55 protein-coding genes and 2 tRNA genes (1 of these 57 running past the window's edge) are annotated in these 57671 nt (G+C 57.8%); 26 read left to right on the top strand and 31 right to left on the bottom strand.

All coding sequences use genetic code 11. From position 1 onward, the window contains the following. Both purN and purM read right to left on the bottom strand, forming a co-directional pair. On the bottom strand, positions 1-541 hold the 5' portion of the coding sequence (gene purN, locus L0664_RS16570; protein WP_235227015.1) for a phosphoribosylglycinamide formyltransferase. The gene continues 50 nt to the left of window position 1, outside the view; the window shows 541 of its 591 coding nt (coding positions 1-541); its start codon is at positions 539-541; its stop codon lies beyond the left edge, outside the window. Further along, a complete protein-coding gene (gene purM, locus L0664_RS16565) occupies positions 538-1590 on the bottom strand; it encodes a phosphoribosylformylglycinamidine cyclo-ligase (RefSeq protein ID WP_235227014.1) in 1053 nt (350 codons plus the stop codon). The genes purN and purM overlap by 4 nt, the downstream gene beginning before the upstream one ends. Positions 1591-1711: 121 nt before the next feature. Between purM and L0664_RS16560 the strand changes: the two genes are divergently transcribed. Further along, positions 1712-2611, top strand: coding sequence for a sterol desaturase family protein (locus L0664_RS16560; protein ID WP_235227013.1), 900 nt, complete (start codon positions 1712-1714; stop codon positions 2609-2611). Between the two features lie 15 nt (positions 2612-2626). Here L0664_RS16560 and L0664_RS16555 read toward each other — a convergent pair whose 3' ends face one another. Next, a complete protein-coding gene (locus L0664_RS16555; protein WP_235227012.1) occupies positions 2627-2860 on the bottom strand; it encodes a hypothetical protein in 234 nt (77 codons plus the stop codon). A 120-nt stretch (positions 2861-2980) separates the two neighbouring features. On the opposite strand from L0664_RS16555, the gene L0664_RS16550 reads away from it, so the two are divergent. After that, positions 2981-3057, top strand: a tRNA-Ile gene (locus L0664_RS16550). Between the two features lie 111 nt (positions 3058-3168). Here the strand turns inward: L0664_RS16550 and L0664_RS16545 are convergent. Next, positions 3169-4509: an ATP-binding protein gene (locus L0664_RS16545; RefSeq protein ID WP_235227011.1), complete on the bottom strand. Its 1341-nt coding sequence runs from the start codon at positions 4507-4509 to the stop codon at positions 3169-3171. Positions 4510-4550: 41 nt separating this feature from the next. Here L0664_RS16545 and L0664_RS16540 point away from each other — a divergent pair, with 41 nt between their 5' ends. Both L0664_RS16540 and L0664_RS16535 read left to right on the top strand, forming a co-directional pair. After that, positions 4551-5456: an MBL fold metallo-hydrolase gene (locus L0664_RS16540; protein WP_235227010.1), complete on the top strand. Its 906-nt coding sequence runs from the start codon at positions 4551-4553 to the stop codon at positions 5454-5456. Positions 5457-5515: 59 nt separating this feature from the next. Continuing rightward, positions 5516-5590 (top strand) — tRNA-Asn (locus L0664_RS16535). Positions 5591-5700: 110 nt separating this feature from the next. Here the strand turns inward: L0664_RS16535 and L0664_RS16530 are convergent. The 9 genes from L0664_RS16530 to L0664_RS16495 all read right to left on the bottom strand — a co-directional run bounded on the left by L0664_RS16530 (position 5701) and on the right by L0664_RS16495 (position 12581). After that, positions 5701-6450 carry a hypothetical protein gene (locus tag L0664_RS16530; protein ID WP_235227009.1) on the bottom strand — a complete coding sequence of 250 codons (750 nt, stop codon included), beginning with the start codon at positions 6448-6450 and terminating at the stop codon, positions 5701-5703. 4 nt (positions 6451-6454) lie between these two features. Next, complete coding sequence (locus L0664_RS16525; protein ID WP_235227008.1) at positions 6455-7168, bottom strand: hypothetical protein; 714 nt, start codon at positions 7166-7168, stop codon at positions 6455-6457. A gap of 36 nt (positions 7169-7204) precedes the next feature. Continuing rightward, positions 7205-7678 (bottom strand): hypothetical protein, encoded by a 474-nt coding sequence (locus L0664_RS16520; RefSeq protein ID WP_235227007.1) that lies wholly within the window; start codon positions 7676-7678, stop codon positions 7205-7207. A 450-nt stretch (positions 7679-8128) separates the two neighbouring features. Further along, positions 8129-8935, bottom strand: coding sequence for a DNA-packaging protein (locus L0664_RS16515; protein WP_235227006.1), 807 nt, complete (start codon positions 8933-8935; stop codon positions 8129-8131). A 6-nt stretch (positions 8936-8941) separates the two neighbouring features. Beyond that, positions 8942-9106, bottom strand: coding sequence for a hypothetical protein (locus L0664_RS16510; RefSeq protein ID WP_235227005.1), 165 nt, complete (start codon positions 9104-9106; stop codon positions 8942-8944). A gap of 244 nt (positions 9107-9350) precedes the next feature. Then, the gene (locus L0664_RS16505; protein WP_235227004.1) at positions 9351-10259 is read right to left on the bottom strand and encodes a hypothetical protein; all 909 of its coding nucleotides are present in this window, start codon (positions 10257-10259) and stop codon (positions 9351-9353) included. A 201-nt stretch (positions 10260-10460) separates the two neighbouring features. Then, entirely contained in the window at positions 10461-10670 is a 210-nt protein-coding gene (locus L0664_RS18685) for a helix-turn-helix transcriptional regulator (protein WP_418888040.1), read from the bottom strand. Between the two features lie 46 nt (positions 10671-10716). Beyond that, positions 10717-11298 (bottom strand): hypothetical protein, encoded by a 582-nt coding sequence (locus L0664_RS16500; protein ID WP_235227003.1) that lies wholly within the window; start codon positions 11296-11298, stop codon positions 10717-10719. Continuing rightward, complete coding sequence (locus L0664_RS16495) at positions 11298-12581, bottom strand: tyrosine-type recombinase/integrase (RefSeq protein WP_235227002.1); 1284 nt, start codon at positions 12579-12581, stop codon at positions 11298-11300. The genes L0664_RS16500 and L0664_RS16495 overlap by 1 nt, the downstream gene beginning before the upstream one ends. A gap of 702 nt (positions 12582-13283) precedes the next feature. Between L0664_RS16495 and L0664_RS16490 the strand changes: the two genes are divergently transcribed. The 10 genes from L0664_RS16490 to cysG all read left to right on the top strand — a co-directional run bounded on the left by L0664_RS16490 (position 13284) and on the right by cysG (position 27108). Then, the gene (locus L0664_RS16490) at positions 13284-13868 is read left to right on the top strand and encodes an ANTAR domain-containing response regulator (RefSeq protein ID WP_235227001.1); all 585 of its coding nucleotides are present in this window, start codon (positions 13284-13286) and stop codon (positions 13866-13868) included. After that, positions 13865-15010 carry a CmpA/NrtA family ABC transporter substrate-binding protein gene (locus tag L0664_RS16485; RefSeq protein WP_235227000.1) on the top strand — a complete coding sequence of 382 codons (1146 nt, stop codon included), beginning with the start codon at positions 13865-13867 and terminating at the stop codon, positions 15008-15010. The genes L0664_RS16490 and L0664_RS16485 overlap by 4 nt, the downstream gene beginning before the upstream one ends. 247 nt (positions 15011-15257) lie before the next feature. Further along, a complete protein-coding gene (locus L0664_RS16480) occupies positions 15258-16628 on the top strand; it encodes a CmpA/NrtA family ABC transporter substrate-binding protein (RefSeq protein ID WP_235226999.1) in 1371 nt (456 codons plus the stop codon). A 79-nt stretch (positions 16629-16707) separates the two neighbouring features. Further along, positions 16708-17781 carry an ABC transporter permease gene (locus tag L0664_RS16475; RefSeq protein ID WP_235226998.1) on the top strand — a complete coding sequence of 358 codons (1074 nt, stop codon included), beginning with the start codon at positions 16708-16710 and terminating at the stop codon, positions 17779-17781. 5 nt (positions 17782-17786) lie between these two features. Beyond that, entirely contained in the window at positions 17787-19445 is a 1659-nt protein-coding gene (locus tag L0664_RS16470; protein WP_235226997.1) for an ABC transporter ATP-binding protein, read from the top strand. 5 nt (positions 19446-19450) lie between these two features. Next, entirely contained in the window at positions 19451-21877 is a 2427-nt protein-coding gene (nirB, locus tag L0664_RS16465; protein WP_235226996.1) for a nitrite reductase large subunit NirB, read from the top strand. Beyond that, positions 21874-22209, top strand: a complete 336-nt coding sequence (gene nirD / locus L0664_RS16460; protein WP_235226995.1) for a nitrite reductase small subunit NirD — start codon at positions 21874-21876, stop codon at positions 22207-22209. Before nirB ends, nirD begins: the two co-directional genes overlap by 4 nt. Then, positions 22206-24782 (top strand): nitrate reductase, encoded by a 2577-nt coding sequence (locus L0664_RS16455; RefSeq protein ID WP_235226994.1) that lies wholly within the window; start codon positions 22206-22208, stop codon positions 24780-24782. Before nirD ends, L0664_RS16455 begins: the two co-directional genes overlap by 4 nt. Beyond that, the gene (locus L0664_RS16450; RefSeq protein ID WP_235226993.1) at positions 24779-25714 is read left to right on the top strand and encodes a glycosyl transferase family protein; all 936 of its coding nucleotides are present in this window, start codon (positions 24779-24781) and stop codon (positions 25712-25714) included. The genes L0664_RS16455 and L0664_RS16450 overlap by 4 nt, the downstream gene beginning before the upstream one ends. After that, positions 25711-27108, top strand: coding sequence for a siroheme synthase CysG (gene cysG / locus L0664_RS16445; RefSeq protein WP_235226992.1), 1398 nt, complete (start codon positions 25711-25713; stop codon positions 27106-27108). The genes L0664_RS16450 and cysG overlap by 4 nt, the downstream gene beginning before the upstream one ends. A gap of 179 nt (positions 27109-27287) precedes the next feature. Here the strand turns inward: cysG and L0664_RS16440 are convergent, their stop codons facing one another. The 6 genes from L0664_RS16440 to L0664_RS16415 form a co-directional block, all read right to left on the bottom strand. After that, complete coding sequence (locus L0664_RS16440; RefSeq protein ID WP_235226991.1) at positions 27288-28343, bottom strand: DUF1513 domain-containing protein; 1056 nt, start codon at positions 28341-28343, stop codon at positions 27288-27290. Then, positions 28343-29296, bottom strand: coding sequence for an imelysin family protein (locus tag L0664_RS16435; RefSeq protein WP_235226990.1), 954 nt, complete (start codon positions 29294-29296; stop codon positions 28343-28345). Before L0664_RS16435 ends, L0664_RS16440 begins: the two co-directional genes overlap by 1 nt. Next, positions 29297-30832: a di-heme oxidoreductase family protein gene (locus tag L0664_RS16430; RefSeq protein ID WP_418888039.1), complete on the bottom strand. Its 1536-nt coding sequence runs from the start codon at positions 30830-30832 to the stop codon at positions 29297-29299. Between the two features lie 71 nt (positions 30833-30903). Then, positions 30904-32163, bottom strand: coding sequence for an imelysin family protein (locus L0664_RS16425; RefSeq protein WP_235226989.1), 1260 nt, complete (start codon positions 32161-32163; stop codon positions 30904-30906). Positions 32164-32172: 9 nt separating this feature from the next. Then, on the bottom strand, positions 32173-32664 hold the full coding sequence (locus L0664_RS16420) for a hypothetical protein (RefSeq protein ID WP_235226988.1): 492 nt from the start codon (positions 32662-32664) through the stop codon (positions 32173-32175). 151 nt (positions 32665-32815) lie between these two features. Next, positions 32816-34006 carry an OmpA family protein gene (locus tag L0664_RS16415; protein ID WP_235226987.1) on the bottom strand — a complete coding sequence of 397 codons (1191 nt, stop codon included), beginning with the start codon at positions 34004-34006 and terminating at the stop codon, positions 32816-32818. 564 nt (positions 34007-34570) lie between these two features. On the opposite strand from L0664_RS16415, the gene L0664_RS16410 reads away from it, so the two are divergent. Continuing rightward, positions 34571-34897, top strand: coding sequence for a TfoX/Sxy family DNA transformation protein (locus tag L0664_RS16410; protein WP_235226986.1), 327 nt, complete (start codon positions 34571-34573; stop codon positions 34895-34897). 60 nt (positions 34898-34957) lie between these two features. Next, a complete protein-coding gene (locus tag L0664_RS16405) occupies positions 34958-35437 on the top strand; it encodes a transglycosylase SLT domain-containing protein (protein WP_235226985.1) in 480 nt (159 codons plus the stop codon). Here L0664_RS16405 and L0664_RS16400 read toward each other — a convergent pair. From L0664_RS16400 to L0664_RS16390, 3 genes are all read right to left on the bottom strand, one after another. Then, positions 35434-36258, bottom strand: coding sequence for a DMT family transporter (locus L0664_RS16400; protein WP_235226984.1), 825 nt, complete (start codon positions 36256-36258; stop codon positions 35434-35436). The genes L0664_RS16405 and L0664_RS16400 overlap by 4 nt on opposite strands. Positions 36259-36329: 71 nt before the next feature. Beyond that, positions 36330-36752 (bottom strand): nucleoside-diphosphate kinase, encoded by a 423-nt coding sequence (ndk, locus tag L0664_RS16395; protein WP_235226983.1) that lies wholly within the window; start codon positions 36750-36752, stop codon positions 36330-36332. Positions 36753-36848: 96 nt separating this feature from the next. After that, entirely contained in the window at positions 36849-37586 is a 738-nt protein-coding gene (locus tag L0664_RS16390) for a sulfite exporter TauE/SafE family protein (RefSeq protein WP_235226982.1), read from the bottom strand. 172 nt (positions 37587-37758) lie between these two features. On the opposite strand from L0664_RS16390, the gene L0664_RS16385 reads away from it, so the two are divergent. The 3 genes from L0664_RS16385 (at position 37759) to L0664_RS16375 (ending at position 40913) form a co-directional block, all read left to right on the top strand. Beyond that, positions 37759-39615 (top strand): ABC-F family ATP-binding cassette domain-containing protein, encoded by a 1857-nt coding sequence (locus tag L0664_RS16385; protein WP_235226981.1) that lies wholly within the window; start codon positions 37759-37761, stop codon positions 39613-39615. A gap of 86 nt (positions 39616-39701) precedes the next feature. Next, on the top strand, positions 39702-40337 hold the full coding sequence (locus L0664_RS16380; RefSeq protein ID WP_235226980.1) for a MarC family protein: 636 nt from the start codon (positions 39702-39704) through the stop codon (positions 40335-40337). Between the two features lie 6 nt (positions 40338-40343). Further along, positions 40344-40913, top strand: a complete 570-nt coding sequence (locus L0664_RS16375; protein ID WP_235226979.1) for a retropepsin-like aspartic protease family protein — start codon at positions 40344-40346, stop codon at positions 40911-40913. Here L0664_RS16375 and L0664_RS16370 read toward each other — a convergent pair whose 3' ends face one another. Together L0664_RS16370 and L0664_RS16365 are read right to left on the bottom strand one after the other, a co-directional pair. Then, entirely contained in the window at positions 40914-41372 is a 459-nt protein-coding gene (locus tag L0664_RS16370) for a DNA polymerase III subunit chi (RefSeq protein ID WP_235227205.1), read from the bottom strand. Between the two features lie 5 nt (positions 41373-41377). After that, positions 41378-42847 (bottom strand): leucyl aminopeptidase, encoded by a 1470-nt coding sequence (locus L0664_RS16365; RefSeq protein WP_235226978.1) that lies wholly within the window; start codon positions 42845-42847, stop codon positions 41378-41380. Positions 42848-42993: 146 nt separating this feature from the next. On the opposite strand from L0664_RS16365, the gene lptF reads away from it, so the two are divergent. From lptF to rsmA, 6 genes are read left to right on the top strand one after another with little or no spacing between them, the layout of a single operon-like run. After that, positions 42994-44130, top strand: a complete 1137-nt coding sequence (gene lptF / locus L0664_RS16360; protein ID WP_235226977.1) for an LPS export ABC transporter permease LptF — start codon at positions 42994-42996, stop codon at positions 44128-44130. Continuing rightward, positions 44127-45221: an LPS export ABC transporter permease LptG gene (gene lptG, locus L0664_RS16355; protein ID WP_235226976.1), complete on the top strand. Its 1095-nt coding sequence runs from the start codon at positions 44127-44129 to the stop codon at positions 45219-45221. The genes lptF and lptG overlap by 4 nt, the downstream gene beginning before the upstream one ends. Then, positions 45218-47332 carry an LPS-assembly protein LptD gene (locus tag L0664_RS16350; protein WP_235226975.1) on the top strand — a complete coding sequence of 705 codons (2115 nt, stop codon included), beginning with the start codon at positions 45218-45220 and terminating at the stop codon, positions 47330-47332. The genes lptG and L0664_RS16350 overlap by 4 nt, the downstream gene beginning before the upstream one ends. A 34-nt stretch (positions 47333-47366) precedes the next feature. Beyond that, on the top strand, positions 47367-48572 hold the full coding sequence (locus L0664_RS16345) for a peptidylprolyl isomerase (RefSeq protein ID WP_235226974.1): 1206 nt from the start codon (positions 47367-47369) through the stop codon (positions 48570-48572). Between the two features lie 9 nt (positions 48573-48581). Beyond that, positions 48582-49541, top strand: coding sequence for a 4-hydroxythreonine-4-phosphate dehydrogenase PdxA (pdxA, locus tag L0664_RS16340; RefSeq protein WP_235226973.1), 960 nt, complete (start codon positions 48582-48584; stop codon positions 49539-49541). A gap of 57 nt (positions 49542-49598) precedes the next feature. After that, positions 49599-50441, top strand: a complete 843-nt coding sequence (gene rsmA, locus L0664_RS16335; RefSeq protein ID WP_235226972.1) for a 16S rRNA (adenine(1518)-N(6)/adenine(1519)-N(6))-dimethyltransferase RsmA — start codon at positions 49599-49601, stop codon at positions 50439-50441. Positions 50442-50495: 54 nt separating this feature from the next. On the opposite strand, the gene L0664_RS16330 is transcribed toward rsmA, so the two are convergent. The 7 genes from L0664_RS16330 to L0664_RS16300 form a co-directional block, all read right to left on the bottom strand. Next, complete coding sequence (locus L0664_RS16330) at positions 50496-50999, bottom strand: DUF4167 domain-containing protein (protein WP_235226971.1); 504 nt, start codon at positions 50997-50999, stop codon at positions 50496-50498. 194 nt (positions 51000-51193) lie between these two features. After that, positions 51194-52060: a peptide chain release factor N(5)-glutamine methyltransferase gene (prmC, locus tag L0664_RS16325; protein WP_235226970.1), complete on the bottom strand. Its 867-nt coding sequence runs from the start codon at positions 52058-52060 to the stop codon at positions 51194-51196. Then, entirely contained in the window at positions 52057-53112 is a 1056-nt protein-coding gene (gene prfA, locus L0664_RS16320; RefSeq protein WP_235226969.1) for a peptide chain release factor 1, read from the bottom strand. Before prfA ends, prmC begins: the two co-directional genes overlap by 4 nt. Further along, positions 53109-53579 (bottom strand): DUF1499 domain-containing protein, encoded by a 471-nt coding sequence (locus L0664_RS16315; protein WP_235226968.1) that lies wholly within the window; start codon positions 53577-53579, stop codon positions 53109-53111. The genes prfA and L0664_RS16315 overlap by 4 nt, the downstream gene beginning before the upstream one ends. Next, positions 53580-54527 carry an agmatinase gene (gene speB / locus L0664_RS16310; protein WP_235226967.1) on the bottom strand — a complete coding sequence of 316 codons (948 nt, stop codon included), beginning with the start codon at positions 54525-54527 and terminating at the stop codon, positions 53580-53582. Then, on the bottom strand, positions 54524-55483 hold the full coding sequence (gene speB / locus L0664_RS16305) for an agmatinase (RefSeq protein WP_235226966.1): 960 nt from the start codon (positions 55481-55483) through the stop codon (positions 54524-54526). The genes speB (L0664_RS16310) and speB (L0664_RS16305) overlap by 4 nt, the downstream gene beginning before the upstream one ends. Beyond that, positions 55483-56652 (bottom strand): M20 aminoacylase family protein, encoded by a 1170-nt coding sequence (locus tag L0664_RS16300; RefSeq protein ID WP_235226965.1) that lies wholly within the window; start codon positions 56650-56652, stop codon positions 55483-55485. The genes speB (L0664_RS16305) and L0664_RS16300 overlap by 1 nt, the downstream gene beginning before the upstream one ends. A 60-nt stretch (positions 56653-56712) precedes the next feature. On the opposite strand from L0664_RS16300, the gene mazG reads away from it, so the two are divergent. Then, on the top strand, positions 56713-57552 hold the full coding sequence (gene mazG, locus L0664_RS16295) for a nucleoside triphosphate pyrophosphohydrolase (protein WP_235226964.1): 840 nt from the start codon (positions 56713-56715) through the stop codon (positions 57550-57552). The last annotated feature ends 119 nt before the right edge of the window (positions 57553-57671 follow it).

Here is a 57671-nt window from a genome sequence, read left to right as displayed (position 1 = left end):
CTGCCGAATAAAGCGCATGTTCCAAAGGCAGCAAACGCGCGGCCAATTTGTCTGCCGTGTCGCCGTCCTGAACAGCCATTCGCGCCTGTCCCAAGATCGGCCCATCATCAAGACGCGCAGTCACTTCGTGCACCGTGCAGCCGTGTTCAACGTCACCCGCATCCAGCGCCCGTTGGTGTGTGTGCAGACCTTTGTACATTGGTAAAAGCGATGGATGAATGTTCAACATCCGCCCTTCATAACGCGCGGTGAACCCTTCTGTCAGGATGCGCATAAACCCCGCAAGACAAATGATATCAGGCTGGGCCGCATCAAGCGTTACATGAAGACGATCTTCGAACGCACTTCGATCATTCGGGAATTCACGATGATCAACCACCGCCGTATCGATACCAAGATCGCGTGCCTTCGCCAGCCCGCCCGCATCAGGATCGTTTGACAGCACCAGCACGGGGCGCGCCGGATGGTCGCCCGTCATGCTTTGTGCCAAGGCCACCATGTTGCTACCGCCCCCCGAAATCAGGATGGCGACCCGTTTCACAGCAGCGATCCGGTATAGCGCACGCCCTCGCCCGCAGTGATTTCACCGATGACCGCAACATCATGGCCAGCAGCCTCAATCAGATCACCCGCGGCCTGCGCCTGATCGCGCGCCACAACAGCAACCATGCCAATCCCGCAATTGAACGTTTTCAACATTTCGCTTTCGGCAAGATTTGCCTGATCGGCCAGCCATTTGAACACGGCCGGTGGTGTCCACGCATTCAGTTCAACAGTCGCGCCTAGCCCTTCGGGCAACACGCGCGGAAGGTTTTCGGTCAAACCGCCGCCGGTGATATGGGCCAAGGCGTGTACCATATCCGGCTTTTTCAGCGCCGCGACGCATCCTTTGACGTACAATGTTGTCGGCGCCAAAAGGGCCTCCCCCAAGGTGCCGTCAGAAAACGGTGATGCATCATCCCAGCCCAAACCCGAATTCTCGACAATTTTGCGCACCAGCGAATAGCCGTTGGAATGCACACCATTGGACGTAATCCCGATCAGAACGTCGCCCTCAACCACATTTTTGGGAAGGTCTTCACCGCGTTCCATCGCACCAACGCTAAAGCCCGCGAGATCAAAGTCGCCCTCAGGATACATCCCCGGCATTTCTGCCGTTTCGCCACCAATCAGTGCACAGCCAGACAATTCACAGCCCTTGGCGATACCGTTGATGATGCGCGTGGCCTGATCCAGTTCCAACTTTCCGGTCGCAAAGTAATCGAGGAAAAACAAAGGCTCCGCACCCTGACACACCAGATCGTTGACGCACATCGCAACCAGATCAATGCCGACACCATCTACAAGGCCCGTGTCAATCGCGATCCGCAATTTGGTGCCAACGCCATCCGTGGCAGCAACGAGGATCGGATCAGAATACCCTGCCCCCTTGAGATCAAACATCGCGCCAAAACCGCCAAGGCCCGCCATCACACCGGGGCGCGCCGTGCGCTTGGCCGCTGGTTTAATCCGATCAATCAACGCATTGCCCGCATCAATATCAACGCCCGCATCCGCGTATGTCAGCCCGTTTTTGCCTGTCTGTGTCATGCTAGAATATCCCCGCTTTGTCCCCAGCAGCCGATAGAGCATGCGCAGGCTTTGGGCAACAGTGGGTTGACCCCTGACAGGCATAGGGGCAGCGTGACATGATCCAACGGAAACGGAGCTGATGGACCTTTTTGCACAAATCATGAACACCATGTTCGGGCTGACCTCCGCACTGTCACCGTTGTACCTGCTGGCCTGTGTTGCGATCGCGTGGGCGATCTACACGCGGCGCAAAGTCTCTGAACCCTTTGTTGAATGGTTGCTGCCGCGCCGAATTTGGCGCCACAAATCTACGCGGCTTGATTTGATACTGTACGGGCTGACGGTTGTGCTGTCCGCATTGGGCATCATCGGGCGATTTACGGTTACACCAGCTGTGGCAGCGATCGTGGCGGCCAATATGCCATGGCCCCCGCTGGCAGGTGCCAGTGTGTCTGCGATCATGCTGGCCTTTCTTCTTTGGATTATTGGGGATTTCGCAACCTATTGGGTGCACCGCATGCACCACACAACCCGCGCCCTTTGGCCGTTGCACGCCGTACATCACAGCGCAGAAGTCATGACCCCGATCACAACCTACCGCCAACACCCCCTTGCCATCCTGATCAATGCCAGCCTGCAAACGGTGATCACAGGCACGGTGCTGGGGTTGCTGGTTGGCGCCCTAAGCCCCGATGCCAGTTTGGTAGAAATCGCCGGCGTGAACGCCTTTAACGTAATCGCGATTATGGCACTTACGAACTTTCACCACTCCCATATCTGGATCAGGTATTGGGGCCCGCTTGAACGGATATTCATCTCGCCTGCGATGCACCAAATTCACCACAGCACAAATCCTGCACACTTTAACCGCAACTACGGTGGCTTTCTGGCCCTGTGGGATTGGATGTTCGGAACCCTTTATCTGCCAGAAAAGACCGAACAGATCGAATTGGGCCTAACATCAAAAGACGACGCGCCGTTGATGACGCATCGCCTTTCGCGTGTCCTTATTTCACCTTTGCGCCGGATGTTCCCCTAGCGCCAGATGTGAAACCTAGAAGCGCATAATGACGTCGTCATCGTCGTCATTATCTGTCTGTGTCTTGTTTTGTGTGGCAGCGCCAGCACCGCCGCCAAGCAACACAACAGCACCAACAAGAAGCAGCAAAATCACTGCACCATTAACATCACTGCCGCCTGATGGTTCGATCACCTCTGCCCTGCTTCCGGCAAAAAGGGCCGTGCTTGTTGCAAAATATGCCGTGGAAATTGTCAATAATAGTCGCATCGTTCTTCCCTTCGATTAGACGAATTCGAAAACGTTAACACATTTTTTTTATTTGCCTAGAAAGGATAGCCGCCTTGCCCGCTTGACCCCGAAGCCACGGCTGAATAGCAAGCGGTGAGTGGGCCTGTAGCTCAACTGGTTAGAGCAGAGCGCTCATAACGCTTTGGTTGCGGGTTCAAGTCCTGCCGGGCCTACCACTTTGAATTCACGAAGGTGAATTCAAAGACGAACACAAGGCGCATTTAGCAAGGCCAAGTGTGCGGCACCGTATTAGCGAAGCACCCGTTAACAGTTCAAACCGTCCAACATCACCGCCCTAGCACCACTTCGGCTTTCAACCCGCCCAGATCGGCGCTGTCACCAAGACGCAAGACCCCGCCATGCGCGCGCGCGATGTCTTCAACAATCGCAAGGCCAAGCCCAACCCCTGTCCCGCGATCTTGATTTCGTGCCGGATCAAGCCGCGTGAACGGGCGCACCGCATCCTCGCGTTGATCGGCGGGAATTCCGGGGCCGTCGTCTTCTACGCAAAACACCACAGCCTTTGGCGTGACGAACACACTGAACCGGGCCTCAGCCCCATAACGAAGCGCATTCCCGATCAGGTTTTCAACGGCGCGCCGCATCGCCATGGGCCGCATCGCGATACGCACGTCTTCGTCCGCGCCGCGATCCAACGTTCCGGCATGCACCGCTTGGCCCATCCGCGCGGCATCTGCCAAAATCTGTTCTGCCAATGCAATCGGGTCGCTTGGCTCAGCTTCGCCCTCCGCGTCCCCACGCGCAAAATCAAGAAACGCATCCAGCAACCCCTGCATGTCGTCCACATCGCGCACCAAAGGTTCCACATCATCGCCGTCCAACATGCCCAACCCCAATCGCAACCGCGTCAACGGTGTGCGCAGGTCATGGCTGACGCCGGACAACATCATCGTGCGGGTCTGGGTCTGGCGTTCAATCCGGTTGCGCATATCAAGAAACGCCGTGCCCGCCGCGCGGACTTCGTTGGCGCCGGACGGGTAATACGTCACGACCCGCCCGCGGCCGTATTCTGTCGCCGCTTTGGCCAACCGCGTGATTGGGCGCAACTGGTTGCGCAGGTAAATATAAGAAATGCACGTCATGAAAACGCCCAGCACTACCATCCAGACCAACAATTGATGCGGGTTAGACGCAGACACACGCCCGCGGCTAAAACTGACCATCATCGGCCCGTGATCCGTCTCAAACCACAGCTCCGCGCGGCGATTGTTGGGCAGCACAACGGGCCCCAATTGCGCAAGATTAGCACGTAACATCCGATCAACCGTGCCACCCGTCAAATCCAGCCAGCGCTTTGAACTTTCATTGGGCACGTCCGCGGCGGGCAGCACTGTGGCAAGCTCCAGGGGTTCGGCCACCTGCGCAACAACCGCCAAGGCCGCTGTCAAATCAGGTGCATCGTTGACCTCATCAATCAAAAACTGCAATTCCAGCGCGATAGAACGGGTCATCTGCTCTGTGACGCCTTCGAAGTGGCGCTGGATAAAGACAATCGAAACCGCCAATTGCACGGTGATCACCGGCAAGATCAGGATCAGCGCCGCACGCCCATACAAACTGCGCGGCATATAATCTTTGAGCCATTTGAACGACATGAGGTAAGCCATAGGCCAACGCTAATGCGAATCCGGCGACAAGGGAATGTGCGATGAACCAGAGCCCACCAAAAGCAGGCGTAGCCGTGCAACTGGAACCCGATCTGGCCTGCCTTCTGGCGCCGAATCCGTCCCCCATGACGTATTGGGGCACCAACACCTACCTATTGGGTCATGACAGCATCGCCGTAATCGATCCGGGCCCATTGAACGACGCGCACATGACAGCACTGATCGGCGCAATCGGCGGGCGGCGTGTGTCCCACATTCTTGTCACACACAGCCACCTCGATCATTCGCCGTTGGCACGCCCCCTATCAGACGCCACTGGCGCGCCGATTTTCGCCTTCGGTAACAGTGACGCGGGGCGTTCGGACGTGATGACGCAGCTTGCGCAAACAGGTTTGATGGGCGGCGGCGAAGGTGTGGACACAACGTTCAGACCAGATGAAACGCTGCGCGATGGCGACGACATAAGGGGCGACGGCTGGGCCGTGTGCGCCCATCACACCCCGGGCCATTTTGGCAACCATATGTGTTTCACACATCGTGACGTCGGATTTAGCGGTGATCTGGTGATGGGCTGGGCCACATCCCTCGTCTCTCCGCCTGACGGCGATTTGACCGACTTCATGTCATCGTGCGCGACCCTTGCCGACACCGGCATAACCCGCGCCTACGCAGGCCACGGCGCGCCCATACCAGATGCCCAATCGCGCATTGCCGATCTGATTTCACACAGAAAATCCCGCGAAACCCAGATACTTGCCGCCCTAGCGCACGGCCCCGCGACACCCGCCACCCTAACAGCCCAGATCTACACCGACACAGCCCCCGCCCTTATAAATATGGCGCAACGCAACGTCCTTGCCCACCTTGTGGACCTTTCACAACGCGCCATCGTGGCCCCGATGGGCCCATTGTCAGCCGTCGCGAAATACGCTCTCACAAAGTGCTGAAAAAACCTGCAATACCCCCTAGACGCCCCGAAATCCTGTGGCTATACGGACCTTGGTTTTCCGGCGTAGCTCAGCGGTAGAGCAGTTGACTGTTAATCAATTTGTCGTAGGTTCGATCCCTACCGCCGGAGCCAATTCACCCCAAAAAATTTATACTTTTTAGGGGCTTGAGGAATTTGCAAATGTTTTACCCCCTAAAAAACCCCTATAGTGCCCTCTTATTGACCTAGCGCGTTCGCCGGACTCACATCGCTAAAGAATTAGCCAAATGAGTCTCACCACCCGTCGTAATAAAGTACCGTTTAGAATCCGACTGGTGGGCCAAACGCTCTGAACATAACTGTTGGATTGCACGCGTCACAGCGGGGGCAAGTAATTTTGCAGAACGTCCTAACTCTAATCTGCTCATGCCCGAAGTCCCCGCATGGGCAAGAAGCAAGAGAAGCTCAGTTTTAGGATCGACAGCATGGCCGACAAAAGTTTCACCATCGATCGTCTCAATAAAAGGGATGGAGGTTCTCGTTAAGGCTGACATTGCCTGTGAAACAACCGTCTCATCAGCAGAGTGGTAAATCCTCAAGAGTTCAGCAAGCACCCAACTAGCCGCCGCGACACTCATGGCCACATCAATTTCCGAGGGATCAATTTCCTTAACATGAACAGCATTACGTTTACTTCGAATGTTATAGACCATGCCGTATAGCGCCCTCGGAATAAGCATGCGAGCCGACTCTGAGAGCGATGTTGCATTCTCCAAAGACTTGCTTGTCGTCGCGACCGACTTTATCTCAGTCGGCACTTTGCCAGTTCGAAGATATTCAAGTGACCTCAAGGTATGCTCAACAAATCGCCCAGCCTTGACGAGCGCCGTCTCGTAATCACCAGCTCGGTGCTTCGCAACGAGTTCTTGATAAGAAGTAAGCATATCATCAACGACGATCGCATCAATTCCGACCGACAAGTTGGCTCTCACGCTTTCTATTAATTTTGACATGGGTTCACTTCGAGTAGGTCCAGAGGAGCTTGCCATTTACGTCTCGCTTTTTACGTTCGAGCAGGCCATCGCGTACCACGCGAAGCAATAAGCCGGACAACGAAGACTGCTTCGCAATAATTGCTTTTTCATGAAATCTGCTCTCAACGTCACCAATTGTCTTTGCTTCGTCAAAGTATCCCTCTGCGATCCATTCTTCGAGCTTACCGCGAAGATCACCCACTGAACCTTTTACCTTTTTTGCAACTTGCTCCTTCGCATTGGGCTTAGAGGCGTCATTCTGAGCAACAGGCTTTTTCTTTGGTTGGGTCGACCCCTTTGAACGGTTTTTGGTGGCGACTTTACCGCCATTTACAACTTGGGCAACTGAGTCAAGATTTGCTGACTGCACTTGGTAATGCCCTTCGGGTGCCGAAACTAGATGCCCATCTTTGAGCTTTTTAAGTACCGGCCGTAAGGTGCCACCGTGAATTCCTAACTCTCGCTCTAGATCAGCGGGCTTTGTCGAGACTGCCTTCGGGTCGTCAATCACAAACTTCCAGCCAAGCAGAGCTACAAGATAGACAAGTATTTTTTGTTCATTTCCAAGCTCACCACCAAGAGGAGTAAACACTACGACCTGAGCGGTTGGGTCATACCTTACGAAGTCAGTTACAATCCCCTCAATGGCCTCTTCCGTTAGCTTGCTCGCATCTGCGACTAAATCTTTTAGTGACATAGTGTTACGTCCTCCAGTCCATTGCGGCTTCAATATCTATTTGCCGAACTTTTCATTCACTACCTTCGCGCCTGTACTTGTGACGTAGAAACTTCCTGATGAATCAATCTCCTCGATCCATCGGGCAGCGGCAGTCGTAGAGATATCTCGTGTTATATTTTTAGGTAGTGGCTCGTGGGCACTCCTGAATCCCGCGACCAAATCGTCTTTGGTGAACGCATCCACCCCTTTTTGGGTGCGAAGATAGTATCCAATCGAAACAATGCGCTCTTTGCTTGTGGAAGCATTTGCATCGTCAAGAAACTCTCCCATCGATTGACGGGACTCCAACCTAGTGACGTCCGCATTCGGCCCTCCAGCTGACTGGGTGGCGGGGGCCAACTGTGGAGCAGCCTCGCCCCAAACAATTGAAAGGATTGCCAACGCCGCCTTACGATCGACCTGCTTAACTAGGTCGATGCCATCCCCAGTTAGACTTAATGTAAAATCTTCATTCTCTTCGTTTTCCATGACGCTTCTCCGCTTTGCCGTGACTAGATATCAGCGCGGCGAATGATGTCAAGACCCATACACCAAAGATGCGTGCTATAGGTGCATAAAAAGTGAGTTTTTCTGATTTTTTGTGGTAATTACAGGTAACAAAGGGTAATAGGAATTCTGCGAAATAGTATGTGTACTGGATATGTAAAAACTCTTACTTCACGATCTTTTGTAAGTCATTGTTTTAATATATTATTTTTGCTTTACTTATCTCGATGTATATAATTATACGCCACCCATACTGTTTTGATAAAAATACCAACACCCTTGCTCCTCAAGGTTCAGGTTGTCGCTGCATCGCGTCCTTTGGGATGCCAACTCGAATTAGAATTTGTTCGGCGGTTAGAAGCGGCCCCTGCCCCTCTTTTTCCCACGGCGCGAAGAAGCGACCAGTTGGGATTGGAATGGGGGTGATATTCTTCATGTTGGCGCACTCCATTTGACACCTGCTTCAAGCTGCGACTGCGTGAACAGCGGGCCTTCCAAATGCAGGTCGTCGGGGTGATACAGAATAGCCTTCTCGCTGGCGCTGACAAAGCTGATTTGCACTTCGTCCACTGCAACGGAGGCCATCGTGGTATCGCCCACCTTCATCTTGTTCAGGTCGGCTATGACCAGCCCCGCATGGGCAAGCCCCGCCGCTGCATTGGTAAACTTCTGGTCCCAAATGATTTGGTCAACCAGTTCCATGACTGGCACCAAGTCGGGGCGATATTGATTGCTTTCTTTGTTGCCCCAATTGAGCCAAGCCGTTTTGCTCAGGTCGATAAAGGCGTAGAGCGCGGTCTTGGTGAACAGGCGAACGTGAGGCACGTCAGCAAGGTCGGCCTCGCCTTCGTATGCGTGATGCTTCGCTTCAATAAGTGGGTTTCCGGATGCCCATTCAAAATAGCGAACACACTTCATCCAGAGTTCTTCCGGCGTCTTGGCGAATAAACCGCCACCGTCGGGGCAACCAGAAACTCCGGGCCGATACTGACCAGTAAACGGACAGCGCTCGGGCTTAGGGAATTGCTTAGGTAGGTGCCACAACTGCACGCCCTCGCTTTGTGGGTCGGCTGCTAGGGCGTCTGCGGCTGCATCGCTAAGGGCTGCAACCAACCGATGCCCCGCTGCGTCGTCAATTTTCTGTTGATTGATGCTGGCCCTAATCCGAGCTTGCACGACGTCCCGCGTTACAGGGAGCGTCCATGCTGGTGGTTTCGGAGGCTCGGAAATAGGGTCCATGTTTCTTTAAACCGTACCGCTGAGCGGGACAGGATCGTTTGGTGCCTTGACCTTGGCAGCGGCGAAACTGGCAGCTTTCAGGCGGGCCATGATGCCCGTTTCGGTTTCATCGGTGGCCACCGTGTTGTCGATAATCTGGTTGAACCCGCGACCTTCCACGTTACCGCCCAACTTGGCAGGGTCGCTGTATGCGCAGGCGCTCCCGATCCTTGGATAGGGTGAAAATCGGCCGAAACAGGAATAATAGGGGGTTTGATGGGGGGCAAAATTTCAGAGGCGTCCGCTAGCACTCCAAATTGCACGTAAATGGCTGCAATATGTGCAGCCAACCCGCCAAAAATGAGCCCAGCAGAGCACTGAACACGTACGACACCTAACTGAGCAGGTTCAAATTCTATGGGATGTTTGTTGCTTGCTAGAATGGAGTTTCGAACTCATCGACTTCTTGATCTACCAACTTGACCATGTCCTGCAGCGTATCAGCCAAACTCTGCAAAAATGTTTGATCGATTTCATGCAACTCATGTGTCACTTTGTCTACGCCATTCCTATGCACACAATCGTGGCGCATCCTTATCGCCTTTTTGATCATTTCTAGCTCTTTGCCTTCTGGCAATATGTTGATCCCTAACCCAATGCTAAAAAGGCGGTTCACTTTCATTATGTCGTGAAAAGAAACAGCACGCAGGTACTCAAGGAGCTTAGTTTTTGCGAAGTCTTGAACACCAATAGCGTTGGATAGGATAAAGTTGTTCTTCCCAATCCCTAAGCTACCAGAACTCAGCAGCTTTTCTTGCGCCTTCGCGCTGTTAGTCACTGTGAGGATCAATGTATCAGCAAGAAAAACCTCAAGAGCGGTGATACTCTGAGACAGCAACATCCGCGCTAACATCTGAGACTGTGGACCTTTCAGCGCTTCAGAGGTGAGAGTTTTCACCTCACTGATGGTTTGGGCGAACGCAGCGTAAACAGGGCGCGAAGATTGTTCGAGTTGATCCAACCATTCGTAATATTCCTGATCATAATCATCATAGTCGTTAGAAAATCCACGCATTGGCGCCGCTTCGACTTTCAATTTTGGGTAATCGTCCAGCTGGATTTCACAACTATCCCAATCCGTAATGACCCAGCCATCAAAGCTATTATTGCAGCCAAAGCATCGAATAGTTATGGGAAGGTGTTCTTGGCCGCCGTCTTCAAAAACCACAGGTAGCTCAGTGTTTCCGTCAACGTCAGCGTTACATTCTGGGCAACAAAATGAGACATCGCTTTCTTCCCACAGAGCCTCCTCCATTTCTATCATTAGTTCGCTCGCTCGGCCCATCTAGCCTCCTTTGAATTTTTTGCCTCCGAGGAAGCCGATTGCAACATTGGAAACTGGGTAAGTTCAGTCTCACAGCATTCGTTAAACAATGTTAAGGTGTATGTGCGGTCGCAGGTACTGGAGCAACCCTGCAAGCGTGGCGGCGGGTAGTGCAACCCAACCGTCCAAACGGGCCAAAATACCGACCGTGGGGGCATCATGTTAAGCTGCGGCGGGTGGGTGTTGCGGCGGTGGCTGACACACGGGCGCTTTTGATGCCTCCCACGCTTGCACTGCGTCCAAGCTGAACCGAGCGCACCCTTCGCTAAACTTCACTGGCTTGGGGAAGTCCCCTTTGGTGTGCCAGCGCCAAAGGGTCGAAGGGTTGATGCCGAAGCGGTCTGACACTTGTTGCGGGGTTAGGTAGGTCATTCGTGGAGTCCTTTGCATATTGCCTAGGACCGTTCTGCCACATGACTCAGTCAGAACTTGTACCATTTGTTTTAGATAGTTTGCTGGTATCTATTTGATTTCTATCCGCAATAGCTTCGGTAACGACCCGCTCACCTGCGACGCCTTCAAATTTCAAACTTGCTATTATGCTGGCGGCGCACACCGGATCTTCGTCAGGCTTTGGCTTTTCGTAGTGCTTTCGGTCCCGCTCTAAACTCAAGTTCGGGTAGTTGCGAACAAGGGCTAATCCGATTGTCCTTAGTCGGGCATTGCGCAGTTTGGTTTCGCCGATCCGCGCCTTGGGTAGGCCATGCGCCAGCGCATCAAACAAATCTGCTTTCAATTCAGTGGTCATATCCTGTTCGGACTCTGACCACTTCTTTAAAGCGACGTAGATTTCACGGTTTGTCGGGGCCAGTTCAAGACCCAAGTTTATATCAACGACGTAGTCATCCCACATCTGCCTAGCAAATTCCTTGGGATCATCTGGGATAGAAGGTTCCGGTTTCGTTTTTTCCTGCTCCAAACGATTTAAATACTCGCGACGATGAACATCGACTTTAGGTGACACTTTTCTCGGGTCAAATGCGGGAAGAAAAACGACCATCAGCGTGACCTTGCAATCGCGACGAAGTTGTCAGCGGCAACGGTGGCCCCTGTGGGTCCAGTAAGGTGCTTCGCCCAATCCTCCATAAGATCGCGGCGGCGTTGCAACATGTCGGATCGTGCATAGGCTTGTTCCGTGGCACTGCCGACCTTGTGGGCTAATGCGACCTCGCTCAATTCGTTGGGGTATTCTGTGCGCTCAATGCTCCAATCCTTGAAGGTGGATCGCAATCCGTGCGGAACCGCAGGCGCTTTGGTCACACCGTCTCGGAATGGTTTATCGCCGCTGCTCATCCGCTTCATCGCCGCCGAAAGGGTCATATCTGACAAGGTGCCGCCACGGTCTGCAGGGAACACCAATTCGCTCTCATGCAATCGTGGCAGGTCTTGCAGTAACCGGATGGCCACCGTGGGGAGTGGAACGCGGTGGGGCCGCTTCATCTTCATTCGTTCCGCTGCGATGGACCAGATACCAGCTTCAAAGTCCACTTCGTCCCACCGCGCACCGCGAACCTCACCGCTGCGAACTGCGGTCAGCATAAGGAACTCCAACGCACGACTGCCCATGCCATCCATCTTGCGCAGCGTGGCGAAAAACCTTGGCGCGTCGTTGATCTGCACTGCTGCGTGACTGACAGCCTTGCGCCCTTCCGGTAGAAGGAACTCCAAGTTGTTGCTGAACCTCGCGGGGTTGTCGCCCTTGCGATGGCCTTCCACGGTTGCCCAACCCAATATCTTTTCTATGTGACCGCGTAGCTTTGTCGCCGTAACTGTCTTGTCTGCCCAAATGGGGATCAGACATTTGGCGACGTGCTTAGGTTCAATGCTCTGCAAGGTCATATCGCCAATTACCGGAATGACGTAAGTATCAATCGCGCTATGCCAGCGGGCCTTTCCCTTGTCGGTGGTGATCTTGCCAAGCCCGACCTTGGCGTATTTCTTGACCGCCTTGGCGAAGGTCATGCTGCTAGACTTGGCTGCGGCTTTCTTGGCTTTGCGTTCTTCAACAGGGTCAATGCCCTTGCGTGCTTTCTTTAGGTACTTTCGCGCCTTCTCCCGCACTTCTTCCAGACCGACTGTCGGATACGACCCAAGCCCGAACTCTCGTTGCCCCTGCCCTGTGATCGTAACACGCAAACTCCAATTCTTGGTATTCGATGCGGTGATAACGATACGGAGGCCAGCGACACCGCCAACCGCAACGATACGCGGCGCACCCTTGCCCGTGAGATGTTTAAGGCTCTTGATTTGTTTGTCGTTTAGGACTTCGGCGGTCTTAGGCATGTGATGGTCTCCTTTGACCAGCTATGCCGTCCAACCTGTTCGGAAGCAAGACCCAACCCCTAGATAACCCCCTAAAGAAAGTGCAATCTAGTGCAATCAGTTACAGCTTCCTGCAAGCCCTGGAGGCATTTCAGGTTAAAAAAATAAGGGGTAAATGCAATAAACTTCAATCTGGTGCAATACGTAGCAGGCCCCTACCGCCGGAGCCAAATTTCCCTCAAGACACTGATCTGTAATGGTTACCCAATTTGGGTTATATGTTTGTCAGGGTGACCACAATTACCCGACCGATCCTCATCCCACTAGGGGCGAAAGACAGATCAAAAGCGCATACCTGATCACGGATCTTAAAACTTGAACGCGAAATCGTGTTCGGGGTCTTTCGCATTTCTCGCCGGTCCACTTCCAGATGACCGGCCAGCGTTGCGATGCGTATTTTTGCGTTTGCAACAACAAGATCACATGATCCATTCCCCACCGGCAGCCTCGCCTATACTGCCCCCCTAACATGCCGATCCTGTGACGCATCTGTATTGACGCGCGCTGGGGCTTTGTGGTCGGCGCATGTATTCTTCTCGCAATATGTAGAAATAATGGGCAGCTGGGTGTCAGTTGCCCGATTTGGGTGCAGGTCCACGACGAAACTGAGCGTTTCGCGCCCGTTTGGTTGACGTTCCTAAAGCCTGCTCAAATGAGAGCCATATGAACCATGATTTGCGCATCCTTGTTGTCGAACCTGATCCTGATCGCGTCCTCGGCATCATCACCGCTTTGACGGATGCGGGGTGGTCGGATGTGAAGGCACTGGCGCAGATTTCTGCGCTGGACCGCACAGTACAGGAATTCAAGCCCGATATTGTGCTGATTGACCTTACGAATCCGGATCGCGACACGCTTGAACATATCTCTTTCGCGACGGAAACATCCAAACGTGCGGTGGCGTTGTTCGTTGATCAAACCGACGAGTCCTTAACACAGGCAGCGCTGAACGCGGGGGTCAGCGCGTATGTCGTTGATGGCCTCAAGATGGAAAGGATCAAATCCGTTCTGGAGACAGCGATCGCGCGCTTCAAAGTCATGCGTCAGATGCAATCGGAACTGGATGCCGCAAAACAGGCCCTGGAAGATCGCAAGACGATTGACCGCGCCAAGGGGATCCTTATGCGCCAGCGGAACATGTCCGAGGACGAAGCCTATACGCTGCTGCGCAAGACGGCGATGGGACAGAACCGAAAGGTGATCGACGTGGCACATGCATTGGTCACCGCGGCGGATTTGCTGTCATGAGTGATACCGTCCTGAATTGCGGATACGTTCCGTTGGTCGATTGCGCGCCCTTGGTCATTGCCAAAGAACTGGGTTTCGCCGCCGAAGAAGGCCTTGTCCTGAACCTCGTGCGGCAACCTTCCTGGTCAGCACTGCGCGATATGCTGGCCTTGGGTCATCTGGATATGGCACAAATGCTGTCGCCCATGCCGGTGGCCATGTCGATGGGTCTTGGTGGATTGCCAGCACAGATCGACACGCTGATGGTCTTATCCGTGAACGGCACGATCTTCGGGGTGTCCAACGACGTGGCCGCCAACCTACCCGATATCCCCTTTGGCGACCCTGCCGCACTGCTGCGCGCCCTGACGACGCGGGGCACGCAGCCATTGCGTATCGGCGTGCCCTTTCATCATTCCATGCACCGCCTACTGCTGTCCTATTGGACCTCGACTGTGCCTGGTCTAAAGGTCGAGGAAATTACGGTCCCGCCCCCGCGCATGGCCGATGCCGTGGCCGACGGGTTTGTCGATGCCTTCTGGGTGGGAGAGCCCTGGGGCAGCGTCGCGGTGCAGCAAAACGTGGGCCGGATTATGATGACCGGCGCGGACGTCTGGAATTTTGCGCCTGAAAAAGTTCTGGCGGCCCGCCATGATTGGGTTGAACACAACGAAGACGCGGCACGCAGGATGATGCGCGCGGTCTATCTTGCGGCGGCTTGGCTGGACGTGCCGAAAAACCGCACGCTGGCCGTGGAAATTCTGGCGCGCAGCGAACACCTCAGCATGTCGCCAGATCTGATTGACCCGGCCTTATCGGGCCAAATCGTGCCCCGACTGAACGATGCCCCCAAACCCATCGAACGCTTCGTACAGTTCCACAAATACGCGGCATCTTTTCCGTGGCGCAGCCAAGCGGCCTGGATCGCCCATCAGTTGGGCGCGGACGCTGCGGGCCTTGAAAACGCGAAAGCCTGTTTTCGCTCTGATCTGTATCGACAAAACTTGGGCGCCGTGGGGGCCGACATGCCCGGCGCGTCAGAAAAGGTCGAAGGCGCGCTGATGTATGAAACAGCCGTTGCTTCAACCCGAGGTCATATGATTCTTGCTCCGGATGCCTTCTTTGATGGCAGAACCTTCGATTTCCATCCGCAAAAACGATGAATTCTTAAGCACTTTCTGCATCGCGGCATTTTTTCATTCGCAGGTGCAGAAAACCGGTTGATGAATCCGGCGCTTGCGGGGCACCGTGTACTTAAGGGGCAACGAAGCCCGCCAAAAAACCTGACCGATGTCGGTCATGTATCACTCAAGAGCAAAGCCGCTCGTATGGATCACGGACCTCCTCCCCCGTGTCTCCCTACGTGCGGCTTTTTTTATTTGCCCAACAGGGCTCAGAAAGGAACTTAAGATGAAAAAGACACTTGCAGTGCTTTTGACAACCTCCAGCCTTTTGGCAACGACGGCGGTGGCACAGTCCTTGGATCTCGAAAAAGAGGACCTGACACTCGGCTTCATTAAGTTGACAGACATGGCACCGCTCGCCGTTGCATACGAGCTTGGTTATTTCGAAGACGAAGGCCTGTTCGTCACGCTTGAAGCACAGGCCAATTGGAAGGTGCTGCTGGACGGCGTCATCAGCGGCGAATTGGACGGCGCGCATATGCTTGCAGGTCAACCGCTGGCCGCCACAATCGGATACGGCACCGAGGCACACATTATCACGCCCTTTTCCATGGATCTGAACGGCAATGCCATAACCGTGTCCAACGAAATCTGGGAAGAAATGCGCCCCCATGTCCCGCTGATGGACGATGGTCGCCCCCAGCACCCGATCAGTGCCAGCTCTCTTGCACCCGTGGTTGAGGATTATCTGGACCGTGGTGAACCGTTCAACATGGGGATGGTCTTCCCTGTCTCTACTCACAACTACGAAATTCGGTATTGGCTGGCCGCAGGTGGCCTTGAGCCAGGATATTACAGCGAACAGGATATTTCCGGCCAGATCAGTGCGGATGTTTTGTTGTCCGTGACACCACCCCCGCAAATGCCTGCCACAATGGAGGCCGGTACGATCTTTGGCTACGCCGTGGGCGAACCTTGGAACCAGCAGGCCGTGTTCAAAAACATCGGCGTTCCAGTGATCACTGATTATGACATGTGGAACAACAACCCCGAAAAGGTGTTCGGCATCACGGCTGAATTCGCCGAAGAAAACCCCAACACCACAATCGCGCTGACAAAGGCACTGATCCGCGCCGCAATCTGGCTGGATGAAAACGACAACGCCAATCGCCCCGAAGCGGTCGAAATGCTGTCACGTCCTGAATACGTCGGTGCAGATTACGAAGTGATCGCCAATTCCATGACTGGCTTCTTTGAGTTCGAAAAGGGTGACGTGCGCCCTGCCCCCGACTTCAACGTCTTCTTTCGCTACAACGCGACCTACCCGTTCTATTCGGATGCCATCTGGTATCTGACGCAGATGCGCCGCTGGGGTCAGATCGGTGAAACCATGTCGGACGAGTGGTATTTTGAAACCGCCGCAGACGTCTACCGCCCAGACATCTACCTTGAAGCCGCACGCATGCTGGTCGACGAAGGCATGGCAGATGAGGCTGATTTCCCGTGGGACAGCGACGGGTTCAAATCCCCGACACCGGCGGAAGATATCATCGACGCCATCCCCTTTGATGGTCGCGCACCGAACGCTTACATCGACAGCCTGCCGATTGGTCTGAAATCCGGCCAAACCGTCATTGACGGCGAAGTCCAAGGCTAACCCGGATCACCCACCCTGCAGTGATGCAGGGTGGGACCCTCTTCCTCTTCTTCTCAAAAGCAACAGTTGGATACCCGATATGACCGCGATTGATCCCACCACATTGGACACCGAAGCCCGCCGCCAACGGCGGTTCGCCCGTATCAACAAGGCCGACGCTTGGTTCCGCGTATTGGGCCTGTCTTGGGTGACACCCATCCTAAAGGCCGCCGCAGGGGACAACCCACGCGCGCAGGCTGGTGAAATCTGGCGTTTGTTGGGGGTTCCCGTCCTCGCCATTGGGCTGTTCATCGGGCTGTGGGCCACACTCGCCCCACAAGTTCAGACATCCCTCGGTGCCGTTCCGGGTCCGGCACAGGTCTGGGAACAGGTCGGTGAATTGCGCGCTGATGCAGTGCGCGAAGGCGAACGCGAAGCGGCATTTTATGTGCGCCAAGACGAACGCAACGCAGAACACATCGCCAATGGGGACACCGACAAAGTCCGTGACCGCGTTTATACAGGTAAACCGACATATTACGACCAAATCTGGACCTCGATCAAAACGGTTTTCTTTGGATTTCTGATCGCGTCCATCGTGGCCATTCCGCTGGGCATTGCCGCGGGGCTGTCCGCCACCGCAAATGCGGCCCTGAACCCGCTGATTCAGATTTTCAAACCCGTCTCTCCACTGGCATGGCTGCCGATTGTCACGATGATCGTGTCTGCCGCCTACACCAGCAATGACGGGATGTTCTCCAAATCCTTCCTGATCTCGGCCATCACGGTCACGCTCTGTTCGCTCTGGCCGACGCTGATCAACACCGCCCTCGGCGTCAGCAGCATCGACAAAGACCTCGTGTCGGTGTCCCGCGTGCTGAAAATGAACACCTACACCAAGATCACCAAACTGGTGCTCCCCTCGGCGCTGCCGCTGATCTTCACAGGTCTACGCCTGAGCCTCGGTGTGGGTTGGATGGTACTGATCGCGGCAGAAATGCTCGCTCAGAACCCCGGTCTTGGCAAATTCGTCTGGGATGAATTCCAGAATGGCAGTTCGCAGTCGCTGGCGCGCATCATGGTGGCAGTTTTCACCATCGGCATCATCGGCTTCCTCCTCGACCGTGTGATGTATGCGCTCCAGTCCCTGTTCACATTTTCGAACAATCGGTGATCAACATGAGCATCCTTTCCTTCAAAGACGTCTGCAAGAACTACGGTGACACGCCGGTTTTGAAAGACATCAATCTAGACGTAGCGGTTGGTGAATTCGTCGTCCTCCTCGGCTTTTCGGGCACTGGTAAAACCACGCTGATCAATTTGATGGCGGGTCTCGAACAGCCCAGCAGTGGCTCAGTCACCTTCAAAGGCGCGCCCATCACCGAACCGGGGCGCGAACGCGGCGTAATCTTTCAAAGCTATTCGTTGATGCCGTGGTTGACGGTGCAAGGCAACGTGGCGCTGGCCGTGGACACGATGTTCCCCGACATGTCCAAGGCCAATCGCGCCGCCAAAGTCGATCACTACGTCGCTATGGTGGGCCTGTCCCATGCTGCCACCCGCCGTCCGGCGGAACTGTCCGGTGGCATGCGCCAACGGGTCAACGTGGCCCGCGCGCTGGCGATGGACCCTGAAATGTTGTTGCTGGATGAACCGCTATCCGCGCTAGACGCGCTGACCCGCGCCAATCTGGCCGATGAAATCGAAGCCATCTGGGACGCCAACAAAAAGACCTGCGTTCTCATCACCAATGACGTGGATGAAGCGATCATTCTGGCGGACCGCATCATTGCTCTGAACCCGGATGGAACGCTGGGTGATGAATTCACCGTCGACATCCCCCGCCCACGGGATCGGGTGGCCATGAACAACGACGCCACCTTCAAAGCCCTGCGCGCAGAGGTCACCAACTACCTGATGGACGTGGGCGTCGCCGCCAAGGTCGAAGAGACCCGCCTGTTGCCCAATGTCACGCCGATCCATGGGGTGCCCGCCGCCGTTGCCAAGGCACAAGAAAGCGGTATCGAGGAAAAATTCCTGAACTTCTCGCAGCTCGACAAGGTCTATCCCACGCCCAAAGGTCCGCTGACGGTGGTTGAGAACTTCGATCTTAAAATCAACAAAGGCGAATTCATCTCGTTGATCGGTCATTCTGGCTGCGGCAAATCCACCGTACTGACCATGGCCGCTGGTCTCAACCCGATCTCCAAGGGCGCGATCCGGTTGGATGGCTGGAACGTCGAAGGCGCGGACCCAGAACGGGCCGTGGTGTTCCAATCACCCAACTTGTTCCCATGGCTGACCGCCAAAGAAAACGTGTCCATCGGCGTGGACAAAGTCTATCCTCGCGCGTCGCGGGCGGAACGTCAGGATGTGGTGGAATACTACCTCGAACGGGTGGGCCTTGCTGACAGCATGAACAAAGGTGCGGCGGATCTCTCCAACGGCATGAAACAACGCGTCGGCATCGCGCGCGCCTTTGCGTTGTCCCCCAAATTGTTGCTTCTGGATGAACCCTTCGGGATGCTCGACAGCCTCACACGGTGGGAGCTGCAAGAGGTGCTGATGGAAGTCTGGTCGCGCACCAAAGTCACTGCCATCTGCGTCACCCATGATGTGGACGAAGCCATCCTTCTGGCCGACCGCGTCGTCATGATGACCAACGGACCACAGGCCACAATCGGAAAGATCACAAACGTCGATCTTCCAAGGCCACGCACCCGCAAGGCGCTGCTGGAACATCCCGACTACTACGCCTACCGCCAAGAAGTCCTCGATTTTCTTGAGGAATACGAACACGGCGCAACACCCAAACCCAAAGCCATCGCAGCGGAGTGAAAGAGATGACCAAAAAACTGATCGTCATCGGTGCCGGCATGGCCACAGGCCGGATGCTGGAAACCCTGGTTGAGGCAGGGGCAGAATACGACATTACCCTCATCAACGGCGAACCGCGTGGCAACTATAACCGCATCATGTTGTCCCCCGTACTGTCCGGCGAAAAGACCTACGCCGAAATCATCACCCATGATGACGCATGGTACACAGAGGCCAACATCACCACCCGTTTTGGGTGTTTCGTGGACACCGTGGATCGCGACGCCAAGACCGTTAAGCTCCACAACGGTGAGGTCTTGCCCTACGACAAGCTCGTCTTTGGCACCGGATCAAACCCCTTCATGATCCCCCTGCCCGGTCACGATCTGGACGGCGTCATCGCCTACCGTGATCTGGAAGACACGCAGCGTATGATGGACCTTGGTCCTGATCATAAATGCGTCGTGATCGGTGGCGGTCTGCTGGGCCTCGAAGCAGCGGCTGGCATGGCTGCACGCGGTGTGGACGTCACGGTGGTGCATATCATGGGCCACCTGATGGAACGTCAACTGGATGAAGCCGCGGGGTATCTTTTGCGCCGCGCGCTGTTGGACAAAGGGATTACTGTCAAATGCTCCGCCAATTCTTCGGAAATTCTGGGCGAAGACGGCCACGTCCGCGCCCTGCTGCTTGATGACGGGACAGAATTGCCCTGTGATTTGCTGGTCATGGCCGTGGGCATCCGCCCGAATGTGAAGCTGGCGCAGGATGCGGGCCTCGCCGTGGGCAAAGGCATCCATGTGGATGACCAGATGCTAACGTCTGACGCCAATATCCTCGCCGTGGGGGAATGCGTTGAACATGACGGCGCGATCTTCGGGCTGGTCGCCCCGCTTTATGATCAGGCGAAGGTCGCGGCGCAAACCCTGATGGAACAGCCTGCAATCTTTGTGCAAAAGGAACTGTCCACCAAGCTGAAAGTCACCGGTTGTGATCTGTTCAGCGCAGGTGATTTCGCTGATGGTGAGGGGCGCGAAGACATCGTCTTTCGAGATCCCGCCCGCGGCGTTTATCGCCGTCTGGTCATCATGGACAACATGGTGATTGGCGCGGTCATGTATGGCGACACCGCCGACAGCAACTGGTTCTTCGGGTTGATCCGCGACAAGACCGATATCAGCGATATGCGCGACACGCTGATCTTTGGCCCCGCCTATCAAGGGGGGACCCCCCTGGACCCTTTAGCAGCTGTTGCAGCCTTACCGCGTGATGCGGAGATCTGTGGCTGCAACGGAATCTGCAAAGGTCAAATCGAAGACGCCATCGCGGCGGGCGCCTCTGATCTGGGCGCGATTAAAGCCACCACTAAGGCCAGCGCATCCTGCGGGACGTGCACGGGGCTGGTCGAACAAGTGCTGGCCGTCACGCTGGGCGATGATTTCATCATCCCTGCTGCCGCATCGATGTGTGGCTGCACCGATATGACCCACGAAGACGTGCGGCGCATGATCAAATCCCAGCGCCTGACGTCAATGCCTGCCGTCTGGCAGGAATGCGGCTGGAAAACCCCCGACGGCTGCCCGTCGTGCCGCCCCGCATTGAACTTTTACCTGCTGGCCGATTGGCCGCTGGAATATCAAGACGACCCGCAGTCGCGTTTTATCAACGAACGCAAACACGCAAACATCCAGAAAGACGGCACCTATTCCGTCGTGCCACGCATGTGGGGCGGTATCACCACCCCGTCTGAACTGCGCGCCATCGCCGATGCTGCCGACAAATATATGGTCCCGACCGTCAAGGTCACCGGCGGCCAGCGCATCGATCTGCTGGGCGTCAAAGGCGAAGATTTGCCCGCGATCTGGTCCGATCTGAACGCCGCAGGCATGGTGTCCGGCTACGCCTATTCCAAGGGGCTGCGCACGGTGAAAACCTGTGTCGGCACCGACCACTGCCGCTTTGGCACGCAAGACAGCACCGGCCTTGGCATCAAGCTCGAAAAAACACTGCACGGCGCTTGGACGCCTCATAAACTGAAACTCGGGGTGTCCGGCTGCCCGCGCAATTGCGCCGAAGCGACGTGCAAAGACATTGGCATCGTCTGTGTGGATTCGGGTTATCAGATCAGTATCGGCGGTGCCGCTGGGATGGACGTCAAGGAAACGGAATTGCTGTGCCAAGTGCCCACAGAAGAAGACGCAATCCTCGTTATCAAGGCGATCACGCAGCTTTACCGTGAAAACGCCAAATACCTCGACCGGATTTACAAATGGATGGCGAAAGTCGGCCTCGATTGGATCAAAGATCGGGTTGCGGCAGAACGCGACGCCCTGGTTGAGCGGTTTGAGCTAAGCCAGACGATCTATCGCCATGATCCATGGGCCGATCACGTCCAGAAACAGGCCGACCGGTATCAACCCCTTGCTAATCTGTCACTGGAGGCCGCCGAATGACCGACTGGATCGACATCGCCCCCCTCGAAGACATCCCGCCGCGCGGCGCGCGGATGATCAAGACGCCCCTGGGATGCGTGGCCGTATTTCGCACCGCGGATGACCAAGTTTTCGCGCTGGACAACGCCTGCCCCCACAAAGCAGGGCCTTTGGCCGAAGGTATCGTACATGGGACCTCGGTGACCTGCCCTTTGCACAACTGGGTCATCTCACTTGAAACAGGCGAAGCCCAGGGCGCGGATGAAGGCCGCGTCGCGACCTATCCGGCCCGTGTTGACGGTGGCCGCATCCTGCTGGACCGCACCTTTCTGCAAGCGCGGTCGGCCGCATGACGCTCACCCGCACAACCTGCCCTTATTGCGGCGTGGGCTGCGGGGTTCTGGCCGGCGCGGACGGCACCATCAAAGGCGACCCGGATCACCCGGCGAATTTCGGGCGGTTGTGTTCCAAAGGTGCGGCCTTGGGCGAAACGATTGATCTGGACGGGCGTCTCCTCAACCCCATGATCCACGGCAAACGCGCCGACTGGGACACAGCGCTTGATCTCGTGGCCGACACGTTCAGCGCCGCCATCGCGCAACACGGCCCCGACAGCGTGGCCTTCTACGCCTCCGGGCAATTACTGACCGAGGATTACTACGTCGCCAACAAGCTGATGAAAGGCTTCATCGGGTCGGCCAACATCGATACAAATTCAAGGCTTTGCATGGCGTCCTCTGTCGCGGGGCACAAGCGGGCCTTTGGGACAGACACCGTCCCCGGCACGTATGAAGACCTCGAACAGGCGGACCTGATCGTGCTGGTTGGATCAAACCTCGCATGGTGCCATCCGGTGCTGCATCAGCGGATCGCAGCGGCAAAAGAGGCGCGGCCAGCGATGCGCGTCGTCAATATCGACCCGCGCCGGACGGCCACCAGCGATTTGGCGGACATGCATCTTTCCATCACCCCGGACGGGGATGTCGCGCTGTTCAACGGCCTACTGGCGCATCTGGCTGACACCGCGCACATCGACGCGGCCTTCACAGACGCACACATCAGCGGGCTTGCCGATACCCTCGCAGCGGCCCGCACCACGGATGTGTCAGACACCGGCTTGCCCGCAGATGTCCTCAATGCATTCTTCACCCTCTGGGCCGAGACCAAAAAGGTCGTCACGGTCTATTCCCAAGGCGTCAACCAATCCCAAAGCGGCACCGACAAGGTCAACGCGATCCTGAATTGCCATTTGGCCACAGGGCGGATCGGCAAACCCGGCTGCGGGCCGTTTTCTGTCACCGGCCAACCCAACGCGATGGGCGGGCGCGAAGTCGGCGGGCTGTCCAATATGCTGGCCAATCATCTTGAGATCGATAATCCAGACCACCGCGCAGCTGTGCAGGAATTTTGGAACAGCCCGACGATCTGCACGACAGCTGGCCTTAAGGCCGTTGATCTGTTTCAGGCCTGCGCTGATGGTAAGATCAAGGCCCTTTGGGTCATGTCCACCAACCCCGCCGTGTCGATGCCCGACGCTGACGGCGTGGCAGCAGCGATTGCGAATGTGCCCTTCGTCGTGACCTCCGACATGATTGAGGCGACGGACACGAACGCCCTCGCGCATGTGTTGTTGCCCGCCGCAGGTTGGGGCGAAAAAGACGGAACGGTGACGAATTCGGAACGCCGCGTTTCGCGCCAGCGGTCTTTCTTGCCAATCCCCAGTGAGGCGCGCCCAGATTGGCGGATCGTCAGTGACGTCGCCACGCGGATGGGCTTTGGCGATGCCTTCGCCTATCAAAAACCCGCCGACATCTTCGCGGAATATGTGGCGCTGGATACGGCCCTGTCGCCTTTCCCCCGCGATCTGGACCTAAGCATCTTTGCCGATGCGGACTACGCCAACCTGATCCCAACACAGTGGCCCCGCAACGGGCACCGCTTCTTTGCAGACGGCGCGTTCTATCATCCAGACGGCAAGGCGCGGATGATCTCTGTCACAGCGCCCAAATTGACCAAACCGCGGTTAGCGCTGAACACCGGCCGCACCCGCGATCAATGGCACACAATGACCCGCACCGGAAAATCCCCGCGCCTCGGGGCCCATCTGGCAGAGCCATATGTCGAAATTCACCCCACCGATGCTGCCGAACTGGGCGCTGTCCCCGGCGCTGTGATTGAGGTCCAAAGCCTTTATGGCACAGCACTGTTACGGGCGCTGATTACAAATCGCACACCAAAGGGGCAGTTGTTCGCGCCGATGCATTGGACACGGCAACGCACGACAACCGGCACAATCAACAGTCTTACGGCCCCGGTCGTTGATCCTGTTTCCGGCCAGCCCTCTTTGAAAGCAGGTGCAGTCACGGCGCAGGTCTATCCTGCTGCTTGGTACGGGTTCCTCGCCTGTCGCGATCACCCTAAGGCACAGACGCCCTACGCCGCCATTTCGCGCACGAACACGGGCTGGCAGGTTGAACTGGCCGGGCGCGACATACCAAACGATTGGGAGGCGGAGGCGCAAAAAATCGCCGGCCTGCACGGGGCCAACGTTTCTGTTCAAAGGGATCCGGCCAGCGGCACCACCCGCGTGGCCTTGGTACAGGATGGCGAAATCGCCGCGCTCTTGTTTGTTGCACCCCGTCCGGTCGTTATCGCGCGCAGTGCAATCATCGCAGCCATCGGCACCGATACCCCGTCGCTCGATGCACTTGCCGGACGTCATGCCGCCAATCTGCCGGATCCGGGTGCCACGGTTTGCGCCTGTTTCAATGTCGGGCGCAACACGCTGATCTCAGCCATTTCCGCTGGCGCAGGGTCTGTCACCGCCTTGGGCGCGGCAACTTGTGCTGGCACGAATTGCGGATCCTGTAAGCCGGAATTGAAGGCATTGATCGCAGAGGCATCAATCCCGATGGCCGCCGAATGACCCTCGCCCCGTTTGTGCGCATTGTTGCTCGCGGTGCAGGGCGGGCACGGCCGCTGACAATGCCAGAGGCACAAGAGGCGATGACGCTTATCCTACAAGGCGAAGCCGCTGCAGAAGCCGTTGGTGCGCTTCTTATGGTGTTGCGCCTACGCGGCGAGACCCCGGAAGAAATTGCAGGCTTCACCGCTGCCCTTCGGGATCACGTGCGGGGAAAACTACCCGAGGCCGACCTTGACTGGCCGTCTTATGCCGCTGGCCGAAGCCGAGGTGCGCCACTGTTTTTGTTAGCCGCGCGTTTGGTCGGACTGGCCGGGTACCGTGTGTCGATGCACGGATGGAATTCACACCAATCGGCCAGGGCATCGGTGCGCGATGCGCTCGATCTGGCGGGCCCGCATTTGCGCTATACACCGTTGGAACTGCTCTGCCCGAAAGCTTTTGAATTACTCAACTTGCGCGACACTTTCGGTCTAAGGTCTTGCATCAACACGGTGCTGCGCATGTGGAACCCGTCGCGCGCACCAGTCAGCGTTCAGGGAGTGTTCCACCCGTCCTATCGCAGCCTGCAAGCCCAAGCAGCCGAGCTTTTGGGCCAACGAGACCTTTCAATCATCAAAGGCGGCGGTGGCGAGTTCGAGCGTCATCCCTCAAAAGATATCGCCATCTTCGGTTTGCGTGGAGGTGAGCATATCGAGGAAACAGCCAGTGCCCTATTCCATGGCGCCCGCCGTTTGCATGAGCCCGCCAAAAGCATTGACCCCCACGGGCTTTGGCACGGAGCGGTTGAGGATGATTTTGCCGTGGCAACCGTAACCGGCACCGCCGCCCTTGCGCTTTTGGCGCTAAAGGCCGCACCAACCCTGCCAGAAACCGAACACATGGCCCGCGCCCTTTGGGACGCACGCCACCAGACAGAAAGCCTCTCTGCATGAAAACCTTTCCGATGTTTTTGCAAATGGCGGGTCGCCGCGTTGTCATTGTTGGCGGTGGTGAACAGGCCGCCCAAAAGGCACGCCTTATCCTAAAGACAGAGGCCCAGATCGATGTCTTTGCCCTGGAATTGGACCCCGAATTGTCTGATCTGGCCGCCGCAGGCCGTGTCACCCATCACGCGGGCCCGATCACACTGCAGGATTTTGCGGATACAGCCCTCGTCTTTGTGGCAACGGGGTGTCCGGGCATGGATATGGCCCTGCATGCGCTGGCAAAAGCGTCGGGCGCCACGGTCAATGTCGTTGACCAACCGGGGCTGTGTGACGCGATTACCCCGTCCATCGTTGATCGCGATCCGGTGGTGGTGGCCATCGGCACCGAAGGCACGGCACCTGTGCTGGCGCGACAGATCAAAACCAAGCTGGAAGAGAACCTTGAACCGCGTTTGGGCGATCTTGCGGCCCTTGCCGGGCGCATGCGATCGGCGGCCGCAGCGCGGCTTGCCCCCCGCACGCGGCGCGATCTGTGGCGCTGGGTCTTTAACGATGCCCCCCGCCGCCTGTTTGCCAGCGGCCAGGAAAGGGACGCGGCAAAACGGATCAAGACAGCCATCGACACCGGAGACTTCGGCGCATCCGAGGGCGGCAGCGTCAGCCTTGTCGGGGCGGGCCCCGGGGCCAAAGACCTCATCACACTGCGCGGTGTCCAGCGTCTGCAAGAGGCCGACATCATCTATTACGACCGCCTACTTGATCCTGAAATCCTTGAACTGGCACGCCGCGACGCGGAAAGGGTCTACGTCGGCAAAGCACCCGGCTGTCACAGTTGGCCACAAGACAAGATCACCCAAACACTGGTTTCAGCCGCCAAACGCGGCCAGCGGGTAGTGCGCCTCAAATGCGGAGACCCCGGCGTGTTCGGGCGCAGCACTGAAGAAACGGATGCCTTGAAAAATGCGGGCATCCCCTTTGAAATCGTCCCCGGTGTAACAGCGGCCTGCGCCGCTGCCGCAAGCGCGGGTCATAGCCTGACTGATCGCGGGGCAATCGATACGCTCGTTCTGACAACGGGGCACCGCACGGACGGCTACGCTGTCCCTGATCCCGTCATGAACATACGGCCCGGAACCTGCGTCGCTCTTTACATGGCCGTTGGCGCAGCGCAGCAGATCGTCGATAGCCTAACCGCGCAACATCCCCGCGCACCCCTGAACGTCCAGATTGCAGCAAAGGCCCAACGGACAGGTGAAATCCTTATTGATTGCGCATTGCGGGACATGCCGAAGACGCTAAAAGATCATGACATCACAGGCGAAGCGATCCTGTTCATTCGCTGGTCTCGCTGTGGGCAAATATCCAAAAACAACGCTATTGCGCTAAGCGCTGTATCTTAGAATGTTTCTCCTTTCGGTATCGGGTAGCGCGATTTTGAACATGAGCGACAGAGTTTGAACAATCGCGATACTGCGCTTGCCGCCCCGTAACGGTGCAACGCCATCCAAGGTCAATGGCACGCCAATTGTGTGCATAAACACTTGTCCCTGCCCAAGGATCATGGTCGGCTTTGGGGTGATCAAGCCAACGATACAAGGTGGTTGTCCCACGCCAAATCATGCCGCGCCAGATGCGCAGCTGCATTTGCAATACTGAACAGCCCGCCCTGCCCGTTGGTACAGATAAGTCCGCGGGTTGTTCCCGCGACACCGCAAACATCCTTGTCTTCAAAACAATGTTCCGTGCCATCGCCGTCCAAATCAAACACCTGAACCACACCCGCCCGTGGCGACGTCACGGCAAGCCGCCCACTGTCGCCGGAAAAGGCGACGCTACCGACGTACCCATCCAGCCTGCGCCCGTCGCCCATTTCGCGCAAAACCTCACCGCGACGATGCGTTGCAACCAGTGCTGGCGCCGCAGCGACTTCGCCCTGCCATTGCATCCCGATGCCCACCAACCCGTCGTTGCGCACGCTCAGGTGCCGGACACTGGCCAAATGCGCGGACGGTTCCACTTGATCCAACACCTGCCCATCGACGTCCAGATAGCTCAGGTTCGGGCGCATATCAGGGATGTTCAACTTCTCGCGGCCCGACGCGGGATGGGTATCAATGCCGCCATTGGCCACCACCAGCGTACCGTCCGGCATAAGCCGCAGATCGTGTGGGCCAACGCCCTGCGACGGCAGTTCAGCGATGCGCCGGTATCCACGCCTTGCATCCCAAACGCCAATGCACCCTCGCCCGGCCTCAAAATCATTTTCGGTTGTAAACAACACCTCGCCGGTTTGATCATACGTGCCGTGCCCGTAAAAATGCCGCCCCTGCGGGCTGTCCAAACGCGCCAGAACATCACCGTTGCGGCAATCCAGAACAACGGCAAATGTCCCCGGTCTGCGCGCAAATGCGACCGCTTCGGGGCGCTGCGGGTGGGCCGCTGCGGCATGGCCACGTGCAGGAAGGGGAATGCGAAACCTTATACTCCCCCGCGCGTCCAACCCCGCCAGTATGTAGCCCCCGTCCGGCGTTCGCGCCGCTGACAAGAACGTCGGATCGCCGACGTCGGCCCATGTGGGCATCGGCACAAGGCCGCTGGCCAGAACACCCGCCAAAAACCCCCGCCGCGTCTCCATCAATCACCGTCCATCGCGTTAAAGCCCTCGATCACACCCAAATCCGGGCCAAGCGTCTCGGCCAGAAACACACGAATTTCCGCAATGCGTTGTTGTAACGCTTCGACTTTGATGCGCCCCGCGGGCGTGCTGACGATGCTTAGGTCAGGGCCGCCATCAAGGTTCGCAATCGCCTCAATCTGATCATCGGCCACTTTGAAACGCGCCTGAATATCTGCTGACAGGCTGTCACCGCCCAAGATCACCGCAAGGGATTGCAGACTGGCCAACGAGACAGACACATTCGCCAAAGACCGACCCGAACGGCGCATCTCAGCCCGCGTGGCGCGTGGGCGATCAAACGTTCCTAAGGGGCGTCCAAGCCGCATCGCAGTCGTAAAATCCAAACCCGTCGTAAGTGATTTATACAACTCTTGCAGGGCTTCGGTGTCGTCGCGGTAGGTGCCATTTCCAGTCTCGCGCATGAGGTCGCCGTAGTGATTTTGCCATTCATTCTCAATGGCTTGCGCACTGGCATTGGCATCATCGGCCAAACCTGCAATCAAATCACAGCGACCCGCCTCGCCTGCGAAAGCCGGATCAAACAGCAAAAATTCCATGGCATAAAAGCCGCGCCCAGCAATTGACGCATCCGCGATGGGGGGCGCGTCTTCGCCCAGCAACGCCGTCAAGGCCGATGGCGTTGCCCCACGCGGGTCGGGCCAGAACGCCAGCGCAAAGGCACGATTGTCGGCCTCGCTCGGGCCGAACCGCAAATGAGACACCGCAACCCACGCCGCCGCCGCCGTGTTCCATGCATCCGCCACATCGCATGTTTGCGCATCCGCCAGGGCCTGTGTGGCCTGTGTCAACGCGGCAAACCCCGGTAAGATATCATCATCCAATGCCGCTTCAACGCGGGGGTCAGCCGCCGCAAATGCCGGTGCAAGGATCAACGCAAGGGCCAGTTTCATCTACAAGCTCTCCAGAAAGGCCAGCAACGCGGCGCGTTCAAGCGGTGTCATATCCACGACGCGATCCCGCGCGGTCTGCGCTTCTCCGCCATGCCACAGCACAGCCTCTAACAAATTGCGCGCGCGCCCGTCATGCAAGAACTGCGTATGCCCGGACACTTGTCGCGTCAGGCCAATGCCCCACAACGGCGGCGTGCGCCATTCTTGTCCGTTCGCCACCGCTTCGGGGCGATTATCAGCCAATCCTGCGCCCATGTCATGCAACAACATGTCGGTGTAGGGCCAAATCAGCTGGAAACTTTGTTCGGGGTGGTCGTTCAGACGGTGGGTCACAAAGGACGGCTGATGGCAGGCCACGCATCCGGCATCATAAAACAGCGCCTTGCCGCGCAATACATCCGGATCATCCAGATCGCGCCGCGCCGGAACACCAAGATTGCGGCTGTAAAATGTTACAAGATTAAGGATTTCTTGGTCAACTTCGAACCCTCGCGCATCCCCCTCGCCATGGGGCGCATCGATGCAATCGGTCTGGGCGGGCGTACATTCCCCCGCGCCGGACGGATGCAGCGGATTGGAAATCCCGATATCGCCCGAAAATGCCCCAGCCGATTGTTCCAGCACCGATGGTGATCCGGCCTTTAGTCCGAAACGGCCCAGCATTGGGCGATCATGGACCCGCGACCACACAATGTTCGGCCGCCCCGACACACCGTCCCCGTCCAGATCATCAGGGTCCGCCAGGGCTAAGATATCCGCCGCCGGAATCGCCTCAAGCAGGCCCAACCCGATCATCTGGGGAGCCACGCGCGGCGACAACATCGCGCCGTCAGCCAAGGGGCCATATCCAAGATCAGCAGCGGTATATGTTGGGGCGCGCAAATGCGCGACCTCCCCCCCCGCCAGCGCGATTTCAACATCTTCGTAGGTAATTTCAAGCCGGTATTCAGACGCTATTCCGGCCAGCGAAAAGTCCTGCAATTGTTCGCCGTAAACAGGATCCGGTTGTGTCGCATGGTATCCGTCAATCGCATGGACTGCGGCGGTCGCATCAGGAACCGACACGCGCAGAAACATCGAAATCGACGTGTCCTCTGGCCCCTCGGGCGCGTGGCCTCGACCGTCTTTGATGTGGCACCGCTGACAAGACCGCGCATTAAAAAGCGGCCCCAATCCATCAGACGCCAGCGTCGATGATGGCGACGACACCCAGATTTTGCGAAAAATCCCGTTGCCGACCTTGAACAGCAACTCGTCCTCAAAGGAAATATTGCCCGATGGCATGCTGAACGCGTTTGCATCCAGCGTCGCACGTACCGTGGCGGCCCCTGCCGGGCGGTCTTCAAATTGTTGCGGGGTGGTAAAATCCGTCGTCAACGCCGTCACTGCCGCGATGCGCGCGTGTTCATCCGCGGTTCGGGGCACTGTGTTAAGGTGTGGATCGTCGGCAATCATGGCGTATCGGTCCACCTCGGCGACGGCAAAAGGGGCCAGCAAAAGCAACGACATCGCCGCAAATAAGGAACGTGTTTTCATCGCGTTGGAACATCCGGACTCAAAAGGGCATGCGCAGACAATCGCCCGCGCATGCCAATGTGTAAAATCGCCTACTGAAAAACCGCGCTCGGATCATCGAGGCTGTCAGATCCTTCGATTGCAATCCCCTCAACCCCGAGGGCCGCGACGATCCGTTCAATAGACCGGGTTTGATCGATAAAGGCATTCACGCCCCCCATGATCAGATCTTCACCCGCCGCATTACCGGCCTCAAGCATTTGATCATAGGCGAAACCCGCCTCTGCCGCGTGTTTGATGTCGCCAAGTTCGCGCATCGTGGTGGACAGCTTGGTTCGCATTTCAGCGTCAAGGCCCGCATCCGCGCCCGCCACCAAATCAGCCAAGGACGCGCCGGACACGATGGTGCCATCAATGCGCGTATAGGCACCCAAATAGACGTTCTGTACGCCAAGACCGTCATAATAGTGATCATTGTGGGTGTTGTCGGCAAAGCAGGAATGTTCTTCTTCGGGGTCGTTCAGCATAACACCAAGGCGCATACGCTCGCCTGCGACCTCACCGTAGGACAAGGATCCCATGCCCGTCAGCATCGCCGACACCCCAGCGGCGTCATCTTCCAGAACGCTGGCGCGCGCGGCACCGCCCTCGCCCCACTGCGCCGCCATCCAATCCAGATCAGACACCAGCAATTGCGTCGCCGCGCTCAGATACTCACCACGGCGATCACAATTGTCGTTCGTGCAATCCGCACCCACTGCGTAATCTGTCCAGGGACGGTTCCCGGCACCTGTGCCATGCCCGTTCAGGTCCTGGCCCCACAGCAGAAATTCAATCGCGTGATATCCCGTGGCAACATTTGCCTCAACGCCGTCCGCTTCGTGCAATTGCCCCTCAAGAAACTCGGGCGTGATGACGCTGGCATCAATGTCTTCGCCCGACAGGGTAAAGGCCGTATTCGCGATCACGTTCAAGGCTGCAAATTCGTTTTCATCCGTTGGGCCACCGTAAGACGCATCCACATAATCGATCAGCCCTTCATCCAGCGGCCACGCGTTCACCTTGCCCTCCCAATCGTCGACGATTGCATTGCCAAAGCGGTACACTTCGGTCTGCTGGTACGGCACCCGCGCTGCCAACCACGCGGCTTTTGCGGCCTGCAAATTCGTTTCTGACGGATCCGCGATCAAGGCATCGACAGCCACATGCAGCGCCTGTGCAGTTGTCAGACTGTCCTGAAACTTTGCCTCTGCGATATTGGCATAATTGGTCAAGACGTCCGATGTATTTGTGTCGGCAAAGGCCATTGGTGCCGCACATGTCAGCACAGTCGTAAGAAGGATCTTGTTCATGATGTTCCCTTAGTGGATTGTTTTAGATGTAAAATGTGACCAGGACGCCCCAGCGGCATCGCGCGGCAAATCAGCCAAAGCCATACGGCGCAGGGCCAGTCCGAATGTTTGCCCCAAGGCCGCCATCGGAAGGCACAGATCAGGTGTAACGATCAAAGATGCGATCAATGCCGCGTCTTCGCGGCGGCATTCGGATGCATACCCGATAAAGTTGGCGATACAGCTTTCGTCCGCGCCAAGACATTTGCAATCCAGCCCGTGCCGCATCAAAGGGCGTCGGCCATGGCGCACGCAAAGATCAAACATCTGGGCCAAGGCGTCCACTGCCTCGATGCCGGATTTATCGCCCAATATTTTTCGGAAATCCGATTGGGTCCGGCGCTGGCCGTCAATCCCGCAAGACCACAGGCGCCAATAGATAACAGCACCGGCCTCAATTGCGTTCAACTCGGTCAAATGACCAACGGGCGCGCCGCCTCTGGATATGGTGTCATGCTTCATATCCAATACCTGACAAATTTTGTCAGGTGAGTCAAACCTTATTAAAACAATCAGGTATTAAATTTTAACCCCCGCCACAAAACCCGACCCCACAACGAAAAACGCCCAGTCCGAAGACTGGGCGTCATAAGATTAACCGCTTTGAAGCGATTTACAATTCTTCGAGGATCACGTCGAAATCAACCCGACTGTTGCTCAGCCCCTCAATGGGTCGGCTGTCTGACGGCGCACCAATGATGATCTGTTCAGACGCATAGCCCGCCCCGACCAGTGTCGTCATCAAAGCCACCGCACGCATACGGCCTGTGCCTGCGTCTTCGACTGTTCCATATTCTTCAGCGTGTTGGCCCACGACCCGCAACCGCGCCTGCGGGCATGCACTGGCAAGCTGCGCCAGACCCATAGCGGCGTTCAAATCGTCACGCGATACTGTCACAGACCCCGGCGCATAAGAAATCGTCGTCGCATCCACGGCCTCTTGCAGCTGGATAACACAGGCAACCGTGCTGTAATCCGCCGTGCCAAATGCAGGCGCCGTAAAGGCAGCGGTCTGAACAGTGTCCAGAATTTCAAATTCTACGCGGCGGTCATAATACGCCGAAGATTCGACACCAGTCACACCGGACGGGCGCGCACTGCCCATACCAACGGCCACGAACCTGGATGTATCAATGCCACCCGCCGCGATCCGTCCGATGACGGCTTCGGCGCGTTCCTGGCTCAGGCGCAGGTTGATGGCGGGATCACCGGACGCATCCGAATGGCCCTGCACTTCGATGGACACGCCTTGGCAACGGGATGCAATGGTGCCGATCAGGCGGGCTTGGGCGATGCCGGTGGCCTCCCCCGTCAGCGCGCCACTCGGGAAATAGACTTTGGCTTGTGTCGCCAGATTGCGCAGATCGTTGGCGCAGGAATTGGCCTGCGCAAGATTGGCCTGTGCGGCGCTAAAGAAATCTGCGCCAACCTGTGGTGCGGGCTGTTGGGGCGCGGCGGCAACAACGTCTTGTGTTGGGGCGACGGTCGCGGTCGCAAACCCTTGGGATCGCGTCACATCAACGTCCTCAACCACGGGTGCTGCGACGGGTTCTTCTGTCGGGCCCGACAGCAATGCCGCCAGCTGATCAGATGTGTTTTCAGGCTCGACCGGTGCGGCCTCAACGGCGGCTGTTACGGCCGCAAGGGCTGCAATCGCCGGGTCTTGTGTGTTTGTGGTCTGGCTGATTGGTGCGATGTCCTGATCGTCTGACGCAAGCAACCCATCGAACGATCCAACGCCGACGCCCACAGCCAGAATCGCCGCAGTCGGCGCGATCCACGGTAAATGCTTTGTAATACTCATGCTCATTTCCCCCAAGGAATGTAAGTGGCCGCTCATGCGGCTCTTGACGGGATGGCAGCTCCCGCCGTCTATATGTGGAATGTGGCATGGTATTTAGTGGTTCGGCTAGTCAAAATAACTAGATAAGCAGAGTTATCCACAGATTAATCCCTATACTTGCCCACCGCGCAGGCACCGAAAAGGTTAATCGCCTTCTTCTTGCCACATTTCGGCCCCTCTCACACCTCAAAGCGCTGATTGGCTTATCCCAAGCCCATCAAGAGGCGACAATCGGCGCACCGCCGACCCCGAGGCAGACAAAGGAGCGGCCCCATGCCGACCCAACAAGCAGCACCAACACCGGCCCCGCCGCGTCCGTCCCCCAACGGCACCGCCCGCAGGCCCGGCCCCCCCCAAACCCGTCGTCTTCAAGGACTTCGCGAGCATCTGATTCCAAATACCCCGCACGCCCTCCTCCCCTCAGGTGTGCGGACCTGATGACCAGCGGACGCTGGCGCGCGTGGGCCTGTCCTGCGCCGTGCCGCGGCCTCTGGTCTTTTTTTCTGCGGTGCCTAAAATGGCCCAATGGCTGCTATTTCCACCATCAAGAATCTTGGCCCCGTGATGGAGGCCGAATTTAACGCCGCAGGTGTCATGACCGCAGAAGACCTGCGCGACATGGGCGCCGACGAAGGCTATGCACGGATATTGGCGAACGGCTACAAGCCCCATTTCATCGGATACTACGTTTTGGTGATGGGGCTTCAGGGGCGCCCATGGAACGACTGCAAAGGCGAAGAGAAAAAGGCACTGCGCGTCAAATTTGATGCCATCAAGGCGGCCAACGCCAAACCCGCAAAATCAGAACTCGACGCATTCATGGACCAGATCGGCCTGATTGATCGGCAATAAGTCGCGCGCAGGTTTGGCGCGATCTTTCGCAATCATCGCCCCCGCGCTAGCCCTAGACCCATGAAAACCCTGATCACGATCATCACATTGGTTCTGGCGTCGTGCAGCGCCCCCGCCGAACAGGCCGCACCGCCAGCGCAATCGCTGGCCCTGTTCCCCGGCGAAACACCCGCCATGCGCGCGCTGATCGTGAAATACGCAGCCGAGCACGACATCCCCGAAGATTTGCTGCACGCCGTCATCCAACGCGAAAGCGATTATCGCGCCGATGCGCGCAATGGTCCCTACTATGGGCTGATGCAAATCCTGCCTGAAACCGCGCGGGGCATGGGGTTTACTGGCGCGCGAAACGATCTGCTGGATGCGGAAACAAACCTGATTTACGCGGGCCGCTATCTGCGCGGGGCATGGCTTTTGTCGGACGGGGACATTGATACTGCCGTTGGCTGGTACGCGCGGGGGTATTATTTTGAAGCCCGCGATCGCTGCATGTTGGTCGAAACCGGCCTGCGCACCCGCGAAGTGCGCCGCGACTGTTAGGCGCGTTTCAGCACGGACACCGCAATCCCGCCCAGCACAACAACCGACGCCAAAACAATGTCCAGCGTCACAGGTTCTGACAACAACAGCGCACCTGCGATGATAGCAATCACCGGAACGCTAAGCTGTGCAACAGCGCTGGTTGTCGCCGCAACCTGCGGCAGCACACGATACCACAGCGCATAACCAAGGCCGGAACTGACCGCACCGCTGAGTACGGCACAGACAATACCCCAGGGCGACCACCCGCCCCCCATCACAATCAAAACCAAAGCTGCGGGCGCACATAAAACGAAACTGATCGCCATATCGCCCAACGGGTCTTTGGACCCGCGCCCGCGCATGGAAAACACGCCCCAGCCAAACCCGGACACAACCATAAAGACGACGCCAATGGCATCCAGCGTCAGACGTTCGGACGGCCACAACAGCCATCCCAGCCCGATCATGGCAACCGCCATCCCGCCCCACTGGCGTGCGGTCGGTTGGGTTCCCGTTAGATACGACACCCCAAACATTGTGATTTGGACAACGCCAAACAAAATCAGCGCACCAACGCCCGACGGCAGCGTCAGATAGGCAATCGAAAACGGGATCAAATACAAAAGCAACGTGCCAGCCGTCACCAATCGGGCGCGGTCCACCGCTGCCCAACCGCCCCGCAAAGCGACCAACACCGCAAGCATCGCGGCACCACTTGCCAAACGAAGACCCGCAAACAACATCGGGTCCGTGCCGAACGTGAAAACCCCCGCTCGCGCCAAAACGGAATTGGCCGCAAAGGCGCACATCGTGACGGCGATCAGGGCGAACAGATGCATCGGAAATCCTTAAACAAAAAGGCCCCGCCGGATCGCTCCGACGGGGCCATTCGTGTCAAACGCTAGGGCGCTTAGCCAACCAGCTCAAGGCCGGAGAAGAAGAATGCGATTTCTTCTGCCGCTGTTTCTGGTGCGTCGGACCCGTGAACAGAGTTTTCACCGATGCTCAGCGCGAATTCTTTGCGGATTGTGCCGTCTGCGGCGTCTGCCGGGTTCGTTGCGCCCATAACTTCGCGGTTTTTCGCAATCGCGTCTTCGCCTTCCAGAACCTGAACAACGATAGGCTCAGAAATCATGAATTCACACAATTCGCCAAAGAACGGACGCTCAGAGTGGACGCCGTAAAACTGCTGGGCTTGTGCCAATGTCAGCTGGATGCGCTTGGATGCGACGATGCGCAGGCCTGCGTCTTCGAACTTGGCAGCGATTTTGCCTGTCAGGTTACGCTTAGTGGCGTCTGGTTTGATGATAGAGAACGTGCGCTGGATAGCCATGATAAGACCTCATAAGGGTTGAATGATTTGGGGCGCTGCTAGCATGGGTCATGGGCGTTGAAAAGGCGTGTTTTCCAGACATCTGCGCCGCGTCCGTCAGAAGAATGCCTGCCGAAGCAGATTAAGCCCCATCAACAGGAACATCCACAAAAGCACGGTTCGAAACATCCCCGATCCCATGCGCTTTCGCACAACCTCCCCGATCGAAAACCCGAGCAACGTCGGCACAATCATCAGCGCCGAAATGGGGGCCGTTTCCCCGTTCAACAACCCGGTCTGCCAAAACCCGATCGCAAGCGGGATCCCCCCGAGCAGTATGAAAAGCCCGACAGCCCTGACGAATTCATCGTTATCCGTGCGCTTTGCGATCAGATAGGTGACAATCGGCGGCGACCAAATGCTTGTCAGCCCACCAATAACGCCCGCCGAAAATCCGGCGATGATCTGCGCGGGCTTGTCAAACCGGTCTGGCAATTCCGGCGGCATCCGCACAAGGCTGGACGCCGCAAAGATCACAATCGCGACCCCGATGGTGGTCAGCAAAGTGTCCGGTGAAATCCCCACAGTCACAAACGTGGTCAGCCACAAGGTGACCATCAACACCGCGATCAAATAGCCATACTTGTGCAGTGTTTCCAACCCCGCCCCGCTGCGAAAGACCTGCCAAAGGTTTGAAATCAATAACGGAAACACAACCAACGCAACCGCATCATGCGGCCCGATAAATTGACTCATCAGCGCGACAGACACTGTCGGCAGACCGATCCCGACGGTCCCTTTGATCGCCCCGGCGATCAAAAACACCACACAAATAAGAACCACTTCTTCCATCATTGCTCTAACAGCCCAACCCGCAATCACAAGACCTTTGTAAGGTTCGATACGCGCTGGCGCACCAATACGAAAGCGGGGATTATTTTGGCGCAACGCGCGATACGGGCCGCACAAGGCGCGATACCCCCAACACCTGATTGACGCCCCCCGCACACCGTGGCACTGCCCCCTTATGTTACGCATCAAAGAAATCACCTACTCCGTTGCCGGCCGTACGCTGCTGGAAAACACCACCGTCACTATTCCGACAGGCCACAAAGTGGGTCTTGTGGGGCGCAACGGCACGGGCAAAACCACGCTGTTCAAAATCATCCGTGGCGAAATGGTTCTCGACACTGGCGAAATCGACATGCCGCAAGGCTGGAAAATCGGCGGCGTCAGCCAAGAAGTCCCCGGCAACGAAGTGTCCCTGATCAATACCGTGCTGGCCGCTGACACCGAACGTGTGTCCTTGCTGGCCGAAGCCGAAACCGCCACCGATCCGGGCCGCATCTCTGACATCCAGACGCGTCTGACGGACATCGATGCTTGGTCAGCCGAGGCGCGCGCGTCTTCTATTCTCAAAGGCCTCGGGTTTACGGCGGCCGAACAACTTGAACCCTGCTCTGCGTTTTCGGGTGGTTGGCGCATGCGCGTGGCCCTTGCCGCTGTGCTGTTTTCCGAACCAGATCTGTTGCTGCTGGACGAGCCGACAAACTACCTCGACCTCGAAGGCGCGCTTTGGCTTGAGGCATACTTGGTTAAATACCCGCACACCGTCTTGATTGTGTCCCACGATCGCGAATTGCTGAACCGCTCCGTGGGCGGCATCCTGCACCTCGAAGACAAAGGGCTGATCTACTACACTGGCAACTACGATATGTTCGTAAAACAGCGCGCTGAAAAACGTGCGCTGCTGGCGTCCGCCGCCAAGAAACAAGACGCCAAACGCGCCCATCTGGAAGCCTTCGTAAACCGCTTCAAGGCCAAGGCATCAAAAGCCAAACAAGCGCAGTCCCGTGTAAAACAACTGGAAAAGATGGAAACCATCCGCGCACCAGAAGACGCCGCGCGCACCGTGTTCACCTTCCCAAAACCCGAAGAACTTTCGCCCCCCATCATCGCGACCGAAGGCGTGTCAGTCGGATACGGCGATACAATCGTGCTGGACCGCCTCGATTTGCGCATTGACCAGGACGACCGCATCGCGCTGCTCGGGCGCAACGGCGAAGGCAAATCAACCCTGTCCAAACTGCTATCCGGTCGCCTTGAAAAGATGGGCGGCAAGTTCGCATCGTCCAACAAACTGCGCATTGGATTCTTCGCCCAACACCAAGTGGACGAACTGCGCATCGACGAAACCCCGCTCGATCATTTGTTTCGCGAACGCGGCAAAGAAGGCGGCGCGAAACTGCGCGCGCGTCTGGCCGGCTTTGGCCTCGGCGCAGATCAGGCCGAAACCGAGGTCGGGCGTTTGTCAGGTGGCCAAAAGGCACGCTTGTCGCTTCTACTTGCCACACTCGACGCCCCACACCTGCTGATCCTCGACGAACCGACAAACCACCTCGACATCGAATCGCGCGAAGCCCTCGTCGAAGCGCTGACCGCCTATACCGGCGCCGTCATCCTTGTGTCTCACGACATGCACCTTCTGTCCCTCGTGGCGGATCGCCTCTGGCTCGTCAAAGACGGGCGCGTCAATGTCTATGACGACGATCTTCAGGCCTATCGCAAAATGCTGCTCGCGCCGGATACGCGCAAAGCCGACAAAGCCAAACCACCAAAGCCCGCCAAACCAAAGGCCAGCCGCGACCAGATCCTCGCGATGAAGGCCGACGTGCGCAAATGTGAAGACCGCGTCAATAAAATCAATGACATGGCAGACAAGCTGTCCAAAAAGCTCGCCGATCCGGTCCTGTACGAAGACGCCCGCAAAGGTGAACTCGAAACCTGGAACCGCAAATACGCCGAAGTCCGTGACGCACTGAAAAAGGCCGAAAGCCTGTGGATGGTGGCCTTGGAAAAACTGGATGCCGCGGAAAAACCCTGAACCGCGCCCCTTCATCTAGGAAAATAAACTCCCGCCGGAGGCTCCCGCCCTTGCCCCTCGCGCTTTGCCCGTAAAGGATCATCAATATGGATCCCGCTTTTCTTATCACAGCCTTCGTGGCGTTGTTCGTGGTCATCGACCCCATCGGCCTCGCGCCCTTGTTCGTCGCCCTAACGGCCGGCATGTCACCGCAAAAACGCCGCGCCATCGGCATCCGTGCCTGCGCTGTCGCCATCGGCATTCTGCTGCTGTTTTCAGTGTTCGGCACCAGCATCCTGACCTTTATCGGGATTTCCATGCCCGCGTTTCGCATTGCGGGCGGGATTCTCCTGTTTCTGACCGCGCTTGATATGTTGTTTGAACGCCGACAGAAACGCCGCGAAGATCAGGCCGACGGCGAAGATACTGATGACAATGAACCCGATGATGACCCATCCGTCTTCCCCCTCGCCATTCCCCTCATCGCGGGGCCCGGCGCCATTGCCACTGTGATACTGCTTGTTGGTCAAACAAACGACACCGCCGGGTACTTTGCGGTGATGGGTGTGTTGATGGCCGTCCTCGCGCTCGTGTTTGTCATGTTCCTCAGCGCCTCTGCGCTTGAACGGATGTTGGGCAAAACGGGGATCACGGTTGTTACCCGCCTGCTGGGCATGTTGCTGGCGGCGCTGTCCGTTCAATTCGTCCTCGACGGGCTCAGCTCTTTTGGTTTGGGATCCTAGCCCTATATGTTTGGTATGGATGCCGGACAAATCATTGCATTGGGCTTTTTAATTCTGCTGGGGTTTTCCCTTCTCGGGTCTATTCTACACAACGGTGCGCTGCGTAACGCACTGATTTGGGGGCTTATTTTCATTGGTATGTTCGGGGTCGCCAACAACTGGGATGACATCAGCCGCGATTTCACACAGCAACAAACGACGTTCACCGACGCCACGATCGAGGTCCCGAAAGGGCGCGACAATCACTTTCGCATGACACTGCGGATCAACAACGTGCCCGTCGATTTTCTGGTGGATACCGGCGCAAGCCAAGTGGTGCTGACACAGGATGACGCCGCACGCATCGGCCTTGATCCAGACCGCCTCGCTTATATCGGCACGGCGTTCACGGCCAACGGCGAAGTCGCGACAGCGCCCGTGCGCTTGGATAAGGTCCAGCTTGGCGACATCACTGACACCCGCATCCGCGCCAGCGTGAATTCCGGCCAAATGGAAAGCAGCCTGCTGGGCATGTCCTACCTCAGCCGTTTTGAATCCATCGAAATCCGTCAGGATCTGCTGATCCTGAACCGCTGATTACTTTTCAGCCTTCATTTCCCAGCGCCCTGAATCCTGCGACCAATACTGCGCCGAACATCCGGCGTCGGTTAGTGTTTTCCACTGCACCCGCGCCGCCGAAAGGGCCTCTTCGTCATAGCCGTCAAACAGCACGCACACCCGCTGTGCGTCCTTGACCTCCTGAGGGCTGACAACGGCGCCGTGCACCGACATTACACAATTCGCGCCATTGGATGCCGTTTCGCCCGTGATCAGCAAAATCGGTTGATCCGCATCGTGATCCCCGCCGACCATTCCGTGGGGCAAAAACCCCTCAGGTGGACCAGCCCAAAGCGCGTTATCCAGCCGTTCCATTGCACCGCGATCCACACCGCGCACTTCTACCAGCCACCCCGCACCGCGTGATTTCTCAAGCAGCATGGGCAGGGTTTGTTCCACCGATCCGGTCGTCAGGTGATAGAAATACGCGCTTCCGATTGGATTTACTCCGCCTCGTAAGTATTTGCGATATAACGGTTAAGCGCCATGACACCCCAGCCCGTAGCACCCGCTGGTGCCAGCGCTGTTTCGGCCTTAACAGATGCCGTGCCCGCAATGTCCAAATGCGCCCACGGCATGTCGTCCTTGATGAACCGCTGCAAGAACTGCGCCGCCGTGATCGATCCAGCATCACGCCCGCCGACGTTTTTCATATCCGCAATGCGGGATTTGATTTTGGCGTCATACCCTTTGCCCATCGGCAAACGCCACGCGCCTTCGCATTCCGCCTTTGCCGCACGCAAGAACCCGTTGCACAGATCGTCATTGTTGGAAAACACACCGGCATTTTCATGGCCCAGCGCCACAATCACGGCCCCAGTCAACGTGGCAAGGTTGATCACGCCCGTTGGCTTGAACCGCTCTTGTGCGTACCAAAGAACATCCGCCAGAACCAAACGCCCCTCGGCGTCGGTGTTGATCACCTCAATCGTGTCGCCCTTCATGGATGTCACCACATCACCGGGGCGCGTTGCGCGATCCGACGGCATGTTTTCAACCAGCCCGACCAGTCCGACCACATTTGCCTTCGCTTTGCGCAGCGCCAGCGTTTTCATCACGCCAGATACAACACCTGCGCCGCCCATATCCATGGTCATGTCTTCCATGCCCGCAGCCGGTTTTAGCGAAATACCGCCCGTATCAAACACAACGCCCTTCCCGACCAGCGCGAACGGCGCTTCGTCCCCGCCACCGTTCCAGTGCATCACAACAACTTTGCTGGGCGACGCAGACCCAAGACCGACACACAAAAGCGACCCCATACCAAGCCTTTCCAGCGCGTCTTCTTCCAGAACCTCAACGCTCAGACCGATGCTTTCCATTTCAACCAGACGGTTGGCGAATTCGGTGGTGGTCAACACATTGGCGGGCTCATTCGTCAGATCACGGGTGAACACGACGCCCTCGGCCACAGCCATCAACACATCCGTCGCAGCCTTGGTGTCTGCAACGTCTTTGACCATCACGTTGATATCGCCCAGCGCCTTGTCGTCTTCGGTTTTGTGCGGCGTGAACGTATAACCTCGCAGTGCGACACCAAACGCCACGTCTGCAATGCGCGACACCGTGCTGCCCATCAGCAAAACATCGCCCTCACCGCGTACCTTGGCAATGGAGGCACCTGCCTTGCGCGCCAGCTCAACACTGGGGCGTCGGCCCAGTTTCACAACCAGAACCTTGCTGGCCTTCATCCCCGCAGGAAATGACAGCGCAATCGCATCACCTTCTGCGGCTTTTTCAAACTGCTGGCTTTCCACCGCGCGCGCCACGGCCTTTTTCGCTTTCGCGTTCACCTTGCGGGCAGACAGATCCAGTTTTCCATCAGGGGTGACAAAAACAGCGACAGCCCCTGTGCGCGTTTCGATGTCATCTAGGTTCGTTTCAAGGATGTTAAGAACGGGCAATTGCGTCATGGGGCTACCTCTGGGTCGGTTGGACTGTGTGTTTGGCAATAGGTAGCCCGCGCGATGCGCCTTGACCAGACAGCACTTGGGTCCGCCCGCCAAATGCGCTAGCAAAGCGCCACCAAGGCGACATCAATCAAGGGGGGATGCAACGCGTGGCGCGATTTGATCGCTATATGCTCGGGCAACTCCTGACGTTGTTCGGCTTTTTCTCGTTGATCCTGGTGCTTGTCTACTGGATCAACCGTGCCGTGCGTTTGTTTGACAGCCTGATTGCAGATGGCCAATCGGCTTGGGTGTTCTTGGAACTCACGTCCCTGTCGCTCCCGGGATTGATCCGCATTGTGCTGCCTTTGTCGGCGTTTGTCGCGGCTGTTTACGTCACCAATCGTATGTCAGCGGAATCAGAACTGACGGTGGTACAGGCCACGGGGTATTCCCCCTTTCGCCTTGCCCGCCCTGTCATCTATTTTGGCGCGATTGTCGCGCTGCTTATGACCATCCTGACCCATGTCCTTGTCCCGCTGTCCTCTGAACGGTTGACCCTTCGGTCAGACGAAATTGCGCAAAACCTCACGGCGGGGCTTTTGACACCAGGTGAATTTCTGACCCCGACAGACGGCATCACGTTTTACATCCGCGAAATCTCTCAATCTGGCGAACTTCTTGATATTTTTATATCCGAGGGCAGCAGCCCGGACCGCCGTGTCACCTACACCGCATCGCGCGCCTACCTCGTGCGCAACGACAACGGCCCGCAATTGGTGATGGTCAACGGATTGACCCAGACCCTCAGCCTCGACACAGGGCGTCTGTCCACCACCGGGTTTGAAAACCTTGTCTATGACATCGGATCACTGATGTCGGACACAGGTGAAAAGGCACGCGCCCTCAGCGCCTTGATGAGCTGGGATCTATGGTTCCCCACCCCCGAACTTCTGGCACAAAGCGATCAAAGCACCGCACAACTGCGCCTTATGGTTCATGATCGCATCGCACAGGCCGCCTTGGGGTTTGTCGCAGGTCTTATCGGGTTCTGCGCCTTGGTGGCGGGCGGGTTCAGCCGCTTTGGCCTGTGGCGCAACATTCTGTTCGCCGTATTGCTTCTTGTGTTGCTGAAAGCACTGGAAACGGTGGGGGCGGGCATCGCCACCCAGACACCCGCGCTTTGGCCCTTGATGTATCTTGCGTCCCTCAGCGGGGTGGCGGCCTGTGTCGCCCTTCTGTACGTGTCCCAGCGCCCTTATTTCTTCAAACGCAAGCCAAAGCCCTTCACAGGGGTCATGTCATGATCCTGCATCGCTATTTCGCCCGCCGTTTCACGTGGACCTTTCTGGCAACCCTCGGCGGGTTCTTTTTGCTGATGGTGCTGGTTGATCTGGTGGAACAGCTGCGCCGCTACGGGGGGGATGCGCCGTTCGGGGATGTGCTCCAACTTAGCCTGTTGAACCTGCCCGGCGGTCTTTACGGGATCATGCCGCTGATTATGGTGCTGGCGACACTGGCGATGTTTCTGGGCCTGTCGCGGTCCTCTGAAATGGTGGTCACGCGGGCGGCGGGGCGATCTGCGTTGCGCGCCTTGTCTGCCCCCCTCGTGGTGACAGCCCTTATTGGCGCCATCACTGTCGGTGTGTTCAACCCCATCGTTGCCGCCACCTCAAAGGAATTCGAAACCCGCGAGGCCACGCTGCGGTCAGGCGCGCCATCGGTCTTATCGATTTCAGGCAACGGGTTGTGGTTGCGTCAAGGCAACGACAGCAGCCAGACCGTGATCCGCGCGAATGGCACCAACCTTGATGGCACCGAACTTGCGGGGGTGACGTTCATCACCTTCACACCGGAAGGCGGCCCCACACGCCGGATCGAAGCGGCCTTTGCCCGCCTCACCCCCGGTGCATGGGATTTGATTGACGCGAAAGCCTGGCCCCTGGATGGCACTGGCGTCGCTGAGGCCCGCGCCACCACCCATTCCAGCCTGCGCGTCCCCTCCACTCTCACGGCCGATGAAATCCGCGACAGCTTTGGCGATCCGTCCTCAATACCAATATGGGAACTTCCGGCCTTCATCGACCGCCTTGAGGTCGCGGGCTTTTCCGCCACCCGCCATGAGGTCTGGTTCCAGATGGAACTGGCCCTGCCCGCCTTTCTGGTCGCCATGGTGCTGATCGGTGCGGGCTTTACCATGCGTCACCAACGCGGCGGGCGCACGGGTGTCATGGTCTTATCGGCCATTCTGATCTGTTTTGCCCTGTTCTTCTTGCGCAACTTCGCGCAAATCTTAGGCGAGAACGGGCAAATCCCTGCCCTTCTGGCCGCTTGGGCCCCACCGCTTGCGGCGATCGGTGGTTCACTTGGTCTGCTTTTGCATCTGGAGGACGGATGATCCGGCACTTACTGGCAGCCCTCCTGACGCTGCTGCCCTTCATGGCCCACGCCCAAGCCGCCGCAACGCTGGTGGCGGACAATGTGTTCATCCCCGCCGGCGGGCAATCCTTGGTGGCCGAAGGCAACGTTGAGGTCTTCTTTGACGGCACCCGCCTGTCCGCGCGCCGCATCACGTTTGATCAGGCCAGTGACCGCCTGATCATTGATGGCCCCGTCTTTATCGTCGGCGCGGACGGCACGATCTTTTCCGCCGATGCCGCGTCGCTTGATCCGCAACTGGAAAACGGCATTCTGCGCGGCGCCCGTCTGGTGCTGGATGAACAATTGCAATTGGCCGCCAACCGGATTGACCGCGTTGATGGGCGCTACACCCAGCTTTATCAGGTCGCGGCCACGTCTTGTCATATCTGTGCGGACGGTGAAACACCGCTATGGGAAATCCGCGCCCGCCGCGTGATCCATGACACTGACGAACAGCAGCTTTATTTTGACGATGCCACCTTCCGCGTCATGGGCGTGCCGATCTTCTATCTGCCCCGCATGCGTCTGCCCGATCCAACGCTTGAACGCGCCACAGGTCTGCTGACGCCAAGCCTGCGCAACACCGACAACCTCGGGATCGGGATAAAACTTCCGTATTTCATTCGCCTTGGTGATCACCGGGACCTCACGATAACGCCCTACCTGTCGACCTCAACCACCACCCTCGAAGCGGCGTATCGTCAGGCCTATGTGCGTGGTGAAATCGCGATTGAAGGCGCGGTGACCCGCGATGACCTAAAGGACGGCACCCGCGCCTACCTGTTTGCCGATGGTATTTTCGACCTCGGCGATGACGTAAAGCTGCGCTTTGACATCGAATACACATCCGATGACGCCTACCTGCTCGAATACGACTACTCAGACAAAGACCGCCTCGACAGCGAGATTTCGTTCGAACGCGTCCGCGACCGCGACATGACGCTGGCCTCCATGACCTATTATTCCTCCCTGCGTGACGGCGAACAATCGGAAACCCTGCCCCCCTTGCTGGCGGATATATCTTGGGAACGGCGCACCACACCGGAATGGGGCGGCACATGGACTTTCACGACAGACATGCAATCCCATTACCGTGAAACATCCGTGCCCCGCACCGCCACGGACCTCGAAGGGCGCGATGTGGCCCGCGTCGGGGCTGGCACCCAGTGGTATGGCAACACCGTCACGGACCTTGGCGTGGTGGTTGACGGCACGCTGGGCTTTAACATCGATTACTACAATGTCAGCGACGACAACCTGATCGATGACACGTTCCGCAGCACCGTTTATGGCCAGACAACCCTGCGCTACCCGCTAATGCGCAAATCCGAACGCGCAACCCACACCATCGAACCCGTCGTGCAGCTTGCGTGGTCGGCAGTGGATGGGGACGCGGTTGAAAACGAAGACAGCAGCGCGATTGAATTTGACCAAGCCAACCTTTTGTCCATCTCTCGCTTTTCGGGCGAAGACGCCGTCGAAGAAGGCCTGCGCGCTGCCGTTGGCCTGACGTGGACACGCATGGGCCAATCGGGTTGGGACAGCACCATGACAGTGGGCCGTGTCTTTCGCGATGAAGAAGACACCAATTTCTCGACCAGCTCAGGCCTTGGCAGCACCGCGTCCGATTGGCTGATCGGCGGACAATTGCGCACGCCAAACGGCCTTTATCTGGACAGCCGCCTAATCGTCAGCAGCGGATTTGACATCACCAAAACCGAAACACGCGCAGGCTGGTCCGGTGACAACCTCGACCTCACGGCAAGCTATATCTATCTGCCTGCAGATCTGGACGAAGACCGCGCCGATGACGTTGGTGAACTCGCCTTTGATACCACCTACCGCTTTGATAGCATTTGGTCCGTCGGCGTTGATGCGCGCTATGATGTTCTGGCAGATGAACCCACGTCAGCGGGGCTGGACATCGGCTGGCAGAACGAATGTGTGGCCGTCGATTTTTCGGTGTCGCGCACGTTCTCGTCTTCCACTACAGTTACCGCAAGCACGGATTTCGGGCTGTCTGTGTCGCTGAACGGCTTTAGCGCCGCAGGCACCACAAACGCCGCCCCGCACCGTTGTACGAATTGACCACGACCCGAGCAGATAAAAAACGAGGATTCCAATGCGCGCACTGATTTCAGCGATTGCCACAACACTGGCCCTGATGTCGCCCAGCTTTGCTGTGGCCCAATTTGCCCCCGCAATTGTCGTCAACGATTCCGTTGTCAGCGAATTCGAAATCAACCAGCGGATCGAGATGCTCGAAGTGTTCCGCACCCCCGGCAATCTGCAACAGATCGCGACAGATCAATTGATCGAAGACCGCCTGAAACTTGAGGCGCTGAACGACGCAGGATTGCGCATCACCGACGAAGGCCTGCGCGGCGCAATGGGTGAATTTGCCGGCCGTGCGAATTTGGAACTCGACCAGTTTATCACTGTGCTGGGCCAATCTGGCGTGTCCGAAGAAACCTTTCGCGATTTCGTGCGCGTCAATGTCAGCTGGCGCGACTACATCCGCTCGCGCTTTTCGGACCGCGCCCAAATCTCTGAGGCAGAGATTGATCAGGCCTTGGGCCAATCCAGCGGATCATCCGGCATCGAAGTTCTGCTGAACGAAATTATCATCGCAGCACCGCCACCACGCGCCGCCGCCGCGCTGGCCACAGCACAGCGCATCTCGCAGATCACCTCGACCTCCGCGTTTGAGGGGGAAGCCCGCCGCGTCTCGGCGTTGCCCTCGCGCACACGGGGCGGACGCCTCGATTGGTTGCCGATTGCCAACTACCCGCCAGCCCTGCGCAGTCTCTTGCTTGATCTCGCACCCGGTGAGGTCACGGACCCGATCCCGATCACCAATGGCGTCGCCCTGTTCCAGATGCGCGGCGTGCGCGAAGTCACGCAAGCCGCACCAGAACCTGCCGCGATTGAATATGCTGCCTTCTACATCGCGGGCGGCCTCAGCGAACGCGCCCTGAACGAAGCGCGCCGTATCGACGGGCGTGTGGACACCTGCGATGATCTATACGGAGAAGCCCGCGGCCTTCCCGAAGACCAGCTTCAACGCGACGTTCTGCCCCCCGCCGAAATCCCGCAAGACGTGGCGATGGTTCTTGCCACGCTTGATCCGGGCGAAGCAAACTATTCACTCACCCGCTCGAACGGGGACACGCTGGTGTTCTTGATGATGTGTGGCCGCACGCCGTCCCTGGGCGAAGGGGTTGATCGTGAAACGGTCCGCAACCAGCTGCGTTCCCAGCGGCTGAGCACCTTCGCAGATGCGCTGCTGGCGGACCTGCGCGCCGCTGCGACGATCACCTTCCCGTAAGCCGAACAGATGAAACCCATCGCCATCAGCTGCGGCGAACCCGCAGGCATCGGCCCTGAAATCGCCGTGGCCGCATGGAACGCCGTGGGGCGCGATATCCCCATGGTCTGGATCGGCGACCCGACCCATTTGCCAGACGGCACCGATTGGCAGGCCGTCACGACCGCCGCAGACGCCGCAACCGCCACCGCCTTTCCGGTTTTACCACGCGATTTCGGCGCACCGCGTGTGCCCGGCACCCCAAACCCCGCCCACGCCCAAGGCGTGATTGATGCCATCGCCGATGCCGTGGCACTCGTGCAATCGGGTGACGCCAGTGCGGTCTGCACCGCCCCGATCCACAAACAGGCGCTGATCGATGGCGCCGATTTCGCCTACCCCGGTCACACGGAATACCTCGCCGCACTGGCGGGGCGCGATCATGTGGTCATGATGCTGGCCTGCGATCTGCTGCGCGTCGTACCCGCCACGATCCACATACCGCTGGCGCAGGTCGCCGACCAACTGTCTGCCGCCACCCTGACCGACACAATCCTGATCACCCACGCCGCGCTCAAACGCGATTTTGGCATCGCCCAACCACGCCTTGCCGTAGCGGGCTTGAACCCCCACGCAGGCGAAGGCGGCAAAATGGGCATGGAAGAAATCGAAATGATCACCCCGACGCTGGACGCCCTGCGCGCCGAAGGGTTCGACATTGCAGGACCGCTGTCCGCCGATACCATGTTCCACCCGGCGGCCCGCGCGCGCTATGATGCCGCCATTTGCATGTACCACGATCAGGCCCTTATCCCGATCAAGACGCTGGACTTTTCGGGTGGTGTGAACGTCACACTGGGTCTGCCCTTTGTGCGCACGTCGCCCGATCACGGCACTGCCTTTGATATCGCTGGCCAAGGCATAGCCGACGCCACTTCCATGATCGCCGCACTGAAAATGGCCGCGAACATGGGACAGGCACGGGCATGACGACCAACAGACCCTCCGGGGGGAGTTTTTTTGGCCAGGTGAACCAGGGGCGCAGATATGAGTATTGACCACCTTCCGTCCCTCAAGCAGGTCATCGACACCCACGGGTTGGCGGCGAAAAAATCGCTTGGTCAGAACTTCTTGCTCGATCTCAACCTCACTGCGAAAATCGCACGCCTGTCGGGGCGAAACGACGATCATGACGTTCTTGAAATCGGCCCCGGGCCGGGCGGGCTGACACGGGGCCTTTTGGCCGAAGGCGCACGCCGCGTCCTTGCCATCGAAAAGGACGAACGCTGCCTGCCCGCATTGGCCGAGATCGAAACCGCCTATCCGGACCGCCTGAAGGTGATGCTGGGGGATGCCCTTGACATCAATCCGCGGGATCATCTGACGCCGCCCATCCGCGTGGCTGCCAATCTGCCCTATAATATCGGCACCGAATTGCTGGTGCGCTGGCTGACCCCCCCTGAATGGCCCCCCTTCTGGGACAGCCTCACGCTGATGTTTCAACGCGAAGTCGCACAGCGTATTACCGCAGAACCGGGGTCAAAGGCCTACGGGCGCCTTGCGGTGCTGGCGCAGTGGCGCACAGACGCGACAATCGTGATGAACCTCCCGCCCGAAGCATTTTCGCCGCCGCCCAAAGTCTCGAGCGCGGTGGTGCATCTAACAGCCCTGCCCGCCCCACGCTTTCCGGCGGACGCCAAAATGCTGCAACACGTGACCGCAACCGCGTTCAACCAACGCCGCAAAATGCTGCGCTCGTCCCTTAAGGGGCTGACACCGGACATCGAAGACCACCTGAACGCCGCAGGGATCAAACCCACAGAACGCGCCGAACAGATCGACGTTGAAGGTTTCTGCGCATTGGCCCGCAGCCTGAGCACACAAACCTGACCCAAACGAAAAAGGCCCCCGTCACCGAGGGCCTTTTGAAATTACTCTGCGAACTTACTCTGCCGCTTCTGGCGCTTCGCCGCCCTCTGGGGGCTGATCGGGGCGCACTTTGGGTTTGCGGGTGCGCCGTTTCTTGGGCGCTGTTTCTTCGGGTGTTTCAACCAGACCGGTATCGCCAGCCTCGGCCTCAACGGGTGCTGCGGCGGCGGCTTCTTCTTGCGCCTTCAGGCGTTCCTGGCGTTCGCGGTCCCGCTCTGCTTGGCGGTCGCGGTTCTGCTTTTCTTGTTCTTCGCGCTTGGCGTCGATCTCTTTTTGGGCCTCGGCCAGCATCCGCGTGTAATGCTCTGCGTGTTGGGCAAAGTTTTCGGCGTTCACGCGGTCATTGCTCAGGATCGCATCGCGGTGCAGCTGCGTGTATTTTTCAACAACCTGCTGGGGCGTTCCACGCACCTTGCCTTCGGGCCCGGAGCTGTCGAAGACGCGGTTGACGATGTTGCCACCCGACGGGCGGTTGTTGTTACGGTTCTTGTTCCGCGAACGCGATCGTGAAGATTTCATAAAGGAAGCAGCCTGTTTTCTCTGTCGCAGCCCGACCCCACCTCATGCGGGACCTATCAAATACGCGGCTTGCGATGTTCTGGCGTGTGTCGAATGAGGGGCCAAGTGGCCCAGCTCCGTCCGACACCTATGACTATGCCGTCAAAGACGTTAATCGCAAGTAGATTCTATGTAACTTCCTGCAAAACAGCCCATTAAAGCGGCTTTTGGCCCACAACAACGCGATCGCGCCCATCCAGATCGCGGCGAATCCCGACCGCCACCAGCCCCGCGGCCCTAAACATCTGCGCCACCTGCCCTGCTTGAGTCGGCCCGATTTCCACCATCAACCACCCGCCCGCGTTCAAATGCGCACCCGCCCCGTCCGCAAGAATGCGGTAACACGACAACCCGTCGCCCCCATCCGTGAGGGCAATGCGCGGTTCAAACGACAATTCCGGCGCCAGCGTGGGCATCTCGTCTTCTGCGATATAGGGGGGATTTGACACGATAAGATCAAATGTGCCGTCGACCCCTTCAAACCAATCGGATTGGACAAGTACGCAGCGCTCATAAACGCCAATCGCCATGACATTTTGCGCCGCAACCTCAAGCGCGGCCTCAGACACATCCGCCCCCACGCCCGTTGCCCCTGACCGATCCGCCAACACAGAAATCAAAATGCAACCGGACCCTGTTCCAAGGTCAAGCACCCGCGCAAACGGAACCTCAAGCGCAGCCTGCACAAGGGTTTCCGTATCGGGCCGCGGATCAAGCACGTCTTTGGTGACAACAAAGCTGTGTTTCCAAAAATCACGCGTGCCCAGAATATGCGCCATCGGTTCGCGCGCCCGGCGGCGTTCACACAGGGCGATATAGCGGTCCATCGTCGCTGCATCAAAATCCGCCCGCGTTAGATTGTGCAATTCACGGCCCGTCGCCTGAACCAGCAACACTTTCGCCTCGCGATCCGGGTTGGACGCAAATTCAAGGTATTGCCGCCCCAACCGCACCGCCAAAGCAATGGCATGTTCATCCGAATGGGCCGCCAACACCCCCGCCAGATCGACGGGCAATGTCACCCGCCCATCTCCGCCAGTGCGGTGGCTTGGGCGTCCTGGATCAACCCGTCGATCACCTCGTCCAGATCGCCCTGCATCACCTGATCCAGCTTATACAGTGTCAGGTTAATCCGGTGATCCGTCACGCGCCCTTGGGGGAAATTATAGGTGCGGATGCGTTCTGAGCGATCCCCCGATCCCACCTGACTGGCACGATCCGCGCTTCGTTCGTCATGTAGTTTCTGGCGTTCCGCATCATACAGCCGCGTCTTGAGAACCTGCATCGCGATCTCGCGGTTGCGGTGCTGGGATTTCTCGGAACTGGTCACAACAATCCCCGACGGCATGTGCGTGATCCGCACGGCTGAATCGGTGGTGTTCACGTGCTGCCCGCCCGATCCGGACGCGCGCATCGTATCAATACGGATGTCATTGGCGTTGATCTGAATGTCCACATCTTCGGCCTCGGGCATCACCGCCACCGTCGCCGCCGATGTGTGGATACGCCCGCCGCTTTCGGTTTCAGGCACACGCTGAACACGGTGCACACCGCTTTCATGTTTCATGCGCGCAAAGACGTTTGATCCCGCCACCCGCGCCGTGACCTCCTTGATCCCGCCAAGCTCGGATTGTGATTCTTCAAGAATTTCGAACTTCCAGCCCATGTTTTCGGCGTACTTCTGATACATTCGCAACAAATCGCCGGCAAACAACGCCGCTTCGTCGCCACCGGTTCCGGGGCGGATTTCCACCAGCGCGGGCTTACCATCTGCTGCATCGCGCGGGATCAGCGCCAGCTTTACGGCCTGTTCCGCGTCCGGCAACCGTTCGCGCAGGTCTGGCAATTCCATCTCTGCCAGTTCTTTCATTTCGGGGTCGGCCAGCATGGCTTCGGCACCCTCGATCTCGGCCACCAGCTCCTGATAGCTGCGCACGACCTCAACCACAGGTCGAAGCTCCGCGTATTCGCGGCTGACGGCAACAAACTCGTCGCCGCCGAGGCCTTCGCCCATGCGGGCCTCAAGGAATTCGAACCGTTCGGTGATCTGCATCAGACGATCATTGGGGATCATTGCGCGTCCCTCACCGCTTGCCATTGCGACAGCCAATTTTCGATCCGCGCACGGTTCACGCCCAGATCCGCCTTGCCAAATCGCAGGCGGCTGTAAATCTGAACCGTGGACATTTCCGTCGTCAGCAACTGCGCCAACGTGACGGTCGTGTAATCGGGAAACCCCATCCAACGGGTCTGCGTTACGTAGGTAATTTTTTCATCCGCAACCGATCCCGCCAACACACGCGTGCGCGGCGTGGCGCGGATAATCTGATCAAGTGCGGCAAGTTCTGCGCGGCCATCCCCAACCAACGGGCGTTGCGCCACATGCGCACCCGCCGCCGGATAATCACCCGGTCCCATGACAGGCAGCTTGGGGTCGTGCCAAAACGCGACATCCGTCGGCGCAACGCGCACCCAGACCATCAGCACGACAACAGCCGCAACAAATCCGGCAAGGACGTAAAAGAACATAGAACCCCTCATTTATCGGTATTTAACACCGGGCAGAATGCTCAACATCTCGAACATGATATTGGCCCCCGTCAGCGCTGTGTTGCCCGTCGTATCATAGGGGGGCGAAACCTCAACCAGATCGCACCCGATGATGTTCAGCCCGCGCAAATTACGGATGAGCTCCATCGCTTGCATCGTCGTTAGGCCGCCAATCTCGGGCGTGCCGGTTCCGGGTGCAAAACTCGGGTCCAAACTGTCGATGTCATAGGTGATGTAACAAGGGTGATCCCCGATAGACGCCGCGATCTCTTTTCCCAACGTATCCAAAGGCTTGTGCCATAAAGATGATGCAAGTCGCTGATTAAATCCCCAATCCGCCGCCTCAGTAAAATCCTCAGCCGTGTAACCTGTACCGCGAAGACCGATTTGCCATACTTTTGAAGGCACTAGCAGGCCTTCTTCATACGCACGGCGAAACACGGTGCCATGGGTTTCACGCTCTCCGAACATCTCGTCGTTTACGTCGGCATGGGCGTCCACATGCACCAGTGCCACAGGTCCGTGTTTCTTCGCCATCGCCCGTAAGATCGGCAAAGTCAGGGAATGATCCCCGCCAAGGCCCATGGGGATTACGGGATGGTTTAAGATATCCTCGTAAGTGCTTTGAATAATGGACAAACTATCGGCTAGGTTAAACGTGTTGATCGCGATATCGCCAAGGTCCCCACATTGCAAACTGTCAAACGGCGCGGCCCCCGTCTGGATGTTATAGGGCCGGATCATCGCGCTTTCTTGGCGCAGTTGTTTGGGGCCGAACCGCGTGCCGGATCGCCAGCTGGTGCCGATATCCATGGGGATGCCGATAAACCCGACATCCAGCCCTTCAGCACTTGCGACGTCCGGCAGGCGCATAAACGTCTGAAGCCCGGCAAATCGCGCCAGATCATTGCCCGAAACCGGTTGGTTAAAATCGCTCATCGTTTTCCCCACAAATGCAGACAGCACAGCTCAAACGCGACATGCGCCCCCGCCACTGCCGTAATCCCACCGCTGTCGTAGGCGGGCGAAACCTCAACCACATCGCCGCCCACCATGTTGATCCCCGCAAGGCAGCGCAGCATCGCCGCCGCCTGCCAGCTGGCCAAACCACCCCAAACGGGCGTGCCCGTACCCGGTGCGAACGCAGGGTCCAGCGCGTCAATATCAAACGTCACATAGGTTGCACCGTCGCCGACAATTTCCTTGGCCCGCGCCACGGCCCAATCTGCGCCCTTTTCATGCACCGTGCGCGCATCGATGTATTCGATCCCGCAGTAATCTTCGCACTCGGTCCGTATCCCGATCTGAACCGATCGCGCAGGATCCACCAAGCCCAGCTTCACCGCCTTGTACATAAACGTGCCGTGATCAACGCGGTCCATATCGTCGTCCGCCCAAAGATCGGAATGTGCATCAAACTGGATCACCCCCACGGGGCCGTATTTTGCCGCATAGGCCCGCAATATCGGCAACGTGATGAAATGATCCCCGCCCAGCGTCACCGTGCCCACATCTTCGGCCAATATCGCGGCGATATGCGCCTCAATCGCCGCCGGAGTCCCCGCAACATTGGCATAATCAAACGCCAGATCACCGACATCCGCGATGGCAAAATCACCCAGCGGATCAAACCCCCAGCCATAGGGCGGATCATAGGGCTGCAACGTGGACGCCTCGCGGATCGCGCGCGGGCCAAACCGTGTGCCGGGGCGGTTGGTAACCGCCTGATCAAACGGCATGCCCGTCACAGCCAGATCAACGCCGCGCAAATCCTTGGTGTATTTGCGGCGCAAAAACGACGTCGCCCCGCCGAACGTATTTTCAAAGGCGCACCCCTTCAGGTCGTCCCGTGTGAATGCCAGATCGATCTGGCCCTTGGCATCGGTCAGCGCCATTACGCGTCCTCCAACGGCAATGCACGTTCCGCAAGGCGCGCAAAGAACGACGCGCCATAAGGGGCCGCCGCATCATCAAAATCATAATTGGGCTGGTGCAATCCTGCCGTATCGCCGTTGCCCACAAACAAATACGATCCTGGGCGCTTCTCCAGAAAATACGCAAAATCCTCCGCGCCCATTTCGCGTGTGGCGTCGTCCGTTACCATCCCTTCGGCCGCAACCTCGCGCGCGACCTGTGCGGCAAACGCCGTCGGCTCTGGCGTGTTGATCGTCGCCGGAAATCCTTCTTCGTAGCGCAGCGTGGCCTCAACGTTGAACGCCGCCGCCTGCCCGTCAACAATCTGCGCCATCCGCGCCTTCACCATGGCCTGCACCTTTTTGTCAAACGTGCGCACCGTGCCGCCCAGATAGGCGCTTTCGGGGATGATGTTGTCGGCCGTGCCCGCATGGATCATCGTCACTGACACCACCAGATCATCCAGTGCGCGGTGATTGCGCGACACAATCGTGCCCATGGCCTGCCCAATCGACAGCGCCGCGGGGATCGGATCACGCGTGTCCTGCGGATAGGCCCCGTGCCCGCCTTCCCCTTTGATATCAACGTGGAACGTATCAACCGCCGCCATGATCGGCCCCGGCGTGGTGTAAAACTGCCCCACGGGAACGTCCGGCATATTGTGCAGGGCGTAAACCTCGCGGATGTCGAACGTGTCCAACATCCCTTCTTGCACCATCAATTCCGCCCCGCCGCCGGTTTCCTCGGCGGGTTGGAAAATCAGCGCGATGCGCCCTTTGAAATTGCGGGTCTGCGCCAGATACCGCGCAGCGCCCAGCAACATCGTCGTGTGCCCGTCGTGCCCGCAAGCATGCATTTTTCCGGGGTTCAGGGATGCCCACGCTGCACCTGTCGTTTCCTCAATCGGCAGCGCGTCCATATCTGCGCGCAGGCCAATCGTCGGTCCGTCGCCTTGGCCGTTGATAATCGCGACGACCCCCGAAATCGCCACACCTTCATGGATTTCATCTACGCCGAATTCCCGCAACCGTTCAACCACATAGGCGGCGGTGTCATGGCACTGCTGGCCCAGTTCGGGATGCTGGTGCAGATATCTGCGCCACTGCGTCATGTCGTCGGCAAATGCAGCGATTGAGTTGATGACGGGCATGGCTGGACCTCGGGCTATGGGGACAATAGCCTAGTCTTACATCAAAGGAGCCGCCCCTCAATGCCTGACGACACGCTGATCCATTCCACCGATCCTGCCCGCCAGATGGATCGTCTTTTGGCGATCATGCGCGCCCTGCGCGATCCCGAAACCGGCTGCCCGTGGGACATCGAACAAACCTTCGCCACCATCGCGCCCTACACCATCGAAGAAGCATATGAGGTCGCGGATGCCATAGAACGCGGGGATATGGATGATCTGCGCGGTGAACTTGGCGATCTGCTGTTTCAATCCGTGTTCCATGCGCAAATGGCGGATGATGCGGGCGCGTTTAATTTCGCGGACGTGGCGCGCACAATGTCAGACAAAATGGTCGCGCGGCATCCCCATGTGTTCGGCGACGAATCGCGCGACAAATCCGTGGATCAACAAAGCGCTGATTGGGAAACGATCAAGGCCGCGGAACGTGCGGGGCGCGCAGAGGGCCGAACTCTCGATGGTGTCGCAATCGGCCTGCCCGCCCTGCTGCGCGCGTTAAAACTGCAAAAACGCGCCGCCCGCGTCGGTTTTGATTGGCCTGACGTCGGCCATGTCATCGATAAAATCGCTGAAGAAGCCGCCGAGGTGGTCGAAGCCCGCGATACCCTGTCCCACGACGCCCTAACCGAAGAAGTTGGCGATCTGCTGTTCGTGATGGCCAACCTCGCCCGTCACCTCAACGTGAACCCCGAAGACGCCCTGCGCGCCGCCAACGCCAAATTCCAGCGCCGGTTTGAAGGTGTTGAAGATGCGTTGGCGTTAGCAGGCAAAACCCCGGCCGACAGTGATCTGGAAGAAATGGACACGCTGTGGGATCAGGTGAAGGTGGCGGAAAAAGCGAAAGCGGAAACAGAAGCATAGTTTGCAATCACAGCGAAAGTCCGCTTTGAGCCCTAATTGACGAATGCTGCGAGACGCATGAACGGCGGCTTACAACAAATCGTCTTGAAAAATTCAAATCAATAGACGCCCGAAAACCG

The organism is Octadecabacter dasysiphoniae, from assembly GCF_021532615.1.
GTDB classification, from domain to species: Bacteria; Pseudomonadota; Alphaproteobacteria; order Rhodobacterales; family Rhodobacteraceae; genus Octadecabacter; species Octadecabacter dasysiphoniae.
This window is presented reverse-complemented; position numbering and strand designations above follow the sequence as displayed.

Coding starts and splice junctions, on each gene's coding strand:
- mazG (WP_235226964.1), top strand. CDS start 56,713: ATGCCTGACGACACGCTGATCCATTCCACCGATCCTGCCCGCCAGATG.
- lptG (WP_235226976.1), top strand. CDS start 44,127: ATGATCCTGCATCGCTATTTCGCCCGCCGTTTCACGTGGACCTTTCTG.
- rsmA (WP_235226972.1), top strand. CDS start 49,599: ATGAGTATTGACCACCTTCCGTCCCTCAAGCAGGTCATCGACACCCAC.
- L0664_RS16495 (WP_235227002.1), bottom strand. CDS start 12,581: ATGCCTAAGACCGCCGAAGTCCTAAACGACAAACAAATCAAGAGCCTT.
- speB (WP_235226966.1), bottom strand. CDS start 55,483: ATGGCGCTGACCGATGCCAAGGGCCAGATCGATCTGGCATTCACACGG.
- L0664_RS16440 (WP_235226991.1), bottom strand. CDS start 28,343: ATGGAGACGCGGCGGGGGTTTTTGGCGGGTGTTCTGGCCAGCGGCCTT.
- L0664_RS16520 (WP_235227007.1), bottom strand. CDS start 7,678: ATGGAAAACGAAGAGAATGAAGATTTTACATTAAGTCTAACTGGGGAT.
- prfA (WP_235226969.1), bottom strand. CDS start 53,112: ATGATCCCCAATGATCGTCTGATGCAGATCACCGAACGGTTCGAATTC.
- nirB (WP_235226996.1), top strand. CDS start 19,451: ATGACCAAAAAACTGATCGTCATCGGTGCCGGCATGGCCACAGGCCGG.
- L0664_RS18685 (WP_418888040.1), bottom strand. CDS start 10,670: ATGACCTACCTAACCCCGCAACAAGTGTCAGACCGCTTCGGCATCAAC.
- L0664_RS16485 (WP_235227000.1), top strand. CDS start 13,865: ATGAGTGATACCGTCCTGAATTGCGGATACGTTCCGTTGGTCGATTGC.
- L0664_RS16475 (WP_235226998.1), top strand. CDS start 16,708: ATGACCGCGATTGATCCCACCACATTGGACACCGAAGCCCGCCGCCAA.
- L0664_RS16505 (WP_235227004.1), bottom strand. CDS start 10,259: ATGGGCCGAGCGAGCGAACTAATGATAGAAATGGAGGAGGCTCTGTGG.
- L0664_RS16480 (WP_235226999.1), top strand. CDS start 15,258: ATGAAAAAGACACTTGCAGTGCTTTTGACAACCTCCAGCCTTTTGGCA.
- L0664_RS16430 (WP_418888039.1), bottom strand. CDS start 30,832: ATGAAAACACGTTCCTTATTTGCGGCGATGTCGTTGCTTTTGCTGGCC.
- L0664_RS16330 (WP_235226971.1), bottom strand. CDS start 50,999: ATGAAATCTTCACGATCGCGTTCGCGGAACAAGAACCGTAACAACAAC.
- L0664_RS16425 (WP_235226989.1), bottom strand. CDS start 32,163: ATGAACAAGATCCTTCTTACGACTGTGCTGACATGTGCGGCACCAATG.
- L0664_RS16350 (WP_235226975.1), top strand. CDS start 45,218: ATGATCCGGCACTTACTGGCAGCCCTCCTGACGCTGCTGCCCTTCATG.
- L0664_RS16420 (WP_235226988.1), bottom strand. CDS start 32,664: ATGAAGCATGACACCATATCCAGAGGCGGCGCGCCCGTTGGTCATTTG.
- cysG (WP_235226992.1), top strand. CDS start 25,711: ATGAAAACCTTTCCGATGTTTTTGCAAATGGCGGGTCGCCGCGTTGTC.
- L0664_RS16455 (WP_235226994.1), top strand. CDS start 22,206: ATGACGCTCACCCGCACAACCTGCCCTTATTGCGGCGTGGGCTGCGGG.
- speB (WP_235226967.1), bottom strand. CDS start 54,527: ATGAGCGATTTTAACCAACCGGTTTCGGGCAATGATCTGGCGCGATTT.
- L0664_RS16315 (WP_235226968.1), bottom strand. CDS start 53,579: ATGAGGGGTTCTATGTTCTTTTACGTCCTTGCCGGATTTGTTGCGGCT.
- L0664_RS16365 (WP_235226978.1), bottom strand. CDS start 42,847: ATGACGCAATTGCCCGTTCTTAACATCCTTGAAACGAACCTAGATGAC.
- L0664_RS16435 (WP_235226990.1), bottom strand. CDS start 29,296: ATGAAACTGGCCCTTGCGTTGATCCTTGCACCGGCATTTGCGGCGGCT.
- L0664_RS16345 (WP_235226974.1), top strand. CDS start 47,367: ATGCGCGCACTGATTTCAGCGATTGCCACAACACTGGCCCTGATGTCG.
- L0664_RS16530 (WP_235227009.1), bottom strand. CDS start 6,450: ATGTCAAAATTAATAGAAAGCGTGAGAGCCAACTTGTCGGTCGGAATT.
- purM (WP_235227014.1), bottom strand. CDS start 1,590: ATGACACAGACAGGCAAAAACGGGCTGACATACGCGGATGCGGGCGTT.
- L0664_RS16300 (WP_235226965.1), bottom strand. CDS start 56,652: ATGCCCGTCATCAACTCAATCGCTGCATTTGCCGACGACATGACGCAG.
- L0664_RS16540 (WP_235227010.1), top strand. CDS start 4,551: ATGAACCAGAGCCCACCAAAAGCAGGCGTAGCCGTGCAACTGGAACCC.
- pdxA (WP_235226973.1), top strand. CDS start 48,582: ATGAAACCCATCGCCATCAGCTGCGGCGAACCCGCAGGCATCGGCCCT.
- ndk (WP_235226983.1), bottom strand. CDS start 36,752: ATGGCTATCCAGCGCACGTTCTCTATCATCAAACCAGACGCCACTAAG.
- L0664_RS16390 (WP_235226982.1), bottom strand. CDS start 37,586: ATGATGGAAGAAGTGGTTCTTATTTGTGTGGTGTTTTTGATCGCCGGG.
- L0664_RS16500 (WP_235227003.1), bottom strand. CDS start 11,298: ATGGTCGTTTTTCTTCCCGCATTTGACCCGAGAAAAGTGTCACCTAAA.
- L0664_RS16385 (WP_235226981.1), top strand. CDS start 37,759: ATGTTACGCATCAAAGAAATCACCTACTCCGTTGCCGGCCGTACGCTG.
- L0664_RS16545 (WP_235227011.1), bottom strand. CDS start 4,509: ATGGCTTACCTCATGTCGTTCAAATGGCTCAAAGATTATATGCCGCGC.
- L0664_RS16375 (WP_235226979.1), top strand. CDS start 40,344: ATGTTTGGTATGGATGCCGGACAAATCATTGCATTGGGCTTTTTAATT.
- L0664_RS16490 (WP_235227001.1), top strand. CDS start 13,284: ATGAACCATGATTTGCGCATCCTTGTTGTCGAACCTGATCCTGATCGC.
- L0664_RS16415 (WP_235226987.1), bottom strand. CDS start 34,006: ATGAGTATTACAAAGCATTTACCGTGGATCGCGCCGACTGCGGCGATT.
- L0664_RS16405 (WP_235226985.1), top strand. CDS start 34,958: ATGAAAACCCTGATCACGATCATCACATTGGTTCTGGCGTCGTGCAGC.
- L0664_RS16555 (WP_235227012.1), bottom strand. CDS start 2,860: ATGCGACTATTATTGACAATTTCCACGGCATATTTTGCAACAAGCACG.
- L0664_RS16470 (WP_235226997.1), top strand. CDS start 17,787: ATGAGCATCCTTTCCTTCAAAGACGTCTGCAAGAACTACGGTGACACG.
- nirD (WP_235226995.1), top strand. CDS start 21,874: ATGACCGACTGGATCGACATCGCCCCCCTCGAAGACATCCCGCCGCGC.
- L0664_RS16400 (WP_235226984.1), bottom strand. CDS start 36,258: ATGCATCTGTTCGCCCTGATCGCCGTCACGATGTGCGCCTTTGCGGCC.
- L0664_RS16525 (WP_235227008.1), bottom strand. CDS start 7,168: ATGTCACTAAAAGATTTAGTCGCAGATGCGAGCAAGCTAACGGAAGAG.
- L0664_RS16515 (WP_235227006.1), bottom strand. CDS start 8,935: ATGGACCCTATTTCCGAGCCTCCGAAACCACCAGCATGGACGCTCCCT.
- L0664_RS16560 (WP_235227013.1), top strand. CDS start 1,712: ATGGACCTTTTTGCACAAATCATGAACACCATGTTCGGGCTGACCTCC.
- L0664_RS16380 (WP_235226980.1), top strand. CDS start 39,702: ATGGATCCCGCTTTTCTTATCACAGCCTTCGTGGCGTTGTTCGTGGTC.
- L0664_RS16450 (WP_235226993.1), top strand. CDS start 24,779: ATGACCCTCGCCCCGTTTGTGCGCATTGTTGCTCGCGGTGCAGGGCGG.
- L0664_RS16410 (WP_235226986.1), top strand. CDS start 34,571: ATGGCTGCTATTTCCACCATCAAGAATCTTGGCCCCGTGATGGAGGCC.